Origin of the sequence: Streptomyces sp. NBC_01525 (genome assembly GCF_045040405.1) — a bacterium.
Taxonomy (GTDB): domain Bacteria; phylum Actinomycetota; class Actinomycetes; order Streptomycetales; family Streptomycetaceae; genus Streptomyces; species Streptomyces benahoarensis.
In genome coordinates this window covers 2,614,769-2,672,439 of the sequence record NZ_CP109397.1, presented here as the reverse complement: position 1 = coordinate 2,672,439, position 57,671 = coordinate 2,614,769, and the positions used below count along the sequence as shown (strand labels likewise).

At 72.9% G+C, this 57,671-nt stretch carries 45 protein-coding genes, 2 tRNA genes, 1 pseudogene and 1 riboswitch (2 of these 49 running past the window's edge); of the genes and pseudogenes, 26 read left to right on the top strand and 22 right to left on the bottom strand.

The window, feature by feature from the left end; translation table 11 throughout:
- Window positions 1-2,258 carry the 3' portion of a phosphoenolpyruvate carboxylase gene (ppc, locus tag OG422_RS11765; protein WP_405742540.1) on the top strand. The gene continues 532 nt to the left of window position 1, outside the view, so only the last 2,258 of its 2,790 coding nucleotides appear in the window; its start codon lies off the left edge, out of view; its stop codon occupies window positions 2,256-2,258.
- Window positions 2,259-2,411: 153 nt separating this feature from the next.
- On the opposite strand, the gene OG422_RS11760 is transcribed toward ppc, so the two are convergent.
- From OG422_RS11760 to OG422_RS11730, 7 genes and pseudogenes are all read right to left on the bottom strand, one after another.
- A complete protein-coding gene (locus OG422_RS11760; protein WP_405742538.1) occupies window positions 2,412-2,855 on the bottom strand; it encodes a hypothetical protein in 444 nt (147 codons plus the stop codon).
- 178 nt (window positions 2,856-3,033) lie between these two features.
- On the bottom strand, window positions 3,034-3,621 hold the full coding sequence (gene pth / locus OG422_RS11755; protein WP_405747742.1) for an aminoacyl-tRNA hydrolase: 588 nt from the start codon (window positions 3,619-3,621) through the stop codon (window positions 3,034-3,036).
- Window positions 3,622-3,772: 151 nt separating this feature from the next.
- Window positions 3,773-4,357: a 50S ribosomal protein L25/general stress protein Ctc gene (locus tag OG422_RS11750; protein WP_405742536.1), complete on the bottom strand. Its 585-nt coding sequence runs from the start codon at window positions 4,355-4,357 to the stop codon at window positions 3,773-3,775.
- 252 nt (window positions 4,358-4,609) lie between these two features.
- Window positions 4,610-5,584, bottom strand: a complete 975-nt coding sequence (locus tag OG422_RS11745; protein ID WP_143944145.1) for a ribose-phosphate diphosphokinase — start codon at window positions 5,582-5,584, stop codon at window positions 4,610-4,612.
- Between the two features lie 71 nt (window positions 5,585-5,655).
- Complete coding sequence (gene glmU, locus OG422_RS11740) at window positions 5,656-7,098, bottom strand: bifunctional UDP-N-acetylglucosamine diphosphorylase/glucosamine-1-phosphate N-acetyltransferase GlmU (RefSeq protein WP_349628728.1); 1,443 nt, start codon at window positions 7,096-7,098, stop codon at window positions 5,656-5,658.
- A gap of 175 nt (window positions 7,099-7,273) precedes the next feature.
- Window positions 7,274-7,345, bottom strand: a tRNA-Gln gene (locus OG422_RS11735).
- A 26-nt stretch (window positions 7,346-7,371) separates the two neighbouring features.
- Window positions 7,372-7,698 (bottom strand): annotated as a pseudogene (locus OG422_RS11730) (hypothetical protein); the annotation flags it as partial.
- 54 nt (window positions 7,699-7,752) lie between these two features.
- On the opposite strand from OG422_RS11730, the gene OG422_RS11725 reads away from it, so the two are divergent.
- Entirely contained in the window at window positions 7,753-9,195 is a 1,443-nt protein-coding gene (locus OG422_RS11725) for a sensor histidine kinase (protein ID WP_405742534.1), read from the top strand.
- Window positions 9,196-9,520: 325 nt separating this feature from the next.
- Here OG422_RS11725 and OG422_RS11720 read toward each other — a convergent pair whose 3' ends face one another.
- Window positions 9,521-10,060 (bottom strand): SUKH-3 domain-containing protein, encoded by a 540-nt coding sequence (locus tag OG422_RS11720; RefSeq protein WP_405742532.1) that lies wholly within the window; start codon window positions 10,058-10,060, stop codon window positions 9,521-9,523.
- Between the two features lie 8 nt (window positions 10,061-10,068).
- Window positions 10,069-10,581: a YwqJ-related putative deaminase gene (locus OG422_RS11715; RefSeq protein WP_143945709.1), complete on the bottom strand. Its 513-nt coding sequence runs from the start codon at window positions 10,579-10,581 to the stop codon at window positions 10,069-10,071.
- A gap of 293 nt (window positions 10,582-10,874) precedes the next feature.
- Here OG422_RS11715 and OG422_RS11710 point away from each other — a divergent pair, with 293 nt between their 5' ends.
- The 5 genes from OG422_RS11710 (at window position 10,875) to mfd (ending at window position 20,724) form a co-directional block, all read left to right on the top strand.
- Window positions 10,875-11,852, top strand: coding sequence for an SMI1/KNR4 family protein (locus OG422_RS11710; RefSeq protein WP_143944120.1), 978 nt, complete (start codon window positions 10,875-10,877; stop codon window positions 11,850-11,852).
- A 5-nt stretch (window positions 11,853-11,857) separates the two neighbouring features.
- Window positions 11,858-14,485, top strand: a complete 2,628-nt coding sequence (locus tag OG422_RS11705) for an SUKH-4 family immunity protein (RefSeq protein WP_405747740.1) — start codon at window positions 11,858-11,860, stop codon at window positions 14,483-14,485.
- A gap of 115 nt (window positions 14,486-14,600) precedes the next feature.
- On the top strand, window positions 14,601-15,668 hold the full coding sequence (locus OG422_RS11700) for an LCP family protein (RefSeq protein ID WP_405742529.1): 1,068 nt from the start codon (window positions 14,601-14,603) through the stop codon (window positions 15,666-15,668).
- A 162-nt stretch (window positions 15,669-15,830) separates the two neighbouring features.
- Window positions 15,831-16,895 carry a cellulose-binding protein gene (locus tag OG422_RS11695; RefSeq protein WP_405742527.1) on the top strand — a complete coding sequence of 355 codons (1,065 nt, stop codon included), beginning with the start codon at window positions 15,831-15,833 and terminating at the stop codon, window positions 16,893-16,895.
- Between the two features lie 271 nt (window positions 16,896-17,166).
- Window positions 17,167-20,724 (top strand): transcription-repair coupling factor, encoded by a 3,558-nt coding sequence (gene mfd / locus OG422_RS11690; protein WP_405742525.1) that lies wholly within the window; start codon window positions 17,167-17,169, stop codon window positions 20,722-20,724.
- 75 nt (window positions 20,725-20,799) lie between these two features.
- On the opposite strand, the gene OG422_RS11685 is transcribed toward mfd, so the two are convergent.
- Window positions 20,800-21,333, bottom strand: a complete 534-nt coding sequence (locus OG422_RS11685) for a chloramphenicol phosphotransferase CPT family protein (RefSeq protein WP_405742523.1) — start codon at window positions 21,331-21,333, stop codon at window positions 20,800-20,802.
- 53 nt (window positions 21,334-21,386) lie between these two features.
- Window positions 21,387-22,889: a DUF2079 domain-containing protein gene (locus OG422_RS11680; RefSeq protein ID WP_405742521.1), complete on the bottom strand. Its 1,503-nt coding sequence runs from the start codon at window positions 22,887-22,889 to the stop codon at window positions 21,387-21,389.
- A 198-nt stretch (window positions 22,890-23,087) separates the two neighbouring features.
- On the opposite strand from OG422_RS11680, the gene OG422_RS11675 reads away from it, so the two are divergent.
- The 10 genes from OG422_RS11675 to OG422_RS11630 all read left to right on the top strand — a co-directional run bounded on the left by OG422_RS11675 (window position 23,088) and on the right by OG422_RS11630 (window position 33,758).
- On the top strand, window positions 23,088-23,819 hold the full coding sequence (locus OG422_RS11675; RefSeq protein ID WP_405742519.1) for an HNH endonuclease family protein: 732 nt from the start codon (window positions 23,088-23,090) through the stop codon (window positions 23,817-23,819).
- A 348-nt stretch (window positions 23,820-24,167) separates the two neighbouring features.
- Complete coding sequence (locus OG422_RS11670; RefSeq protein ID WP_405742517.1) at window positions 24,168-24,812, top strand: SurA N-terminal domain-containing protein; 645 nt, start codon at window positions 24,168-24,170, stop codon at window positions 24,810-24,812.
- Window positions 24,813-24,925: 113 nt separating this feature from the next.
- Window positions 24,926-25,966 (top strand): nucleoside triphosphate pyrophosphohydrolase, encoded by a 1,041-nt coding sequence (locus tag OG422_RS11665; protein ID WP_405742515.1) that lies wholly within the window; start codon window positions 24,926-24,928, stop codon window positions 25,964-25,966.
- 141 nt (window positions 25,967-26,107) lie between these two features.
- Window positions 26,108-27,430, top strand: coding sequence for a cytochrome P450 (locus OG422_RS11660; RefSeq protein WP_405742513.1), 1,323 nt, complete (start codon window positions 26,108-26,110; stop codon window positions 27,428-27,430).
- A gap of 232 nt (window positions 27,431-27,662) precedes the next feature.
- Entirely contained in the window at window positions 27,663-28,676 is a 1,014-nt protein-coding gene (locus tag OG422_RS11655) for a transglycosylase family protein (RefSeq protein WP_405742511.1), read from the top strand.
- Window positions 28,677-28,895: 219 nt separating this feature from the next.
- A riboswitch (cyclic di-AMP (ydaO/yuaA leader) is annotated at window positions 28,896-29,106 on the top strand.
- Window positions 29,107-29,110: 4 nt separating this feature from the next.
- Complete coding sequence (locus OG422_RS11650) at window positions 29,111-29,761, top strand: transglycosylase family protein (RefSeq protein WP_143941637.1); 651 nt, start codon at window positions 29,111-29,113, stop codon at window positions 29,759-29,761.
- Between the two features lie 333 nt (window positions 29,762-30,094).
- On the top strand, window positions 30,095-31,384 hold the full coding sequence (eno, locus tag OG422_RS11645) for a phosphopyruvate hydratase (RefSeq protein WP_405742509.1): 1,290 nt from the start codon (window positions 30,095-30,097) through the stop codon (window positions 31,382-31,384).
- A 288-nt stretch (window positions 31,385-31,672) separates the two neighbouring features.
- On the top strand, window positions 31,673-32,128 hold the full coding sequence (locus OG422_RS11640) for a septum formation initiator family protein (protein ID WP_405742507.1): 456 nt from the start codon (window positions 31,673-31,675) through the stop codon (window positions 32,126-32,128).
- A 134-nt stretch (window positions 32,129-32,262) separates the two neighbouring features.
- A complete protein-coding gene (locus OG422_RS11635) occupies window positions 32,263-32,808 on the top strand; it encodes a DUF501 domain-containing protein (protein WP_405742505.1) in 546 nt (181 codons plus the stop codon).
- On the top strand, window positions 32,805-33,758 hold the full coding sequence (locus OG422_RS11630; RefSeq protein ID WP_405742503.1) for an exopolyphosphatase: 954 nt from the start codon (window positions 32,805-32,807) through the stop codon (window positions 33,756-33,758). The genes OG422_RS11635 and OG422_RS11630 overlap by 4 nt, the downstream gene beginning before the upstream one ends.
- A 139-nt stretch (window positions 33,759-33,897) precedes the next feature.
- Here OG422_RS11630 and OG422_RS11625 read toward each other — a convergent pair whose 3' ends face one another.
- Together OG422_RS11625 and OG422_RS11620 are read right to left on the bottom strand one after the other, a co-directional pair.
- Window positions 33,898-34,167, bottom strand: coding sequence for a type II toxin-antitoxin system RelE/ParE family toxin (locus OG422_RS11625; RefSeq protein WP_405742501.1), 270 nt, complete (start codon window positions 34,165-34,167; stop codon window positions 33,898-33,900).
- The gene (locus tag OG422_RS11620) at window positions 34,164-34,292 is read right to left on the bottom strand and encodes a hypothetical protein (RefSeq protein ID WP_285229392.1); all 129 of its coding nucleotides are present in this window, start codon (window positions 34,290-34,292) and stop codon (window positions 34,164-34,166) included. The genes OG422_RS11625 and OG422_RS11620 overlap by 4 nt, the downstream gene beginning before the upstream one ends.
- 386 nt (window positions 34,293-34,678) lie before the next feature.
- Between OG422_RS11620 and OG422_RS11615 the strand changes: the two genes are divergently transcribed.
- A complete protein-coding gene (locus OG422_RS11615; RefSeq protein ID WP_143941630.1) occupies window positions 34,679-36,061 on the top strand; it encodes an NAD(P)/FAD-dependent oxidoreductase in 1,383 nt (460 codons plus the stop codon).
- A gap of 199 nt (window positions 36,062-36,260) precedes the next feature.
- Window positions 36,261-37,571, top strand: coding sequence for a cyclopropane-fatty-acyl-phospholipid synthase family protein (locus OG422_RS11610; protein WP_143941629.1), 1,311 nt, complete (start codon window positions 36,261-36,263; stop codon window positions 37,569-37,571).
- Between the two features lie 68 nt (window positions 37,572-37,639).
- Here the strand turns inward: OG422_RS11610 and OG422_RS11605 are convergent, their stop codons facing one another.
- Together OG422_RS11605 and OG422_RS11600 are read right to left on the bottom strand one after the other, a co-directional pair.
- The gene (locus OG422_RS11605; RefSeq protein WP_143941628.1) at window positions 37,640-40,165 is read right to left on the bottom strand and encodes an ABC transporter permease; all 2,526 of its coding nucleotides are present in this window, start codon (window positions 40,163-40,165) and stop codon (window positions 37,640-37,642) included.
- Window positions 40,166-40,212: 47 nt separating this feature from the next.
- The gene (locus OG422_RS11600; protein WP_405742498.1) at window positions 40,213-40,995 is read right to left on the bottom strand and encodes an ABC transporter ATP-binding protein; all 783 of its coding nucleotides are present in this window, start codon (window positions 40,993-40,995) and stop codon (window positions 40,213-40,215) included.
- Window positions 40,996-41,497: 502 nt separating this feature from the next.
- Between OG422_RS11600 and OG422_RS11595 the strand changes: the two genes are divergently transcribed.
- The 4 genes from OG422_RS11595 to OG422_RS11580 all read left to right on the top strand — a co-directional run bounded on the left by OG422_RS11595 (window position 41,498) and on the right by OG422_RS11580 (window position 44,911).
- Window positions 41,498-41,579: transfer RNA gene (locus OG422_RS11595), tRNA-Leu, on the top strand.
- Window positions 41,580-42,247: 668 nt separating this feature from the next.
- Entirely contained in the window at window positions 42,248-43,339 is a 1,092-nt protein-coding gene (locus OG422_RS11590) for a Vms1/Ankzf1 family peptidyl-tRNA hydrolase (RefSeq protein ID WP_405742496.1), read from the top strand.
- 201 nt (window positions 43,340-43,540) lie between these two features.
- Window positions 43,541-44,368, top strand: a complete 828-nt coding sequence (locus OG422_RS11585) for a Bax inhibitor-1/YccA family protein (RefSeq protein ID WP_405742494.1) — start codon at window positions 43,541-43,543, stop codon at window positions 44,366-44,368.
- Between the two features lie 222 nt (window positions 44,369-44,590).
- Complete coding sequence (locus tag OG422_RS11580; RefSeq protein ID WP_405742492.1) at window positions 44,591-44,911, top strand: hypothetical protein; 321 nt, start codon at window positions 44,591-44,593, stop codon at window positions 44,909-44,911.
- Window positions 44,912-44,956: 45 nt separating this feature from the next.
- Here the strand turns inward: OG422_RS11580 and OG422_RS11575 are convergent, their stop codons facing one another.
- From OG422_RS11575 to OG422_RS11565, 3 genes are all read right to left on the bottom strand, one after another.
- Complete coding sequence (locus tag OG422_RS11575) at window positions 44,957-45,892, bottom strand: hypothetical protein (protein WP_405742490.1); 936 nt, start codon at window positions 45,890-45,892, stop codon at window positions 44,957-44,959.
- Window positions 45,893-46,456: 564 nt separating this feature from the next.
- Complete coding sequence (locus OG422_RS11570; protein ID WP_405742488.1) at window positions 46,457-47,677, bottom strand: acetyl-CoA C-acetyltransferase; 1,221 nt, start codon at window positions 47,675-47,677, stop codon at window positions 46,457-46,459.
- A gap of 237 nt (window positions 47,678-47,914) precedes the next feature.
- A complete protein-coding gene (locus tag OG422_RS11565) occupies window positions 47,915-48,928 on the bottom strand; it encodes an SGNH/GDSL hydrolase family protein (RefSeq protein ID WP_405742486.1) in 1,014 nt (337 codons plus the stop codon).
- A gap of 185 nt (window positions 48,929-49,113) precedes the next feature.
- Between OG422_RS11565 and OG422_RS11560 the strand changes: the two genes are divergently transcribed.
- Window positions 49,114-50,499 (top strand): cystathionine beta-synthase, encoded by a 1,386-nt coding sequence (locus OG422_RS11560; RefSeq protein WP_143944140.1) that lies wholly within the window; start codon window positions 49,114-49,116, stop codon window positions 50,497-50,499.
- A 389-nt stretch (window positions 50,500-50,888) separates the two neighbouring features.
- On the opposite strand, the gene OG422_RS11555 is transcribed toward OG422_RS11560, so the two are convergent.
- Window positions 50,889-52,295: a cytosine permease gene (locus OG422_RS11555; RefSeq protein ID WP_143944141.1), complete on the bottom strand. Its 1,407-nt coding sequence runs from the start codon at window positions 52,293-52,295 to the stop codon at window positions 50,889-50,891.
- A gap of 372 nt (window positions 52,296-52,667) precedes the next feature.
- Here OG422_RS11555 and OG422_RS11550 point away from each other — a divergent pair, with 372 nt between their 5' ends.
- Together OG422_RS11550 and OG422_RS11545 are read left to right on the top strand one after the other, a co-directional pair.
- Complete coding sequence (locus OG422_RS11550) at window positions 52,668-53,651, top strand: MurR/RpiR family transcriptional regulator (protein ID WP_405742484.1); 984 nt, start codon at window positions 52,668-52,670, stop codon at window positions 53,649-53,651.
- A gap of 370 nt (window positions 53,652-54,021) precedes the next feature.
- A complete protein-coding gene (locus tag OG422_RS11545) occupies window positions 54,022-54,654 on the top strand; it encodes a hypothetical protein (protein WP_405742482.1) in 633 nt (210 codons plus the stop codon).
- A 230-nt stretch (window positions 54,655-54,884) separates the two neighbouring features.
- On the opposite strand, the gene OG422_RS11540 is transcribed toward OG422_RS11545, so the two are convergent.
- The 3 genes from OG422_RS11540 to OG422_RS11530 form a co-directional block, all read right to left on the bottom strand.
- Window positions 54,885-56,246 (bottom strand): diaminopimelate decarboxylase, encoded by a 1,362-nt coding sequence (locus OG422_RS11540; protein WP_405742480.1) that lies wholly within the window; start codon window positions 56,244-56,246, stop codon window positions 54,885-54,887.
- 65 nt (window positions 56,247-56,311) lie between these two features.
- The gene (locus OG422_RS11535) at window positions 56,312-57,250 is read right to left on the bottom strand and encodes an ABC transporter permease (protein WP_405742478.1); all 939 of its coding nucleotides are present in this window, start codon (window positions 57,248-57,250) and stop codon (window positions 56,312-56,314) included.
- 175 nt (window positions 57,251-57,425) lie between these two features.
- Window positions 57,426-57,671, bottom strand: partial view of an ABC transporter ATP-binding protein gene (locus OG422_RS11530; protein ID WP_251076695.1) — the 3' portion only. 699 nt of this gene lie beyond the right edge of the window; the window shows 246 of its 945 coding nt (coding positions 700-945); its start codon lies off the right edge, out of view; its stop codon occupies window positions 57,426-57,428.

Here is a 57,671-nt window from a genome sequence, read left to right as displayed (position 1 = left end):
ACACCGACCCCACCGAGCGCCGCCGCACCGACCTCCGCCTCGCCGAGAGCATCGACCTCATCTGGCAGACCGACGAACTCCGCGTCGCCCGCCCCGAGCCGACCGATGAGGCCCGCAACGCCATCTACTACCTCGACGAACTCGGCCGCGGCGCCGTCGGCGACGTCCTTGAGGACCTCGCCGCCGAACTCGAACGCGTCGGCGCCCCCCTGCCCTCCGGCACCCGCCCCCTCACCTTCGGCACCTGGATCGGCGGCGACCGCGACGGCAACCCCAACGTCACCCCCCAGGTCACCTGGGACGTCCTGATCCTCCAGCACGAACACGGCATCACCGACGCGCTGGAGCACATCGACGAACTCCGCGGCGCCCTCTCCAACTCCATCCGCAACAGCGGCGCCACCGAGGAACTGCTCACCTCCCTCGGCCACGACCTCGAACTCCTCCCCGAGATCAGCCCCCGCTACAAGCGCCTCAACGCCGAGGAGCCCTACCGCCTCAAGGCGACCTGCATCCGCCAGAAGCTCCTCAACACCCGCGACCGCCTCGCCGCCGACACCCCCCACGTCCCCGGCCGCGACTACCTCGGCACCGCCGAACTCCTCGACGACCTCGCGCTCATCCAGACGTCGCTCCGCGCCCACCGCGGCTCCCTCGTCGCCGACGGCCGCCTGGAGCGCACCCTGCGCACCCTCGCCGCCTTCGGCCTCCAGCTCGCCACCATGGACGTCCGCGAACACGCCGACGCCCACCACCACGCCCTCGGCCAGCTCTTCGACCGCCTCGGCGAGGAATCCTGGCGCTACGTCGACATGCCGCGCGAATACCGCCGCAAGCTGCTCGCCAAGGAACTGCGCTCCCGCCGCCCCCTGGCCCCCAGCCCCGCCCCCCTCGACGAGGCCGGAGCCAAGACCCTCGGCGTCTTCCGCACCGTCCTCAAGGCCAAGAAGACCTTCGGCCCCGAGGTCATCGAGTCGTACATCATCTCCATGTGCCAGGGCTCCGACGATGTCCTCGCCGCCACCGTCCTCGCCCGCGAGGCCGGCCTCATCGACCTGCACGCCGGATGGGCCAAGATCGGCATCGTCCCGCTCCTGGAGACCACCGACGAGCTGAAGATCGCCGACCAGCTCCTCGACGAAATGCTCTCCGACCCCTCCTACCGACGCCTCGTCGCCCTCCGCGGCGACGTCCAGGAGGTCATGCTCGGCTACTCCGACTCCTCCAAGTTCGGCGGCATCACCACCAGCCAGTGGGAGATCCACCGCGCCCAGCGGCTGCTGCGCGACGTCGCCCACCGCCACGGCGTCCGCCTCCGCCTCTTCCACGGCCGGGGCGGCACCGTCGGCCGCGGCGGCGGCCCCTCCCACGACGCGATCCTCGCCCAGCCCTACGGAACCCTCGAAGGCGAGATCAAGGTCACCGAGCAGGGCGAGGTCATCTCCGACAAGTACCTCGTCCCCTCCCTCGCCCGCGAGAACCTGGAACTGACCGTCGCGGCCACCCTCCAGGCATCCGCCCTGCACACCGAACCCCGCCAGTCCGACGAAGCGCTCTCCCGCTGGGACGCGGCCATGGAGACCGTCTCCGACGCCGCCCACGGCGCCTACCGCCGCCTCGTCGACGACCCCGACCTGCCCGCGTACTTCTTCGCCGCCACCCCCGTCGACCAGCTCGCCGAACTCCACCTCGGCTCCCGCCCCTCCCGGCGGCCCGACTCCGGCGCCGGACTCGACGGCCTCCGCGCCATCCCGTGGGTCTTCGGCTGGACCCAGTCCCGCCAGATCGTCCCCGGCTGGTACGGCGTCGGCACCGGCCTCAAGGCCGCCCGCGAGGCCGGACTCGACACCGTCCTCGACGAGATGCACACCCACTGGCACTTCTTCCGCAACTTCCTGTCCAACGTCACCATGACCCTGGCCAAGACCGACCTGCGGATCGCCCAGCACTACGTCGACACCCTCGTCCCCGACGAGCTCCGGCACGTCTTCGACACCATCAAGGCCGAACACGCCCTCACCGTCCAGGAAGTCCTCCGCGTCACCGGCGAGAGCGAACTCCTCGACTCCAACCCCGTCCTGCGCCAGACCTTCCACATCCGTGACGCCTACCTCGACCCGATCAGCTACCTCCAGGTCTCTCTCCTGGCCCGCCAGCGCGAGGCCGCCGCCCGCGGCGAAGAGGCCGACCCCGTCCTCGCCCGCGCCCTGCTCCTCACCGTCAACGGCGTCGCGGCCGGCCTCCGCAACACCGGCTGAGCACCACCCCGCACACACCACGGCGGCCCGCCCCCGACTCGGGGAGCGGGCCGCCGCCTTTCTCCGCACATCTGCCTCGCCACGTCCGCGACGAGCCCGGGAACGCCGTACGCGCACCCCGCGACCTCCGTGACGAAGCCGCGCCCCGTACGCCTACAACGCCACCCAGGCCCCCACGAACAACGCCACCCCGCACAGGCCCATCCCCCACGCCGTACGCCGCCACCGCAGCCCACCGGCCACCACCAGCGCCGCCAGCAACAACGCCCCCGCGAACGGCACCCACGCATGCAAGGCCCCGGCCGCCCCCGTACGCACCGCCCGCTCACCATCCGGCCGCAACGCCACCGTGACCCGCTCACCCACACCCGGCGAAGCCGCCTTCACCAGCGACACCCGCGCCCGCCGCCGGCCCTCACCCTCCGGCACGAACGGCCCCGCACACCGCTCGTCGTCACACGACGCCACCGTCAGCGTGCCGTGCTCCCGCCCCGACACCCCCATCGCGTACTGCGCCGACCCCCACGACGTCCACCCGCCCGCCACCAGCAACACCGACGCCACCAGCACCAGCAGCCCGTTCCGGACGAGCAACATCACCCCGAAGGCACTCTCACCCGCCCGCCGCGTACGACTGCGTTTGACCGGCCTGGACCGCACACTCCCTCTGGACATGCCCGGGATCCTTGGCCATGGCCCCACACCCGGTCAACCTCCGGTGACGGCCCCACGCCCCCAGCCGAGCCGCCCCCCGGCCCCAACCCACGCCCTCACCTCACGAGTTGTACGAACTCTGCGCCCGCTCCAACCCCTCCAGCACCAACGTCTCCACCGCGTCCGCCGCACGATCCACGAAGTAGTCCAGCTCCTTACGCTCCGCCGAACCGAAATCCTTCAACACGAAATCCGCCACCGGCATCCGCCCCGGCGGCCGCCCGATCCCGAACCGCACCCGGTGATACTCCGCACCCGACGACTTCGTGATCGACTTCAGACCGTTGTGCCCGTTGTCGCCGCCCCCCAGCTTCAACCGCAGCGCACCGTAATCGATGTCCAACTCGTCATGCACCGCGACAATCCGCTCCACCGGCACCTTGTAGAAATCCCGCAGCGCCGACACCGGACCACCCGACAGATTCATGAACGACATCGGCTTGGCCACCACCACCCGACGGCTCCCCGGACCCGGCGGACCCACCCGGCCCTCCACCACCTGCGCCCGCGCCTTGTGCGCCTTGAACTTCCCCCGCATCCGCTCCGCCAGCAGATCCGCCACCATGAACCCCACATTGTGACGATTGCCCGCATACTCCGGACCCGGATTACCCAGCCCCACCACAAGCCACGGCCCGGCCTCCGCCATCTCCACCACTCCCGCATCCGCCCGGCACCACACCGAGCACCCGACCGGCCCGCCACACCACGGGCCACCAAAACAACCCAACCGCCACCCCGCACCCGAAGGCGCGCGGCGGCGGTTGGAAAACGCCCTACCGGACGGCAGGGGCGACGGATCAGCCCTCGGCCGAAGCACCCTCGGCCGACTCCGCGGCAGCCTCGGCCTGCGCCGCGACGACCTGCAGCACGACGACGTCGTCCTCGACGGCCAGCGACGAACCGGCCGACAGCACGACATCCTTCGCCAGCACCGTGTCACCCGCGGTCAGACCAGCAACCGACACCGTCACGGACTCCGGAAGGTGCGTCGCCTCGGCCTCGATCGGCAGCGTGTTCAGCAGGTGCTCCAGCAGGTTCGCACCCGGAGCCAGGTCGCCCTCGGTCACGATCGGCACCTCGACGGTGACCTTCTCGCCCTTCTTCACGGACAGGAAGTCCACGTGCACCAGGAAGCCACGGATGGCCTCACGCTGCACCGCCTTGGGGATGACCAGCTCGTCCTTGCCGTCCACGTCCAGACGCAGCAGCACGTTCGGGGTCTTCAGCGCCATCATCAGCGCGTGGTTGTGGATCGCCACGTGCTTCGGCTCCGCACCGTGCCCGTAAATCACCGCGGGAACCAGCTCCGCACGACGCGCACGACGCGCCGCACCCTTACCGAAATCGGTACGTACCTGGGCGGTGAGCTTGACCTCAGCCATGACTGCACTCCTCGTATCTCAGGAAACCGCTGACCGTTACCCGGCCCACGACAGACCTGCTACGAAGAGCGCGTCGATTACGGACCCACCGCACACACAGGTGCGGCCTCCCTCGCCGAGCAACTCCATGAGTCTACCCGGCCGGGAGGCCGCCCCAAAGTCGATCACCAGCACCGAAACCGCCACCGGAAAACCCGGCAACCGGCCACCACCGGCATCAACGCAACGATCAGCGCATCGCCGATCGGCGCCTCACTGCTCGTCGAACAGGCTCGTCACCGAACCGTCCTCGAACACCTCACGGAGCGCCCGCGCCACCGTCGGCGCCATCGACAGCACCGTGATCTTGTCCAGCTCCAGCTCCGAAGGCGTCGGCAGCGTGTTCGTGAACACGAACTCACTCACCTTCGAATTCTTCAGCCGGTCCGCCGCCGGACCCGACAGCACACCGTGCGTCGCCGTCACGATCACATCCGCCGCACCGTTCGCGAACAACGCGTCCGCCGCCGCACAGATCGTGCCACCCGTGTCGATCATGTCGTCGACCAGGACACACACCCGGTCCTTCACATCGCCGACGACCTCATGGACCGTGACCTGATTCGCCACGTCCTTGTCACGCCGCTTGTGCACGATCGCCAGCGGCGCACCCAACCGGTCACACCACCGGTCCGCCACCCGCACCCGGCCCGCGTCCGGCGACACCACCGTCAGCTTGTTCCGGTCCACCTTCGCGCCCACGTAATCCGCCAGCACCGGCAGCGCGAACAGATGGTCCACCGGACCATCGAAGAAGCCCATGATCTGATCCGTGTGCAGATCGATCGTGACGATACGGTCCGCACCCGCCGTCTTCATCAGATCCGCGATCAGCCGCGCCGAAATCGGCTCACGGCCACGGTGCTTCTTGTCCTGACGCGCATAACCGTAGAACGGCACGACCACGGTGATGCTCCGGGCCGAAGCCCGCTTCAACGCATCAATCATGATCAGCTGTTCCATGATCCACTTATTGATCGGAGCCGTGTGGCTCTGAATCAAAAAGCAGTCCGCGCCACGAGCCGACTCCTGATAGCGAACGTAGATCTCACCATTGGCGAAGTCGAACGCCTTCGTCGGGACCAGGCCGACACCCAGCTGGTGCGCGACCTCCTCGGCCAGCTCGGGGTGTGCGCGGCCGGAGAAGAGCATCAGCTTCTTCTCGCCGGTCGTCTTGATCCCGGTCACAGCAAATCTCCTCGAATTCCTGTTTGCGTGCGCTCAACACGGTACGCCCCGCACGGCGCACCCCAGCACGGTCAGCGCTCGCCCTCGGACTCCTGGCGAGCGGAAGAAGCGGCCTGCGCGGCGGCGCTCCCGGGCCGCTTACGCGCGACCCAACCCTCGATATTCCGCTGCTGGCCACGCGCGACCGCCAACGAACCCGGGGGCACATCCTTGGTGATGACCGAACCCGCCGCGGTGTACGCGCCGTCCCCGATCGTGACGGGAGCCACAAACATGTTGTCCGACCCCGTCTTGCAATGCGAACCGACCGTGGTGTGATGCTTCGCCTCACCGTCGTAATTCACGAAAACACTCGCCGCGCCGATATTGGTGTACTCACCGATCGTCGCATCCCCCACATACGACAGATGAGGCACCTTCGTCCCCTCACCGATCGACGCGTTCTTCATCTCGACATACGTACCGGCCTTGGCGTTCGCCCCCAGCACCGTCCCCGGACGCAGATACGCATACGGACCCACCGACGCCCCCGCACCGATCTGAGCACCCTCGGCCACCGTGAACGACGCCACCGCGCCCTCACCCACCACCGTGTCCGCGAGCCGCGAATGCGGACCCACCTCGGCGCCCGAAGCCACCCGCGTCGCACCCAGCAACTGCGTCCCCGGATGCACCACCGCGTCCGGCCCGAAGCCGACGGTCACATCCACCCACGTCGACGCCGGATCCACCACCGTCACACCGGCCAGCATCGCCCGCTCCAACAACCGCTCGTTCAGCAGTCGCCGCGCCTGCGCCAACTGCACCCGGTTGTTGATCCCCAGAATCTCCCGGTGATCCCCGGCCACCGCCGCACCCACCCGGTGCCCGGCCTCCCGCAGAATCCCCAGCACATCCGTGAGGTACTCCTCACCCTGGCTGTTGTCCGTCCGCACCTTGCCCAGCGCCTCGGCCAGCAACCGCGCATCGAACGCGAACACCCCGGAATTGATCTCCCGGATCGCCCGCTGTGCCGGACTCGCGTCCTTGTGCTCGACGATCTCCGTCACCGCGCCGTTCGCGCCGTCCCGCACGATCCGGCCGTACCCCGTCGCGTCCGGCACCTCGGCCGACAGCACCGTCACGGCGTTCCCGTCCGCGGCGTGCGTCTCGCTGAGGCGGCGCAGCGTCTCGCCCGTCAGCAGCGGCGTGTCTCCGCACACCACCACGACGGTGCCGTCCAGCGCCGCACCGCCGGCGGTCAGCTCCTCCAGGCCCATCCGCACGGCGTGCCCGGTGCCGTTCTGCTCGTGCTGCACGGCGGTACGGACCGACGGGTCGATCTCGGTCAGGTGTGCCCGGACCTGGTCGCGTGCGTGGCCCACGACGACGACGAGGTGCTCGGGGTCCAGCTCGCGGGAGGCGGCGACGACGTGTCCGACGAGAGACCGCCCGCAGATCGCGTGGAGGACCTTGGGGGTCGCCGATTTCATGCGGGTTCCCTCACCCGCGGCGAGAACGACGACGGCCGCCAGTGGGGTCTCCCCCGTCCGAGCGGAGCCGAGAACGGGAGGAAGGTTGGCGCTCACGGAGGTGCCCTTCGGCTTCTTGGCTACTTCGGGTGGTGGACATCCGAAGGATACCGGGGCGTATTCCTGGAGAAACGCATGCGGGTCCCGACCTGTCGGTCGGGACCCGAACTTTGCTCTGCTCCCCTGCCAGGACTCGAACCCGGACAGATGGCACCAAAAGCCACAGTGCTGCCAATTACACCACAGGGGAACGAAACGGCTAAAACGGACGCTTCGTCAGCTCGGCTGCTTCGCTCCCAACACTATGCCGTACCACCAGCCTTCGATGCGACGGTATAGGTCAGCGCCTCCCAGGACTCGGATCACCAGGCAGCCGTGATAGCCCTCTCCGGTGTTCTTGCGCACGGTCTTGGGGTGGTGCTTCTTGAGCGCTGTCCTGCCGAGGGCGGATACGTCGATTCCGGCCAGGTCGGCCCAGTGGCGCTCGGCGGCCGGGACATCGGCCGACTCGTGAATCATCACGTGGCAGCGCAGGCCCTGGGGCTCGATGCCCAGCAGCTTCAGCCACGCCAGGTGGACCGTGATCACGTCGGGGTCGCTGGAACGTGCACGTGCGCTCTTCGGGGGGCCGGGGTGGGCGCCCGTAGGCTGGTCGGCATGAGCGCTACGGGGGCAGACGGAGAGGCCGGAGCGCGGGTGCGTGCCGCGCCCGCACGGGGGTCGTGGTGGTGGGCCCGGCGGCGCAGTGCCGTGCTGGACGTGGTGCTGGCGTTGCTGTCGACGCTGGAGTGCGTGGTGGAGGGCGCGTCGTTCTCGGACGACGTGGGGCTGCCGGGGCCGGTCGGGATGCTGCTGGGGCTGGTGGCCGGGCCGGTGCTGTTGGTGCGTCGGCGGTGGCCGGTGGTCGTGGTGCTGGTGTCGATCGCGGTGACGCCGGCGGACATGGGTGTGCTGTTGGGGGTAGTGGGCCTCTACACGCTGGCGGCGTCCGATACGCCGCGGCGGACGACGGCGTTGCTGGCGGGGATGACGGTGGCGGGGACGTTGGTGTCGACGTTCCTGAACCTGCGGCAGGAGGTGGCGGCGGATCCGGATTTCCAGCCGCCGCTGTGGTTCGTGCCGGTGATGTCGGTGGCGATGGGGCTGGTGGTGACGGCGCCGCCGGTGCTGTGGGGGCTGTATGTGGGGGCCCGGCGGCGGTTGGTGGAGAGCCTGCGGGAGCGGGCTGACGGTTTGGAGCGTGAGCTGTCGCTGTTGGCGGACCGTGCGGAGGAGCGGGCGGAGTGGGCCCGTAACGAGGAGCGGACGCGGATCGCGCGGGAGATGCACGACGTGGTGGCGCACCGGGTGTCGTTGATGGTGGTGCATGCGGCGGCGTTGCAGGCGGTGGCGTTGAAGGATCCGGAGAAGGCGTCGCGGAACGCGGGTTTGGTGGGGGACATGGGGCGCCAGGCGTTGACGGAGTTGCGGGAGATGTTGGGGGTGCTGCGGACGGCGGAGGGGGCCGGTGGGCGTCCGGTGTCGGGGGTGTCGGGCGAGCCGGAGCGGTTGGCGGCGGTGGCGTCGAAGGCGGCGGCGCAGGCGGGGGTGAAGGCGCCGGTGCCGGGTGCGGCGGCCGTGGGGGCTGAGGCCGAGGGGCCGTCGTTGGCGGAGCTGGCGGAGTTGGTGGGTCAGTCGCGGGCGGCGGGGATGGCGGTGGTGTTGTCGGTCGACGGTGTGGAGGGCGCGGGTGTGCCGGGGCGGTATGCGACAGGGGTGGAGCAGACCGTGTACCGGGTGGTGCAGGAGGCGCTGACGAATGTGCACAAGCATGCGCCGGGGGCGCGGGCCCGGGTGCGGTTGGCGCATCGGGTGGCGGAGGTCGCGGTGCAGGTGGAGAACGGTCCGTCGGACGGTGCGGCGGCTCCGGCGGGGTTGCCGAGCGGGGGGAACGGTCTGGTGGGGATGCGGGAGCGGGTGACGGCGCTGGGGGGTGCGTTCGTGGCCGGTCCGACGGATGCGGGGGGTTTCCGGGTGTCGGCGGTGGTGCCGGTGGCCGGGGCGGCTTCGGGTGCGGGTGCCGGGGCGGCTTCCGGTGGTGGGGTGGCCGCCGGGGGGTGAGGTCGGGGGCTCGAAGTGTTGCCCGCCCGCCGCTCGCCTGCCCGTGCTCGCCGCTCGCCCGCCGCCCGCCGCTCGCCTGCCGCGTGCTCGCCGCCTGCCTGCCGTGTGCTCGCCGCTCGCCGCCCGCCGGTCGGGGGCGGCCCGCCCGACGCCGTCGTTGGCGTCCCGGTCGTCAGTGCGTGGCCGCCGCTTGAGCGCGCCCCGGCGAGGGATCTGTACGCCTATGAGGCCCCGCCCCTCCTCATGGCCGTACGCCCTCCATCGCCGTAGGAGTCGTATCCGTAGCGGCTCGGGCTGGGTGGCGGCCGGGGTGTGAAGCCCCAGGTCAGGACCCTTCTGGTCGTACCAGGCGGCTCGGCCGTGTGCCCAGGATCAGGGTGTTGAGGGCGTGGTCGATGGTGGGGCCGAGGTACCAGTCGCCGGTGTGGTCGAGGCTGTAGACGCGGCCTTCGGTGTCGATGGCGAGGAGGGCCTGGGGGTGTCCGGCGGTGTGGGTGCCGCTGAGTTCCTCGCGGCCGAGGGGGGAGACGTCGGTGTCGAGGGCGCGGCCGAGGTCGCCGAGGGTGCGGGCGAGGTGGAGACCGTGGAGGGGGTCGATGGTGAAGGGGGTGGGGGCGATGTGGCGGCCGGGGCCGGGGCCGGTGAGGTGGAGGCCGCCGAATTCGGCCCATGCCTCGACGGCGGCGGGGAAGACGGTGTGGCGGTGGCCGGCGGGGGAGGTGTGGTCGCGGAGGGTGTCGGCCCAGTGTTCGGCGTGCTTGATGTCCCAGCGGCCGGGGGTCCAGCCGGCTTTTTGGAGGGCGACGTCGACGGCCGGGGGGAAGCGGGTGGAGCCGGCGCGGTCGCGGGGGTCGGTGGCGGGCACGGTGGTGGTCAGCTCCCTGCGGGCGTGTTGCCGATGGGCATGACGCCGAAGTGGGCGAGGAGCGCGTCGCAGGAGCGGCAGGGGGGTGCGTAGCTGCCGTGCAGGGGGTCGCCGTCCTCGCGGATGTGACGGGCGGTGATCTTGGAGTGTTTCAGGGAGCGGCGGGCTTCGCCGTTGGTGAGGGGTTTGCGGGAGGCACGTTTGCCGCGGTTGCTCTCGACGGCGGTGAGGTGGCGGGAGAGCAGGACGGCTTCGGGACAGCGGCCGGTGAACCGTTCGCGCTGGGCGGTGGAGAGGGCGTCGAGGAAGTCCTGGACGAGGGGGTGGAGCGGGGGCGGTTGTTCGGCCTTGCTCGCGGTGGAGGTGAGGGTGGCGCCGCGGACGGAGAGGGCGGCGCCGACGGTGGGGAGGATGCCGTCGCGGCGGTGGCGGAGCGTGGGGGTGTGCCCGTCATCGGCGGTGCCGCTCCAGCCGATGCGGGGGTCGCCGGTGGCGGCGGTGTGGTGTGCCGTGGTGCTCATACGGTGCTTCCCTCCCTGCAAACCCCCCGGTTGCGGGGGTCAGCCTGCCAAATGTCCCGGGTGTTCCGGTAGTCGGGCATGCCGTGGAGGGCGTCACGGCCGGGTGACAGTGTGTTGCGGGTGGGGTAAGAGGGCTGGTTGGGGTAGGTGTGACGGGTGGGGCGTGGTGGCGGGGGCGGTGGCGTTTGTAGGGGTTCGGCGGGGCGGTGCGGAGGGCGTCCGGTACCTGCGGTCGCCCTTGCGGTACGGCATAGGCTGTGCGCAGTAGCCAGATTCAGCCAGGGGGCACCGCGATGACGACAGGTCGGCTCGGGCAGCATGCCGCGCCACCGAACACCGCTTATGCCGGGCAGCTCGTGCGTTTCCCGGATCCGGTCCGTGCCGCCCGGCACCCCGCGGGGGTGCGGATGGACGGGCGGGGTTTTCCGTCGTTCACGCCGTATGCGCGGGCGGCCGTGGAGATCGCCGAGCCGCCGGAGGGTTTCGGTGTCGACGAGCTGCGGTTGACGGACTACGTGTCGGCGAACGCGGCGATGCATGCGCGGCGGCACGAGCTGTGGGCGGATGGTCCGGCGGTGGCGACGCCGCACGGCTGGACGTGGCATCACGTCGCGGGGACGCGGCGGTTGGAGCTGGTTCCCGTCGAGGTGAAGGCGTTGCTGCGGCACCACGGCGGGCTGGCGACGGCGGCGGTGGCGCACGACAAGCGGGGCACCCGGCCGTTGCAGGAGACGCGTCCGGTGCACTTCGGGCTGGCGCACCGGGGGATCTCGGTGGGCGAGGAGCAGGTGGCGCAGGCGGAGGAGGCGCTGGGGTGCCGGCTGCCGGGTGCGTACCGGTCGTTCCTGAAGGCGGCGGGGGGCTGTGCGCCGGTGGGGGTGGGCCTGGATGCGGAGTTGGGGCTGCTGGTGGACCAGCCGTTCTTCACGGTGCGCGATGACGCGGCGGTGAACGATCTGGTCTATGTCAACAAGTGTCTGCGTGATCACCTGACCAAGGACTATCTGGGGGTGGCGTTCGCGCAGGGCGGGTTGCTCGCGGTGAAGGTGCGGGGCGCGGACGTGGGCTCGGTGTGGTTCTGCCCGTACGACGATGCGCGGGACCGGGACGGGTGGACGGTGCAGGAGCGGGCGGAGCGGCTGTTGCTGCCGTGCGGTGCGGATTTCGACGCGTTCCTGGAGCGGCTCGCGGGGAATCCGCCGGAGCTGGAGACGGTGGCGAATCTGATGGTGGACGGTGGCTTCGCGCAGGTCGTCCCGGTGGAGGGGTGAGCGCGGTGGTGACGTTCGCGCAGGCGCAGGAGCGTGCGGAGCTGTGGGTCAACGGCGACGTACCGGCGCAGCTCCAGCGTGAGGTGCGGGTGCGGGAGTTCGACCTCGGGTTCGTCGCGTGGGCGGAGGACCGGGAGGACGGTCCGGGGTCCGACGGGGGCCGCAGCCGGTTGGTGATCGCGCGGGACAGCGGGGAGACGACGCTGTGGCCGGGGTTGCCGGTGGGTGAGGTGATCCGGCGGTACGAGGAGGAGTACGGCGCGGCGGCGGCGCGTCCGGCGGCGGTGGTGGCGCCGCGGATCGATCTGGAGGCGACATCGTTCCTGCTGACGCCGCCGGAGTGGTTGCAGGAGGCGGCGGATGCGCGCGCCGGGACGTCCGGAGGGGCGGCTGTGGTGGATGTGCCCGCTGCGGCCCCCGCGTCCGCTCCCGCGGCCGGTGGCCCGGTCGGTGGGGACAGCGCGGCCGATGCCTGGGCCGGGGTGAATGTGACGCCGGGGGCCGGTGGCGGTCCCGGGGCGGATGAGGACGACGACCGGTCCGTGGCGCCGCCGCAGACGGTGTTCGCGCCGCCGCTGGCCGGTCTCGACGAGGTCGGCGAGGAGGACGGGGCGGACGCCGTCGCGCCGCGGAACAGCCCCGAGGCGCAGACCCAGCTGCTGCGGGGCGGCAGTCAGTTGCCGCGTACGCAGGTCGCCCCGGCGGCCGAGCGGCAGGCGTCCGAGGGCGCGTCCGGTACGCCGGGGGCTGACGGGGCGTCCGGTGCGGGTGCGGCGGGTGACTCCGGTGCGTCCGGTGGCGTGGGTGCGGCGGCCGGTGGGCCGGTGCCGCCGATGCCGTCGGCGCCGCCCGCGGGGCGGGGGCTGGCGGATCTGCCGCCGCCGTCCGGCCCGCCGGTCGCCGAGGTGCCGCCGCCGCAGGGCGCCACGCCCGCCGCGTCCGGTCCGCCCGCGCCGCCCGCCGCCGGTGGTGGTGTGCACGCGGCGGCGACGGTGCTGGCCGCGGGTGCCGCGGTGCCCGCCGACGCGGCCGGTCCGCCGCCGCCTCCCGGGGTGCCCGGTGCGGAGAAGGCCGCTTCCGGCGGTACGGGCGGGCCCGCCGGAGGCTACGTACCGACGCAGTTGGTCTCGCAGTTGGACGGCGGGGGTCTGGACCTGGGCGCGGTGGACGGGGCCGACGGTGCGCCGGGCGGGGCCGGTTCCGGCGCGGCCGGGGGCGGGGTGCATGCCGCGGCGACGATGCTGGCGTCCGGTGCCGCGCTGCCCGATCCGGCGGCCGGTGGCCCCGGCGCGGGCGGCCCCGGCGTGCCGCCGCCGCCCGGCCCGCCCGGTGCGCCGAAGCCGCCCGGTGCCCCCAAGTCCGGTGGTACGGGCGGGAGTTCGGGCGCGGGTCCGGACGGTCCGCCGCCGCCTCCGCCGGTGCCCTCGGCCGGTGGCGCCGGTGGTGGTGTGCACGCGGCGGCGACGATGCTGGCGTCCGGCGCGGCGGTGCCCGGTCCGGTGGGTCCCGGCCCGGCCGGTGGTCCCGGTGCACCGCAGGGCCCGGGCCCGGCCGCCCCGCCGCCCGCTCCGCCGCAGGGCGCAGGTCCCGCCGCCCCGCCGCAGGGCGCCCCCGGCGCGTACGGCTATCCGCAGGCGCCCAGCGGGGTGCCGACGGTCGGGCCCGGCTACATGGCGGTGCTCAGCTACCGCGCGCCGGACGGGTCCGAGCAGAAGATCGTGCGCCGGTCCGCGCCCGGTACGCCGCACCCGGAGTGGCAACTCCTGCACGAGCTGCGGGGGATGAACATCCCGCCGCAGCAGGTCCTGGAGCTCCACACCGAGCTGGAGTGCTGTGAGGTGCCGGGCGGCTACTGCGCCCGGCTGGTCCGGGACACCTGGCCGCAGGTGCGGATCAGCCACACCGCCGCGTACGGCCGTGACCACGCCTCGCGGCAGCAGGGCGTACGTCATCTCGTCGAGCACCAGGGCGAGTTGCACCAGGTGGCGGACGGTCCGGCGCGGCCCGCCCCGGTGCGGGCGCCGTTGCCGCACCCCTCGCAGGTGCAGCCGGTGCCCCCAGCGCCGCCGCAGGTCATCGGGCAGGAGCTGGAGCAGGCGTTCGGGCCGCAGGCGCTGTTCCGCTTCGATCAGCGGGCGGTCTCCCGGCAGGGCGTGCCGGAGGTCGTCGCGCAGATGCTGGTCTGGGCGGGGCTGCCGGTCGACTTCGGGCCGTTCTTCTGGGCGCAGGCGCAGCCGGGCCGTCCGGTGCCGACGCTGGCGGAGCTGGCGGCGGAGCGCGGGGTGCAGCCGTCGGCTGACGCGGGCTCGTACCTGGTGATGGGCAACGACTTCGGGCGGCAGCTGTGTGTGCAGTACGGCACGGCGCACATCGTGGCGGTGCCGCTGGAGGGGGCGCCGGGCGGGCAGCCCGCGGCGGCGCAGTTCGTCAACAGTGGGCTGCCGGAGTTCACGCGCTGCCTGGCGATGCTGCGCCGGATGTGGCGGCTGCGGTACGGGCTGACCCCGGAGCAGGCGGGCCGCTGGACGGTCGATTTCCAGGCGCAACTGGTGGCGCTCGACCCGCAGGCGCTCGGCTCGCCGGAGACGTGGTGGTCGGTGCTGCTGGAGCAGATGTGGGACGGGCTGCTGTAAGCAGCGTCATGGAAGGGCCGCTGACCACCGGTTTCGGGGGTGAGCGGCCCTTCGCCGTGCGGTGCGCGGTACCGCTCGGGCTGCGGGAGTCGCCCGGCGCGCGGACCATACCGGTATGGAGCAGCTCGGGCAGGAGCCGCCACCGCCGTCCGCGACGACCTACCGCGCCGGGCGGCGCGGCAGGCGCGGCGCCGACAGGGCCGCCGGGACCGGTCGGCGGCCCCGGCGGTGGCTGCGCCGGATTCTGCCGGCGCTGCTGGTCGTGGTGGTGCTGCTGGTCGCCGGGGCCGCGGCGCTGTACCTCTGGGCCGGCGGGCAGGTGCGGCACGTCCCGGCGATCGGCACGTACCCGGGCCGCCCGGCCGCGGGCGCGGGCACGAACTGGCTGCTGGTCGGCTCCGACAGCCGCGCCGGGCTCACCGCGCAGCAGCGCAAGGAGTTGCACGTCGGCAACGACGGCGGGCGGAACACCGACACGGTGATGGTGCTGCACACCGGCGTCCACGGCCCGTATCTGGTGAGCCTGCCGCGCGACAGCTACGTACCGGTGCCGGGCCACGGCCGCCGCAAGATCAACGAGGCGTACGCGGACGGCGGGCCGCAGCTGTTGACCCGCACCGTGGAGCAGGCCACGGGGCTGCGCATCGAGCGGTACGCCGAGGTGAACTTCCTCGGCCTGGTGCAGGTCGTCGACGCGCTCGGCGGGGTACGGATCTGCCCGGAGAAACCGCTGAAGGACGCCCGGTCGGGCGCGGACTTCCGGGCCGGGTGCCAGCACGTCGACGGGCGGCAGGGGCTGGCGTACGCGCGGGCCCGCTACAGCGATCCGCAGGGCGATCTCGGACGGGTGAAGCGGCAGCGGCAGCTGATGGCGGCGGTGGCGGACCGGATGCTGGGCACCGGGATGCTGCTCCATCCGTCCCGCCCGGTCCCGGTGGCGCGCACCACGCTCGCCGCGATCCGGGTGGACGACGGGGCCGGGATGCGGCAGCTGTGGGACCTGGGCTGGTCGATGCGGAAGATCACCGGCGGTGCGGGCCGGGCGGTGACGGTGCCGGTGGCGCGGCCCGGGGTGAGTGTCAGCGGTGCGGGCGATGTGCTGTTGTGGGACACGCCGAGGGCCCGGCTGCTGTTCCAGGCGCTCCGCAGGGATGATCCAATTCCGACTTCTGTCACCAATTGACGCATCCTGTTGGGGTGGGAGCGGCCCACCTGCCGCCTTATGGGCGGTTCGGGCCGCTCCGGAGAGACGAGTGCGGGACGGCGCGTCGGCCGGACACAGCGGTCTGGACGGCGCACCGTCGCGGAGGGCGTGACGGTGCGCGCGCCGGAGAGGGGCTTGAGGATGAGTGCGTCGGTTTCGCCGCAGGGTTTCGTGACCGTACGCGGACGCGGCTACCGCCCGGACGAGGTGGACCGCCGCGTCGCGGGCCTCACCGTGGACCGCGACTCGTGCTGGGAGCGGGTCGCACAGCTCACCGAGGCGGCCGAGGAGCTGGCGGCGGAGCTGGTGGAGCTGCGCGCGTACGTCGCCACGATGCCGCCGCAGACGTACGAGTCCCTGGGCGAGCAGGCCCGGCTGATCCTCACCACCGCCGAGTCCGAGGCGGCGCGGCTGCGCGCCGACGCGGAGCGGGCCGCCGAGGAGCTGCGCGAGGCGACGGTGGCGTACGCGTGCGACACCGGGGAGGCGGCCGACGAGGTGGCGCACGCCCGGCGCAAGGACGCCGAGGGGCGCGGGCAGCGGGCGGTCGACGCGGCGCACGCGGACGCGGCGGCGCGGGTGGGGGCGGCGGAGAAGGACGCCGCCCAGTGGCGCGAGGAGGCCACCGAGGCGCTCCAGGAGATGCGGCGCCGCACCGCCGCGACGCTGGCCGACGCCGAGCAGCGGCAGGCCGACGAGTGGGAGGAGTGCGGCCGGGAGATCGCCGCGCGGGAGGCGGAGACGGCCCGCCGGATCGCGGAGCTGGAGGAGCACGGCCGGGAGGTCGTGGCCCTGACGGAGCGGCGGCACGCGGAGACGGAGGAGGCCGCGCGCCACCGGCAGGAGGACGCCGAGGCCCGCGCCGCCGAGCTGCTGGCCCAGGCGGACGTCGAGGTCGAACGCGTCGAGCGGGTCACCGCCCGCATCCTGCGCGAGCACCAGGAGGAGCGCGATGAGCTGCGCTCCCACATGACCCATGTCCGCAACAGCCTCGCGGCCCTGACGGGCAAGGATCCGGGGGATCTGGCGGGGGCGGACGGGGACGGTACGGCCGCACCGGGCGACGCCGGCGTCCCGGAGGCGGCCGCCCCGGGCCCGGACGGCCCCGCGGGCCCCACGACCGGCCCCGCAGCCGGTGATCTGCGCACCACCGTCAACCCGGACGACGAGGACACCATCGAGACGGAGCTGCCGCGGACGACGTGAGCTGCTCCGGCTCGTACGACGTGAGCCGGTCCGGCTCCACGGCGGGCCGGGCCGACCCGTACGGCGGGGTGACGCCGCCCCGCACGGCGGGGTGCGGAGGCGGCGGGCGGGACAGCCCGCCCGGTGGTCGGAGCCCGTCCGCTCGTGCGGCGGCCTGTCACCGGTCGGGCGTAAGGTGGGCAACCCCGGCCCGTTCGACATGGGGACCGCCCCGGCCCGATCGACGCGCCGGGCTGTTCGCGTTGTTCGCCTCGCTGGGACGGAACCTCTCATGAGCCTTGCTGGTCTGCTCGACGCCGTCGTCAAGGATCCGGCGCTCGCCGAAGCGGTGCGGGCCGGGGCCGACGGCCACCGCCCGCATGTGGACCTCGTCGGCCCGCCCGCGGCCCGCCCCTTCGCGGTGGCGGCGCTCGCCCGGGACGCCGGGCGGCCGGTGCTCGCGGTCACCGCCACCGGCCGGGAGGCCGAGGACCTCGCCGCCGCGCTGCGCACCCTCGTCCCGGCCGGCCAGGAGAACACCATCGCGGAGTTCCCCTCCTGGGAGACGTTGCCGCACGAGAGGCTCTCGCCCCGCTCGGACACCGTCGGCCGCCGCCTCGCGGTGCTGCGCCGCCTCGCCCACCCCAGCCCCGACGACCCGGCCACCGGCCCCGTCTCCGTCGTCGTCGCGCCCATCCGCTCCGTGCTCCAGCCGCAGGTCAAGGGGCTCGGCGACCTGGTCCCCGTCAGCCTGCGCACGGGGCAGAGCGCCGATCTCGGCGAGGTCGTCGACGGGCTCGCGGCCGCCGCGTACGCCCGCGTCGAACTGGTCGAGAAGCGCGGCGAGTTCGCCGTCCGCGGCGGCATCCTGGACGTCTTCCCGCCCACCGAGGAGCACCCGCTCCGCATCGAGTTCTGGGGCGACGATGTCGAGGAGATCCGCTACTTCAAGGTTGCCGACCAGCGGTCCCTGGAGGTCGCCGAGCACGGCCTGTGGGCGCCGCCGTGCCGGGAGCTGCTGCTCACCGACGCCGTGCGGGAGCGGGCCGCCGCCCTCGCCGAGGCCCACCCCGAGCTGGGCGAACTCCTCGGCAAGATCGCCGAGGGCATCGCCGTCGAGGGCATGGAATCCCTCGCGCCGGTCCTCGTCGACGACATGGAGCTGCTGCTGGACGTGCTGCCCGCCGGGAGCATGGCCGTGGTCTGCGACCCGGAGCGGGTCCGCACCCGCGCCGCCGACCTCGTCGCCACCAGCCAGGAATTCCTCCAGGCATCCTGGGCGGCGAGCGCCGGCGGGGGAGAGGCGCCCATCGACCTCGGCGCGGCGTCCCTGTGGGGCATCGCCGACGTCCGCGCCCACGCCCGTGAGCTGGGCATGATGTGGTGGTCGGTCAGCCAGTTCGCCGCCGATGAGGCCACCGCACCCGACGCGGGCGACACCCTCACCCTCGGGATGCACGCCCCCGACGCCTACCGCGGCGACACCGCCCGCGCCCTCGCCGACACCAAGGGCTGGCTCGCCGACGGCTGGCGCACCGTCTACGTCACCGAGGGCCACGGCCCCGCCGCCCGCACCGTCGAGGTGCTCGGCGGGGAGGGTATCGCCGCCCGCCTCGACGCGGAGCTGACGGAGCTGGCGCCGTCCGTCGTCCATGTCGCCTGCGGCTCCCTCGACACCGGCTTCCTCGACCCGGAGCTGCGGCTCGCCGTCCTCACCGAGACCGACCTGTCCGGGCAGAAGGCCGCCGCCAAGGAGCTGGGCCGGATGCCGGCCCGCCGCCGTAAGACCATCGACCCGCTGACCCTCAAGGCCGGCGACTTCATCGTCCACGAACAGCACGGCGTGGGCCGCTACATCGAGATGGTGCAGCGCACCGTCCAGGGCGCCACCCGCGAGTACCTCCTCGTCGAGTACGCGCCCGCCAAGCGCGGCCAGCCCGGCGACCGGCTGTACATCCCCACCGACCAGCTGGAGCAGGTCACCAAGTACGTCGGCGGCGAGGCCCCGACGCTGCACCGCCTGGGCGGCGCCGACTGGACGAAGACCAAGGCGCGGGCGAAGAAGGCGGTCAAGGAGATCGCCGCCGACCTCATCAAGCTGTACTCCGCGCGGATGGCCGCGCCCGGCCACACCTTCGGCCCGGACACCCCCTGGCAGCGCGAGCTGGAGGACGCCTTCCCGTACGCGGAGACACCGGACCAGCTCACCACCATCGCCGAGGTCAAGGAGGACATGGAGAAGTCCGTCCCGATGGACCGGCTGATCTGCGGCGATGTCGGTTACGGGAAGACCGAGATCGCCGTCCGCGCCGCCTTCAAGGCCGTGCAGGACGGCAAGCAGGTCGCCGTCCTCGTCCCGACGACCCTCCTCGTCCAGCAGCACTACGGCACCTTCACCGAGCGGTACGGACAGTTCCCCGTCGCCGTCCGGGCGCTGTCCCGCTTCCAGAGCGACACCGAGTCGAAGGCGACCCTCGAAGGGCTCAAGGACGGTGCCGTCGACATGGTCATCGGCACCCACCGCCTCTTCTCCTCCGAGACGAAGTTCAAGGACCTCGGCCTCGTCATCGTCGACGAGGAGCAGCGGTTCGGCGTCGAGCACAAGGAGCAGCTGAAGAAGCTCCGCGCCAACGTCGATGTGCTGACGATGTCCGCGACGCCCATCCCCCGTACCCTCGAAATGGCCGTCACCGGCATCCGCGAGATGTCGACGATCACCACCCCGCCCGAGGAGCGCCACCCGGTGCTCACCTTCGTCGGGCCGTACGAGCAGAAGCAGATCGGCGCGGCCATCCGCCGTGAACTGCTCCGCGAGGGCCAGGTCTTCTACATCCACAACCGTGTCGAGTCCATCGACCGGGCGGCGGCGCGGCTGCGCGAGATCGTGCCGGAGGCGCGCATCGCGACGGCCCACGGCCAGATGTCCGAACAGGCCCTGGAGCAGGTCGTCGTGGACTTCTGGGAGAAGAAGTTCGATGTGCTGGTCTCCACCACGATCGTCGAGTCCGGCATCGACATCTCCAACGCCAACACCCTCATCGTCGAACGCGGCGACAACTTCGGCCTCTCCCAGCTGCACCAGCTGCGCGGCCGGGTGGGCCGCGGCCGCGGCCGCGGCTACGCCTACTTCCTCTACCCGCCGGAGAAGCCGCTGACGGAGACCGCCCACGAGCGGCTGGCGACGATCGCGCAGCACACCGAGATGGGCGCCGGTATGTACGTCGCGATGAAGGACCTGGAGATCCGCGGCGCGGGCAACCTCCTCGGCGGCGAGCAGTCCGGCCACATCGCGGGCGTCGGCTTCGACCTCTACATCCGGATGGTCGGCGAGGCGGTCGCCGACTACCGTGCGTCGATCGAAGGTGCCGACGGTAAAGCAGCGGAGGAGCCGCCGCTGGAGGTCAAGATCGAGCTGCCGGTCGACGCGCACGTCCCGCACGACTACGCGCCCGGCGAGCGGCTGCGCCTCCAGGCGTACCGGGCCATCGCGGCGGCGTCGAGCGAGGAGGACATCGCGGCGGTCCGCGAGGAGCTGACCGACCGCTACGGCAAGCTGCCCGAGCCGGTGGAGAATCTGCTGCTGGTCGCCGGATTGCGGATGCTGGCGCGGGCCTGCGGCGTCAGCGACATCACCCTCCAGGGCGTAAGCGTCCGCTTCGGGCCGGTGGAGTTGCGCGAGTCCCAGGAGCTGCGCCTCAAGCGCCTCCACCCGCGCTCCATCCTCAAACCGGCCACCCGCCAGGTGCTGGTGCCCCGTCCCACCACCGGCAGGATCGGCGGCAAGCCGCTGGTCGGCCGGGAACTCCTGGCGTGGGTGGGGGAGTTCCTGACGACGATCCTGGGGGCGTGAGCGGGGCGGACGTTCGCGTACGGGCCGGAGGCGGCGGTGCGCCGCCGGGCCCGGCCGCGGTCTCCGGCCCGCCCGTCACCCCGCCCGCTCCGCCACCTCCCGCGCGCACTCCTGCGCCGTGCGGCGGCCGGTGTCGACTTCGATGTCGTACGTCATCCCGCGGTGGACGAGGGACGCCTGGGCGGCGGCCATGCCGGGGACGCGGTCGGGGCGGGCGCGTTCGCGGGCGGTGGCGACGGCGGCGTCGCAGCGGACGCCGACCCACAGGACGGGCAGATCGCCCAGCGCGCGCTCCCAGGCGCGGCGGCCCTCGCCGCCGCCGAGGAACACCTCGTCGAGGATGACGGGCGCCCCGGCGCGGGCGACCGCGGCGACGCCGTGCCGCCAGCTGTCCTGGAGCGCGTGGAAGGCGGCACCGGGCGTGACCGAGCCGTCCGGGCCGAGGACGAGGCCGTCGGGGTCGTCCATCAGTCCCGGCGGCAGCGCCTCGACCAGACTGTCGACGCCGAACGTCAGCCACGGGCGTGGCAGGACGTCCTGGAGGGCGCGGGCCAGCGACGACGTGCCGGAGCTGGAACCGCCGTTGAGAATGATCATCTGGGGGGCCATCGGGCCACCGTAACGACCGCCGCCCGCCGCCGCCCCCGGTATTCCGCCCGGCGTCAGGGCCCGGACGTCCGCCGCAGCACCACGAAGTCCGCGGCCGTACCGGACACCGCGTACCCGGTGTGCGGATGCCGCTGCTCGGCCTCGGTGCGGACCTGCTCCAGGGTGCGGCCGTCGGCGAGCTGCACGGCGATGTAGTCGGGGGCGATGCCGCGGGTGTCGCCGATCCAGAACACCCGGGTGCGGCTGACGAGCCGGGACAGCGGACGGATGTCGGCCTCGACGCTCGCGCCGTCCGGGACGGTCGCCAGCAACCGGTCGGCGGCGGCGGCCTCCGGCGGGATCCGGTAGGTCTCCGACTCGGTGAGCCGGGACAGCGGCAGCGTGGTGGTCAGCGCGAGCGCCGCGGCCAGACAGGCGGCCGGGAGCTGCCCCGCCAGCCCGCGCAGCCAGGGCCGCGGCGAACGCCCCGAACGGTCCAGCGCGTCGACGAGGGCGAGGAGGACCACCGGCATCAGCACCGCGTTGTAGTGCCAGTCGATGCCCCAGTAATGCGGCTCGTGGGAGACGAACCGCCAGCCGAGGGTGGGCACCGCGGCCAGCAGCAGCGGGGAACGCAGCGCCAGCAGACCGGTGGTGGGCAGCAGCACCCACAGCAGGGTGTGCAGCGCGGTGCCCACCCCGATCCCCGGGCCCGCCGCGCCGTCGCCGCCGAGCTTGGTCCAGTAGTCGTACGAGCCGGTGCCGTTGAACCCGGGGATGATCACACCGAGGGTGACGGCGGTGGCGGTCAGCCCGAAGCCGACCAGCGCGACGGCGAGCGGCACCGCCCGCCGCGCGCGCACCAGCACCACCATGCCGATGGCGGCGGCGGTGACGCCCAGGTCCTCCTTGACCAGCACCAGCGGCGCCGCCCAGCACACCGCCGCCGTCCACCGCCCGCGCACCACCGCCTCCAGCGCGAACGCCAGCAGCGGCATCGCGAACGCGATCTCGTGGAAGTCGAAGTCGACGGCCTTCTGCACACCCCACGACAGTCCGTACGCGACACCGATCGCCAGCCCGCGGGCGCGCCCCAGATACCGGGCGGCGGTGCGGGTGACCGGCACCGACGAGAGCGCGAACAGGGCCGCCTGCGCCGTCAGCAGCGTCATCGGCGAGGGCAGCAGCCGGTAGAGCGGCGCGAGCAGGATCAGCACCGGGCTGAAGTGGTCGCCCAGGATGTTGGTGCCCGGCCCCTTGAGATCCACGATCGGCGCCCCGAGGTGGGCGTAACCACGGACCGCCTGCTCGAAGATGCCGAGGTCCCAGGAGGCGGTGCCCATCGTGAGGTGACGCAGCAGCGAAAGCGTGGCGTACGCGGCGAAGAGCAGCACCGCCGTCCACCACGGGTCGAGGCGCGGCGCACCCCACGCGGCGAGGCGGCGGGGGCCGCGCGCGGCGGGTTGCCCGTCGCGGGGTGCGTCGGGCGGTGCGGTCGGCTGCCCGGGCGGGATCCCGGTCGCCGTGCCGGGCGCACCGGGACCGGCGCCCGCTGCCGTCGCTGCGGCCGTATCCATGCGCGTCCTCCGTCTTGGCTTCCGAAAAGATACTCGAAGCCGTCGAACCGGACGGCGACGACCTGACGCGCACGAGCCCCGCGAGGGCTCCTGCCCGCCGGGCCGTCAGGGCGTACGTGCCTCCGTGGCGCGTACGCTCCTTCGCCGGACCGGCCACCGGGCGCTCCGGCGGCCCAGCTACCCGAGGGGACACCCGACTTGAACCGGATACGGACCGCGCTGCCCGCCGCAGCGGTCGCCGCACTGCTCGCCCTGACCGGCTGCACGCCCGCCGACGGGCCGGGCGGCAAGGACGCCAAGGACGGCGCGACGGCGTCCGGTGCGCCCGGTGGCGCGTTGGCGGCGCTGACCGGGCTGCCCGTCAAGAAGCGTGCGTCGCAGGACGGTTACGCCCGCGACCGCTTCGGCAGCGCCTGGGCCGACACCGACGGCAACGGCTGCGGCACCCGCGACGACATCCTCCAGCGCGATCTGCGCGACACCTCGCACCGCGGCGGCAGCTGCGCCGTCGTCTCCGGAACGCTCACCCACGACCCGTACACCGGCGGCACCATCCGCTACCGGCGCGGCAGCAGCAAGGTGGACATCGACCATGTCGTCGCGCTCTCCGACGCCTGGCAGAAGGGCGCCGCCCGCTGGGCGCCCCGCAAGCGGATCGCGCTCGCCAACGACCCGCTGAACCTCATCGCCGTGGAGGCGTCCGCCAACCGCAGCAAGAGCGACGGCGACGCGGCCGCCTGGCTGCCCGAGAACCAGGGGTACCGCTGCACCTATGTCGCCCGGCAGGTGGCGGTGAAGAAGAAGTACGGGATGTGGGCCACCCGCGACGAGAAGGCCGCGATGACGAAGGTGCTGAACGGCTGCCCGAGCGAGAAGCTGCCGACGGGCGGCAACCCGACGGAGGCGCCGGAGCGGTTCAAGGCGAAGTAGGAGAGGGCGGGGGCCGAGGCGGGCGGCCCCGGGCGGGGCGGTGCGGTGCGCGGCCGGGTACGCGGGGCCGGGGCGTCCGGCGGCCCGGCACCCGGCGCCCCGGCGTCTGGCGGCCCGGCGTGCGGCGCCCCGGCGGCCCGGCACCCGGCCCCGCGGCCCCCCGCGTACCCAAAAACCTGGGGAATCGTTGGCCAACCGGTGGCCCGGGGCATCCGGACTCCTTACCATCGATCAACGCCAGATCGATGAGATGCCCGCTCCCGGCACCCGCCGGGGGTGCCCCGCCCACCGCCGCCGCGCGGCGTTCGCGCCGCGCCGTCTCGTTCACGATCTCTGCCGGGAGGCCCCGTGCTCCGCCGTAGGACAGTGCTCTCCGTATCCGTCTCCGCCGCCCTGCTGGCCGCGGCCCCGCTGCTCACCGCCTGCGGCAGCGACGCGCACCCCGGTGCCGCCGCCATCGTCGACGGCAAGCGGATCACCGTCGCCCAGCTCCAGGCGAAGGTGAAGGACGTACGCCGGGCCCAGAGCGAGTCCCCGCAGGGCGGTCAACTCATCTCCAGCACCGGCCAGTTGAGCCTGGCCACCCTCAACGGCATGATCTTCGAACGGGTCCTGGAACGCAGCGCCGACCGCGCCGGGGTCACCGTCACCCGCTCCGATGTGCAGCAGTGGCGGACCACCGCCGAGAAGGAACTGGGCGGCCCGGACCGGCTGAAGGCCGTCTGGCTCCAGCAGCAGTCCGTCGCCCCCGACGAGGTCGATGCGACCGTCCGCAACCAACTGCTGCTGGACGGCCTCGCCAAGAAGATCGGCGCCGACCGCACCAGCGCCGAGGGCCAGCGCCGCCTCGTCGACAACCTCGCCCGCACCTCCCGCGCCATGGGCGTCGACGTCAACCCGCGCTTCGGCACCTGGAACGACCGGCGGGTGATCCTCGGCGCGACGAAGGACCCGTGGATCTCCCACGCCACGGGCGCCCGGCAGCAGGCGTAGGGCCCGTACCGGGGCGGCCCCGGTGCCCGGTCGGCCGGTGCGGCCACCGGGCGCCGGGGCCGCCGCCCGTTCGCGGCGCGGGCGCTGTCAGTGGGGTGCGTTACGTTCGAGGGGTGAACGCTGACGTCCCCACCGCCGACGCCGGAGCCGACGCCCGCCCCGAGGGCGGCACCGGGCGCCTGGTCCTGCTCACCACCAGCCACCGCGTCGCCCCCGGCCTGCTGTCCTGGAACGCCTGGCGGACGCTGCGCGCCGCCGACCGGGTGCTCTGCGCCGACGCCGCCCACCCGCAGCTGCCCTATCTGCGCGAGGCCGGGGTCACGGTGGAGTCCGCCGTCCCCGGCGCCCGCGAGCTGGTCGACGACTGCGTCGCCCGGGACCGCACGGTCGTCGTCCTCACCTCCGCCGACGGCGAGAGCGCGCTGACCGACGGCCTGGCCCGCCTCGCCGGTTCCGGCCGCGAGACCATGCCCGACCTGGAGCTGCTGCCTGGCGCGTACGACCTGCCGGGCGCCCGGCTGCTCGACCTCGTCCAGGTCATGGACCGCATCCGCACCGCCTGCCCGTGGACGGGCATCCGCACCCACGAAGACCTCGCCAAGTACGCCCTGGAGGAGACGTACGAGCTGGTCGAGGCCATCGAGACGGGTGACCGCGAGGCGCTGTGCGAGGAGCTGGGTGACGTCCTGCTCCAGGTCGTCTTCCACGCCCGCATCGCCCAGGACGACCCCGACGCACCCTTCTCGGTCGACGACGTCGCCGGGGCGATCGTGGAGAAGCTGATCCACCGCCATCCGCATGTGTTCGGGGACGAGCCCGCCGAGACGCCCGAGGACGTCCGGGCGCACTGGCTGCGCACCAAGGCGGTCGAGAAGCGGCGCGCGTCGGTCACCGACGGCGTCCCGCTCACCCAGCCCGCCCTGGCCCTCGCCGCCAAGCTCGCCTCCCGCGCCCGCACGGCCGGTCTCGACGTCCGCCCCGCCGCCCCCGGCATCGGCTACGAACTCCTTGCCCTGGCCGCCCGCGCCGAGGCCGAGGGCACCGACCCCGAAACCGCCCTGCGCGCCGCCGCCCGCACCTACCGCGACGCGATCCGCGAGGCGGAGGGGCTGCCGCCATCCGGGGCGGAGGAGATACCCGAGATACCCGAGTAGGGGGCCGGGGAGCGGGGCGCCGCCGACGCCGGAGCGGTCCGCCGATGCCGGAGTGACGCCACCGATGCCTGAGTAGGGGCGGCCCCCTACGGGACAGGGCGCGCGGTCCGCGGTGGCCGGAGCAGCGGTTACCGTCGAAAGGTGCACCACACGCCCGAAGCCGCCCCCGGGTGCCCCGCGCACCCCCAGGCCGCCACCCCGCCCGCCCCCGCCCTCTTCACCTGGGAGTTCGGCGCCGACCCGTACCCGGCGTACGCCTGGCTGCGCGAGCACGCGCCGGTGCACCGGACCGCGCTGCCCAGCGGCGTCGAGGCGTGGCTGGTGACGCGGTACGCCGATGCGCGGCAGGCGCTCGCCGACTCCAGGCTTTCGAAGAACCCGGTGCACCACAGTGAGAGCGCCCACGGCAAGGGCAAGGTGGGCATCCCGGGCGAGCGCAGCGCCAACCTCATGACGCATCTGCTCAACATCGACCCGCCCGACCACACCCGGCTGCGCCGACTGGTCTCCAAGGCGTTCACCCCGCGCCGCGTCGCCGCCTTCGCCCCGCGCGTCCAGGAGCTGACCGACGCGCTCATCGACTCCTTCGCCGCCCGCGGTGAGGCCGACCTCATCCACGAGTTCGCCTTCCCGCTGCCGATCTACGCCATCTGCGACCTGCTCGGCGTCCCGCGCGAGGACCAGGACGACTTCCGGGACTGGGCCGGGATGATGCTCCGGCACACCAAACCGGGCGGCACCGGCGGCGGGCCGCGCGGCGGCGTCGCCAAGGCGGTCAAGAAGATCCGCGGCTACCTCGCCGAGCTGATCCACCGCAAGCGCGCCGCGCTGCCGCCCGAGCCCGCGCCCGACGAGGACCTGATCTCCGGGCTGATCCGCGCCTCCGACCACGGTGAACACCTCACCGAGAACGAGGTCGCCGCGATGGCGTTCATCCTCCTCTTCGCCGGTTTCGAGACCACCGTCAACCTCATCGGCAACGGCACCTACGCCCTGCTCCGCACTCCGGGCCAGCGCGAACTCCTCCAGAAGTCCCTGGCCTCCGGTGATCGCGACGTCCTGACCACCGGCATCGAGGAGCTGCTGCGCTACGACGGCCCGGTCGAGCTGGCCACCTGGCGGTTCGCGACCGAGGAGCTGACGCTCGGCGGCGAGCAGATAGCCGAGGGCGATCCGGTCCTGGTGGTGCTGGCCGCCGCCGACCGCGACCCCGCACGCTTCGACGCCCCGGACACCCTCGACCTGCGCCGCACCGACAACCCGCACCTCGGCTACGGCCACGGCATCCATTACTGCCTCGGCGCGCCGCTCGCCCGCCTCGAAGGGCAGACCGCCCTCGCCACTCTCCTGACCCGCCTGCCCGACATCCGGCTTGCGGCGGAACCGGACGATATGCGGTGGCGCGGCGGGCTCATCATGCGCGGTCTGCGCACCCTCCCCGTGACGTTCACCCCGGCCCCCTGACGACACGCCGTCCACCAGCGCGGACGGCCGCCCACGGCCCATAAGTTGACGCTCCGTCAGTCACGTGACCTACACGTGATCTCTGCTACACCGGCTTGTGACGCCCCGTGAGCCCGGCTACCTTGCCACCGAACAAGCGCTCCACCGTCCCGGTGGACGGCCGTACCGGACCCCGGCGGCCGGGCCGGGGCGCCGGGGCGGACAACTCAACCGCCGCTCGAAAGGCAATCGCATGCGCACCGGCAACGGCAGACACCGTCGCCCCCGCCAGGCACCGGCCCTCTTTGTCACGGCGGGAGTGACCGGCGCGGGCCTCGCCCTGCCCCTCCTCGGCGCGGGCGCCGCCCACGCCGCCGACGCCACCACCTGGGACCGCGTCGCCCAGTGCGAGTCCGGCGGCATCTGGTCCAGCGCCGGCGGCAACGGCTTCTACGGCGGGCTCCAGCTCACCCTCGACATGTGGCGCGACCACGGCGGGCTGGAGTACGCCGCCCGCCCCGACCTGGCCAGCCGCGCCCAGCAGATAGCCGTGGCCCAGGCGATCCTCGCCGACCGCGGCCCGGAAGCCTGGCCGCGCTGCGCGGCCGGCGCCGGACTCACCGAGGGCGGCGGAATCCCCGACGTCGACCCCGGCGGCACCGTCACCACCCCGCCCGCCGACGCGGACGGCGCGGACACCGGCACCGGCACGGACACCGGCCAGGACGGGACCTCGATCCCCGACGGCCCGGACCGGTCCACCACCGACCCGTCCGCGCCGAAGGGCGAGCCGGACCCGTCCGGCACCCCCGACCCGTCCACCTCACCCGGCACGCCCGACGCCACCGACTCCCCGGAGGTGCCCGAAGGCTCGGGGCGGCCCGGCAGGCCCGGCCCGTCGGACGACCCGTCCGGCCACACCTCCACCCCGTCCGAGCCCTCGCACCCGTCCCGTACGACGCCCCCGGCGGACGGGGGCGGCTCCCGTGACGGTGACGGCTCCGGGCGCCACCGCGGCGGCAGCGACGCCAACGGGGGCGTCGGGGGCAGCGACCGCGCCCCGGGGCGGCACGCCTCGCGGGGCGGCGAGCGGACGGACCCGGGCGAGGACGCGTACACCGTGCGCCCCGGTGACAACCTGTCAGCCATCGTCGAGGCGCGTGAGTTGCCGGGCGGCTGGCCCGCGCTGTACGAGCGCAACGAGGACGTCATCGGCGACGACCCGGACCTCATTCACCCAGGTCAACTCCTCGATCTGGGCCACTGATCGAGGGAGATGGGTAGCTTTGCCCCTTTTGGCGAAAGTGAGACATGGCTCTCGTTGACACCCGTGGCGTCCCGACCTGCCCTTCGCATCCACACCATGTCCTACCTGCGGAAATATGCGCCCTCTGCGGTCGTTGACGGTCAACTGTGCCCAGAAAGTGGGGTTTGAACGACACAGGGGGTTCTGTTTACGGTCAGCACCGCTCGCCAAAGCGGGCCCTTCGTTCACACGCCGAATCCTGCCGGTGGGCGAAGGTGGTCGACGCGTAAGCGCCGAAGGCAGGAGCGGGGGACCCAAGGTAAGTGCCGGCCCCACCCGTGAAAGCGGGTCGACCGGCTTGGGGTGAAGCCGTGTGTGAGGCACACACGGCCGGGCAATCCACACCGCCCGAACCCGACAGCTCACCTCGCAGGCGTCGGTGAGGAAAACGAAACATGCTGATGAACAAGGCCAAGCACCGTCGCCCCTCCAAGGCCGTCCGCGTCGCCACCCTCGCCGGTGTCGCCGGCGCCGCCGTGGCCGTCCCGCTGATGGGCGCCACCTCCGCCTCCGCCGCCTCGGTCGCCACCTGGGACGCCGTCGCCCAGTGCGAGTCCGGCGGCAACTGGTCGATCAACACCGGCAACGGCTACTACGGCGGCCTGCAGTTCTCCTCCTCCAGCTGGGCGGCCGCCGGCGGCACCCAGTTCGCCCCGCGCGCCGACCAGGCCACCAAGGCCCAGCAGATCCAGGCCGCCGAGAAGCTCCTCGCCATCCAGGGCCCGGGCGCCTGGTCCTGCGCCGGTGCCGGCAACCTCTCCGCCGGCGGCCCGTCCCCCGACCTGAACACGGGCTCCACCACCAGGGCCGTCCCCCGGCAGCAGGCGCCCAAGCAGCAGGCCCCGCAGCCCAAGGCCGCCCCCCAGCAGCAGGCCCCGCAGCACCACGCCATGGGCCACGGCAACTACACCGTGAAGTCCGGCGACACCCTGGCCAAGATCGCCAAGGCGCACGGCACGAACTGGAAGTCGGTCTACGCGGACAACAAGTCCGTCATCGGCTCCAACCCGAACCTCATCTTCCCGGGCCAGAAGCTCCACGTCTGATCCCCGCGCGGGGCCCGCTCTCACCGCCCCGCACCCCGGTCCCACGGGAAACCCCGCCCGGCGCGCACGTCCCCGGGGCGGCACCGGCTCACCGCCGATGCCGCCTCCGCGCGCCGAGGCGGGGTTTCGCCGTTCCGTACCCTGGTGCCGGACACAGCGTCGTGCCCCGCCCCTTATCAGCTGCTTTTCCGTTCCGCGGCCTTCGTTGTCGAATGTCCGGTACCCGGCGTCCGAGGCACCTTTCGTCCCGCAGCGCGGGCCGGGAGCGAGCGGAAGGACCGGGGGCCGTTAGGCTCGTGCCGCAGAACTCCAGACACCCATGAAGGAGACAACGTGCCGTCCATCGACGTCGTCGTAGCCCGCGAAATTCTCGACTCGCGAGGTAATCCCACGGTCGAGGTCGAGGTCGGCCTCGACGACGGCTCCACCGGCCGGGCCGCCGTCCCGTCCGGTGCCTCCACCGGCGCCTTCGAGGCCGTCGAGCTGCGCGACGGGGACCCCAACCGCTACCAGGGCAAGGGCGTCGAGAAGGCCGTCCTCGCCGTCATCGAGCAGATCGGCCCGGAGCTGGTCGGCTACGACGCCACCGAGCAGCGCCTCATCGACCAGGCCATGTTCGACCTGGACGCCACCGACAACAAGGGCTCGCTGGGCGCCAACGCCATCCTCGGCGTCTCCCTCGCCGTCGCGCACGCCGCCTCCGAGGCCAGCGACCTGCCGCTGTTCCGCTACCTCGGTGGCCCGAACGCGCACGTCCTGCCCGTCCCGATGATGAACATCCTGAACGGCGGGTCGCACGCCGACTCCAACGTCGACATCCAGGAATTCATGATCGCCCCGATCGGCGCGGAGTCCTTCTCCGAGGCGCTGCGCTGGGGCGCCGAGGTCTACCACACCCTCAAGAAGGTCCTGAAGGGCAAGGGCCTGGCCACCGGCCTCGGCGACGAGGGCGGCTTCGCCCCCAACCTCGGCTCCAACCGTGAGGCCCTCGACCTCATCCTGGAGGCCATCAAGGAGGCCGGTTACGCCCCCGGCCAGGACATCGCGCTCGCCCTGGACGTCGCCGCCTCCGAGTTCTACAAGGACGGCAAGTACCAGTTCGAGGGCAAGGACCGCTCCGCCGCCGAGATGACGGAGTACTACGAGGAGCTGGTCGCGGCCTACCCGCTGGTCTCCATCGAGGACCCGCTGTTCGAGGACGACTGGGCCGGCTGGAAGGTCATCACCGACAAGCTCGGCGCCAAGGTCCAGCTCGTCGGCGACGACCTCTTCGTCACCAACCCCGAGCGCCTGGCCCGCGGCATCGAGGAGGGCTCCGCCAACGCCCTCCTGGTGAAGGTCAACCAGATCGGTTCGCTCACCGAGACCCTGGACGCCGTCGAGCTGGCCCAGCGCAACGGCTTCAAGTGCATGATGTCGCACCGCTCCGGCGAGACCGAGGACGTCACCATCGCCGACTTGGCCGTCGCCACCAATTGCGGCCAGATCAAGACCGGTGCCCCGGCCCGCTCCGAGCGCGTCGCCAAGTACAACCAGCTGCTGCGCATCGAGGAGATCCTGGACGACGCGGCGGTCTACGCCGGTCGCTCGGCCTTCCCCCGGTTTCGCTCTGCGAACCAGTAGGCGCAGCGCTCTGCGAACCAGTAAGCGCAGCGCTCTGCGAACCAGTAAGCGCAGCGCTCTGCGAACCGGTGAGCACAGCGCTCTGCGAACCGGTGAGCACCGCAAGGGCTGACCCTCCCGGCGCGAGTGCCCGCCCCACCCGACCGTGGGCGGGCCATCCGCCGTCACGGCCTGCGTTCGTCCCCGGCGACGGTCCCGTACCGTTGCCGGGGACGGCTGCGCTTCCGAACGGCCCCGCCCGGCGGGAGCGTACGAACTCCATGACAGTCGGCCAACAGGGGAGGCGACGTGTCCGCGGACCGGTTCTCGACCGCGACCCGGCTCAAGGCGCTCGGCGAACAGGCGGCGGCCCGCGTCCAACGCGTCCGGCGCCCCCGCCGCAACCGTCTCACCGGACGGGCCGCCCTGCTGGCCCTCGTCATGTGCTCCCTCGTCGTGGCCCTGGCCTACCCGATACGGCAGTACGTCTCTCAGCGCTCCGACATCGCCGACCAGCGCCGCAAGGCCCAGGAAGCGGCCAAGGCGCTGGACCGGCTGCGCGACGAGAAGTCCCGCTGGCGCGACTCCGCCTACGTCGAGCAGCAGGCCCGGTTGCATCTGCACTTCGTCCGTCCCGGCGAGACGGGTTATATCGTCCAGGACGGATCGCGCGCCGACGACGGCGCTCCGCGCGACGGCGCGGGAGCGGCCGGAAGCCCCTGGTACGAGAACCTCTGGGCCGACGTCGACACGGCCGGCCGGTGACGCGCCGCACCCCGGTCCGGCCTCCCGGCACCGTCTGATCCGCCCCGCCCGATCCGCGGGCGGCGACGCACCGTACCGGTCGCGTCCGCCCGTCCGTGGCCGGCAGCCCACCGAAGATCCCACCGAAAGCGCACATGGACACGCCTCCGCCCCAGACCGAGCCCACCGAGCCCACCGCCGCGGACATCGCCGCCTTCAAGGAGCAGCTGGGTCGCCCGCCGCGCGGCCTGCGGGCCATCGCCCACCGCTGCCCCTGCGGCCAGCCGGATGTCGTCGAGACGGCCCCGCGCCTGGAGGACGGCACGCCGTTCCCGACGCTGTACTACCTGACGTGCCCGCGCGCGGCCTCCGCCATCGGCACGCTGGAGGCCAGCGGCGTGATGAAGGAGATGACCGAGCGGCTGGCGACCGACCCCGAGCTGGCCGCCGCCTACCGCGCCGCCCACGAGGACTACATCCGCCGCCGCGACGCCATCGAGGTGCTCCAGGGCTTTCCCAGCGCCGGTGGCATGCCGGACCGGGTCAAGTGCCTGCACGTCCTCGTCGGCCACTCCCTCGCGGCTGGTCCCGGTGTCAACCCGCTGGGCGACGAGGCGCTCGCGATGCTGCCCGAGTGGTGGCGCAAGGGCCCGTGTGTCACGCCCTGTCAGGACACCGCCGCCGAAGGAGACACCGAATGACCCGGGTCGCCGCCGTCGACTGCGGTACCAACTCCATCCGTCTGCTGGTCGCCGACGTCGACCCGGCCACCGGTGAGCTGACGGAGCTGGACCGCCGGATGCAGATCGTCCGCCTCGGCCAGGGCGTGGACCGCACCGGGCGGCTCGCCCCCGAGGCGCTGGAGCGGACCTTCGCCGCCTGCCGTGAGTACGCCGCGGTCATCGCGGAGCTGGGCGCGGAGCGCACCCGGTTCGTGGCGACGTCCGCCTCCCGCGACGCGGAGAACCGCGACGACTTCGTCCGCGGCGTGGTGGACATCCTCGGCGTCGAGCCCGAGGTCATCACCGGCGACCAGGAGGCGGAGTTCTCCTTCACCGGCGCCACCCGGGAGCTGACCGGCCGCGCCGACCTCGCCCGTCCGTACCTCGTCGTGGACATCGGCGGCGGCTCCACCGAGTTCGTCCTCGGCGACGGCACCGTCCGCGCCGCCCGCTCCGTCGACATAGGGTGCGTGCGGATGACCGAGCGGCACCTGATGCGCGACGGCGAGATCAGCGACCCGCCGTCCCCCGACCGGATTGCCGCGATCAAGGCCGACGCGGCCGCTGCCCTCGACGAGGCCGAGGCCGCCGTCCCGCTCCGCGAGGCCGCCACCCTCGTCGGCCTGGCCGGTTCGGTCACCACCGTCGCCGCCATCGCCCTCGGCCTCGACCACTACGACTCGACCGCTGTCCACCACGCCCGCGTCTCCCGCGCCCGCGTCGCGGAGATCACCGACCGCCTGGTCACCTCCACCCACGCCGAACGCGCCGCGATCCCGGTCATCCACCCCGGCCGCGTCGACGTCATCGCCGCGGGCGCCCTCGTCCTCCTCGCGATCATGGACCGCACGGGCGCCGAGGAGGTCGTGGTCAGCGAGCACGACATTCTTGACGGGATCGCCATCAAAGCGGCCGAGGATGCCGGGTAGCGCTGTGGCGGCGGCGCCCGACGGTATCGCCTGGAGTCTTGCCTGAGCCGTCCTGGACGGCACGGCCCCCGTCGCCTTCGGGGATGCTGTTGGTCAGTTCAGCCAACAGCATCCCTTCAGGGCGGCGGGGGCCGTCGCGTCACAGTGCGCGGTAGACGTCGCGCCGTTCGCCCACCTCGATGACGAGGATGACGAGTTCGCCGTCCTCGATCCGGTAGGCGATCCGGTGGTTGCCGACCCGGAGCCGGTAGAGCCCCGACGGGCCGGTGAGCTTCTTGATGTCGGCGTCCGCGCGGTAGGGGTCGTCGCCGAGTTCGGTCAGCGCGGCGAGGATGCGCATGGCGGTGGGTCGGTCCAGGGCGCGCAGTTGCCGCTGCGCCGCGGTGGTGAACCGGAATACGTACTTCACGCCGCGTCTTCGGTGCGCTCGGCGAACAGGTCGGCCAGCAACTCGGCCATGGTGACGGTCGGGCCGAGGCACCCGGCCGTGCCCCCTCCGGGCAACGCCGCCCGCCCGCAATGCGCCCCGCGCATCCCCCTTCTCGCGGCGATTCAGCTTCCCCCGTCGCCCCGGCGTGCGGGCGCCCCGGAAAAGTTCGTGAAACTCTTCACATGAAAAAGGTGCCCGATGGCCGAAGAAAGGGGCCCTGTGGGCCTCAATCGAAGGTCCTAGGGCCTCTTGAGCCGGGGAATGCGGGGCGGAGCGGGGGCGGCGTTCGCGCTCACCCGGTGTGTGGTTCGATCGCCCCTGCGTTCACAAGCCCTGATCACAAGGGGTCTCAACGGGCCGCGGCGGTGAGTGGTTCCCCGGAAGGGGTATGGCGTCCGTCACGAGGGCGGCGCAGTGTAGCAGATACCCCTCTAGTTCTTGTGAAGGGGCTCACGAGCAGCCCCCCAAGGGGAGGTGGATACTCGATTGCATGAGCACCACGGAGCGTCCCAGGATCCTCGTTGTAGGCGGTGGGTACGTAGGTTTGTATGCGGCGCGTCGCATCCTCAAGAAGATGCGGTACGGCGAGGCGACCGTCACGGTCGTCGACCCGCGCTCGTACATGACGTACCAGCCCTTCCTCCCTGAAGCTGCGGCCGGCAGCATCTCCCCGCGCCACGTCGTGGTTCCGCTGCGGCGTGTGCTGCCCAAGGCGGAGGTTCTCACCGGCCGGGTCACCACCATCGACCAGGACCGCAAGGTCGCCACCGTCGCGCCGCTGGTCGGCGAGGCGTACGAGCTGCCCTTCGACTACCTGGTCATCGCGATGGGCGCGGTCTCCCGTACCTTCCCGATCCCGGGCCTGGCCGAGAACGGCATCGGCATGAAGGGCGTCGAGGAGGCCATCGGGCTGCGCAACCACGTGCTGGAGCAGCTCGACAAGGCCGACTCCACCACCGACGAGGAGGTCCGCCGCAAGGCGCTGACCTTCGTCTTCATCGGCGGCGGCTTCGCCGGTGCGGAGACCGTCGGCGAGGTCGAGGACATGGCCCGCGACGCCGCGAAGTACTACAACAACGTCAAGCGCGAGGACATGCGCTTCCTGGTGGTCGACGTCGCCGACAAGATCCTCCCCGAGGTCGGCCCGAAGCTCGGTGCGTACGGCAAGGCGCACCTTGAGGGCCGTGGCGTCGAGGTCTACCTCAAGACCGGCATGGACTCCTGCGTCGACGGTCACGTCGTGCTCAACAACGGCCTTGAGGTCGACTCGGACACCATCGTGTGGACCGCGGGTGTCAAGCCGAACCCGGCGCTGTCCCGCTTCGGTCTGCCGCTGGGCCCGCGCGGTCACGTCGACACCGGCGCCACCCTCCAGGTGCAGGGCACCGACTACATCTGGGCCGCGGGTGACAACGCGCAGGTGCCGGACATGGTCGGCCGCAAGGCCGGCAACGAGAACGCCTGGTGCCCGCCGAACGCGCAGCACGCGCTGCGGCAGGCGAAGGTCCTCGGCGACAACGTGGTCTCCGGTATGCGGGGCTTCCCGCAGAAGGAGTACAGCCACGCCAACAAGGGTGCCGTCGCGGGCCTGGGCCTGCACAAGGGCGTCGCGATGATCGTCGTCGGCAAGGCGAAGATCAAGTTCAAGGGCCGTCTCGCCTGGTACATGCACCGTGCGTACCACGGCATGGCCATGCCGACGTTCAACCGCAAGATCCGGGTCTTCGCCGACTGGACGCTCGCGATGTTCCTCAAGCGCGAGGTCGTCTCGCTCAGCGCCATGCAGAACCCCCGCGAGGAGTTCTACGAGGCCGCTAAGCCGGCGCCGAAGCCCGCTGCCGAGGCCGACAAGCCGAAGGCCAAGGCTTCTTGATCTCCAGGCCGGTGTAGACCGGTCGGCCCGAAGGGCGTCCGCCATCCGTGGGGCGGGCGCCCTTCGGCATGTCCGCCGTCGGAGCCGTGGCGCGCTTTGCCGTCCCCTTACGTGGGAACGGGACTATCCGGGCGCCTGCACGGCGTTTACGTGGTCGGTGAAAGTGTTTCGCCGACTCGTCAAGACGGAGGTGTGCGACATGGCCGACGCCGCTGGACGGCTCACCAAGCTCGCCGAGGAGGTGCTGGGGGCGAAGCTCCCGGTACGCATCCGCGCGTGGGACCGCAGCGAGTTCGGCCCTCCGGGCGCCCCGGTCCTTGTCTTCCGTAACCGCCGCGCGCTGCGCCGCCTGCTCTTCAAACCCGGCGAACTGGGCCTGGCCCGCGCCTGGGTCGCCGGTGACCTCGACATCGACGGCGATCTCTACGAGGCGCTCGACTCGGTGGCCGGCCTGATCTGGGAGCGCGGCACCGCCGCCCCCGCGCCGCAGCGCGCGCCTCTCCTGCGGGCCCTGGCGCGGCCCGAGGTCCGCGCGGCGGCCAAGGAGCTGCTGACCCTCGCGGGCGCCCCGCTGCCGCCGTCCCCGCCCGCCGAGGAGGCCCGCACCCGCCGCGGCCCGCTCCACACCCTGCTGCGCGACAAAGAGGCCATCAGCCACCACTACGACGTCGGCAACGACTTCTACGCGCTGGTGCTCGGCCCGTCGATGGTCTACTCGTGCGCGTACTGGGAGAGCCCCGAGGCGACGCTGGAGGACGCGCAGCGCGACAAGCTCGACCTGATCTGCCGCAAGCTCGGCCTCGCGGAGGGGCAGCGGCTGCTGGACGTGGGCTGCGGCTGGGGCTCGATGGTGCTGCATGCCGCCCGCGCGTACGGCGTCCGCGCCGTCGGCATCACCCTCTCCGAGGAGCAGGCCACCTACGCCCGGAAGCGGATCGCCGAGGCGGGGCTGGCCGACCGGGTCGAGATCCGGGTGCAGGACTACCGCGAGATCCACGACGAGCCGTTCGACGCGATCTCCTCGATCGGCATGGCCGAGCACGTCGGGCGGGCCCGCTACGCCGAGTACGCGAGCGCCCTGTACGCCCTGCTCAAGCCCGGCGGACGGCTGCTCAACCACCAGATCGCCCGGCGCCCGCTGGACGACGAGGACACCTACCACGTCGACGAGTTCATCGACCGGTACGTCTTCCCCGACGGTGAGCTGGCGCCCATCGGGCGGACCGCGGGGGCGCTGGAGGACGCCGGGTTCGAGGTGCGGGACGTCGAGGTGCTGCGGGAGCACTACGCGCTGACGCTGCGGCAGTGGGTCGCCAACCTGGAGGCCCGCTGGAAGGAGGCGGTGCGGCTGACGACGCCGGGCCGGGCCCGGGTGTGGCGGCTCTACATGGCCGCGTCCGCGCTGTCCTTCGAGCGCAACCGCATAGGGGTCAACCAGGTGCTCGCCGTACGGACCCCGGAGTCCGGGGCGTCGGGGCTGCCGCTGCGGCCGCGCGCCTGGCAGGGCTGAGGCACCGTACGCAGGAGGGCCCCGGACCGTACGCGCGTACGGTCCGGGGCCCTCCGGGGGTGGGGCGGCTACTCCGCCTTGAGGGCGGTGAGCATGTTCAGCTTCGCCGCGCGGCGGGCCGGCCACAGGGCGGCGACCACGCCGACCAGCGCGGCCAGGGCGAGGAAGATGCCCATCCGGCCCCAGGGCAGGACCAGTTCGTAGGTGGCGAGCGAGGCGGAGATCAGCTCACCGGCGGCCCAGCCGAAGAAGACGCCGAGGCCGATGCCGAGCACCCCGCCGAAGAGCGAGATCACCAGGGACTCCAGGCGGACCATCCGCTTGACGCCGGTGCGGTCCAGGCCGATGGCCCGCAGCATGCCGATCTCCTGGGACCGTTCGAAGACCGACATGGCCAGGGTGTTGACGACGCCGAGGACGGCGACGATCACGGCCATGCCGAGCAGCGCGTAGAGCATGTTCAACAGCAGGTCGATCGACTGGGAGATGCCGGCGGAGACGTCCTTCTTGTCCTCGACGGTGAGGGCCGGGTTCTTGCCCAGCGCATCGATCAGCGTCTGCTTGGTGGCGTCGGTGGCGCCGTCCTTGGTCTTGAGCATCACCTGCATGTCGGTGGCGTGCTTCTGGTGGGTGCTCAGGACGCCGTTGTCCACGATGACCTGATGGATCATCTCGTTGCCGTGGTAGACGCCCGAGACGGTCAGCGTCTCCTTCTTGCCGTCCTCGAACGTCACCGGGACGCGGGAGCCGACCTTCCAGCCCTTCTCCTTCGCGGTGTCCTCGTCGGCGATCAGACCGCCGCCGGCCAGGTCGCCGAGGGAGCCGGAGGCGAAGTCGAGGCGGGTCAGCTTGCCGAAGTCCTTGCCGTTGACGCCGGTCAGGTAGGTGGTGTTGCCGCCGATCTCGGCTTCGGAGCTGCGCAGCGGGCTGATGGCGGTGACCTCGTCCAGGCCGCCGAGCTTCTGTGCCACCTCGGGGGAGAGCGGCGTCAGTCCGGCCATGGACACGACGTAGTCGGCCTTGAGCGAGTCGACGGCCATCTTGTCGATGCCCTTCTGGACGCTGGTCCCGATCACCGTCAGGCCGGTGATCAGGGTCAGGCCGACCATCAGGGCGGAGGCGGTGGCGGCCGTGCGGCGCGGGTTGCGGACCGCGTTCTCCCGGGCGAGCTTGCCGGAGATGCCGAACGTGCGGAGCAGCGGGGCGGCCAGGGCGATCAGCGGGCGGGACAGCAGCGGCGTCAGGACGAACACGCCGACCAGCAGCAGCACCGCGCCCAGGCCCATCACGAACTTGCCGTCACTCATGCCGGTGGCGGCCAGTACGGCGGCGATTCCGGCGCCCGCGAAGAGCGCGCCGATGGTGTTGCGGACCACGAGGGACTTGGTGGTGGCCGTGGCGTGGACGCTGTTCATCGCGGCGACCGGCGGGATCTTCGCGGCGCGGCGGCCCGGCAGCCAGGCGGCGAGGACGGTCACGCCGATGCCGACCACCAGCGAGGTGACGACGGTGGACACGTCGACGACGAGGGGGCCGTCGGGGACGGTGGCGCCGGTGCCGTTCATCAGGGCGCGCATCGCGGCGCCGATGCCGATACCGGCGGCCAGACCCGTGACGGCGGCGACCGCGCCGACGACGACGGCCTCGATCAGCACGGAGCGGGTGACCTGGCGGCGGCTGGCGCCGACCGCGCGCAGCAGCGCCAGCTCCTTGGTGCGCTGGGCGACCAGCATGGTGAAGGTGTTGGCGATGAGGAAGATGCCGACGAACAGCGCGATACCGGCGAAGCCCAGCAGGGCGGTCTGCATGCTCTCCATGCTCTTGGCGATCTGCTCGGCCTCGTCGTCGGCGAGCTGACGGCCGGTGGTGGCCTCGGCGCCCTTGGCGGGCAGCACCTTGTGGATCTCCGTCTCCAGGGCGTCCTGCGAGGTGCCCGGGGCGGCCTTGACGTGGATCTCGTTGTACTTGCCGGGGGCGAGCAGCAGCTTCTGGGCGGTCGCGTTGTCGAACAGCGCGAGGCTGCCACCGGCCGAGACGGCGCCGTCGGTGGTGGTGAAGATGCCGGTCAGCCGGGTCTCGTGGACCGGCCCGTCGAAGGAGAGGCGGACCGTGTCGCCGACCTTGAACCCGGCCTCGTCGGCGGTACGGGAGTCCAGGGCGATCTGGTCGGCGCCGTGCGGGGCGGCGCCGTCGCGCATCGGGTAGCGGGCGTCCTTGCCGTCGGCGCCGGGGTAGTAGTTGCCGCCGCGGGTGGAGAAGCCGGTGCCGATCAGCTTGCCGTGGCGGTCGGCGATGGCGGTGAACCCGGTGACGGTGCCGGTGGCCGAGGCGGCGCCGGGCACGTGGGCGGCCTTGTCGAGCAGGCGCTGGTCGAGCGCGGGCCGGTCGCCGAGGCCGGAACCGTCGCTGTTGGGCTGGATGGCCACGTCGACGTCGGCGTAGCCCTCCCGGGCGCTGGAGCGCAGCGCGTCGGAGATGGTGGAGGTGAAGACCAGGGTGCCGGAGACGAAGGCGACGCCGAGCATGACGGCGAGGACGGTCATCAGCAGCCGGGCCTTGTGCGCGAGGACGTTGCGCAGGGCGGTACGGAGCATGGGTCAGTAGTCCTGGGGGAGTGGTCCGAAGTGCGGGCGGCGGGGCGTCAGTTGGTACGGCCCTTGGCGTCGAAGCCCTTCATGCGTTCCAGGACCAGGTCGGCGGTGGGGTCGGGCATGTCGTCGACGATGCGGCCGTCGGCGAGGAAGACGACGCGGTCGGCGTAGGAGGCGGCGGCCGGGTCGTGGGTCACCATCACCACGGTCTGGCCCAGCTCACGGACGGAGTTGCGCAGGAAGCCCAGGACCTCGGCGCCGGAGCGGGAGTCGAGGTTGCCGGTCGGCTCGTCCGCGAAGATGATCTCCGGTCGGGAGGCGAGGGCGCGGGCGACGGCGACGCGCTGTTGCTGGCCGCCGGAGAGCTGGCCGGGCCGGTGCTTGAGGCGGCCGCTCAGGCCGACGGTTTCCACGACGCGGTCCAGCCAGGCGCGGTCGGGCTTGCGGCCCGCGATGTCCATCGGGAGGGTGATGTTCTCCAGCGCCGTCAGGGTCGGCAGCAGGTTGAACGCCTGGAAGATGAAGCCGATCTTGTCGCGGCGCAGCTGGGTGAGCTTCTTGTCCTTCAGCCCGGTCAGCTCGGTGTCCCCGATCCGGGCGCTGCCGCCGGAGATCGTGTCCAGCCCCGCCATGCAGTGCATCAGCGTCGACTTGCCGGACCCGGAGGGGCCCATGATCGCGGTGAACTGGGCCTGGTGGAACGTGACGGAGACGGCGTCGAGGGCGACCACCCGGGTCTCGCCCTCTCCGTAGACCTTGGTGAGATCCGTTGCGCGGGCGGCCGCCGCGGTGGTGCGGGGGGCGGTGGGGACGCCGGAGGGGATGGTGGTCACGGAAGCGTGCTCCTGTCGAAACGGGGCGGCGGGTGGCCGCGGTCTGGGGACCCTTCCATCGTCCGCCGGGCGAGCGGCCCGGAATGTCAGCCAGGACGGCCGTCCTGGGCCAACCTTGGGGCGTACCGGGTGCGATGGCTGTCATCCCTGGGGAGGAGGGCGGTCCCTGAGACGGGCGACCGGCTCCGGGGTGCAAGAGGGGTGCGGGGCCGGGCAGGCGGAGGGTGCCCGGCGCGAGGGGATTCATGCCGGAGTGTCGGTTGAGCACATACCAGGGCGGCTTGGCGAGGCGGGACGGCGACTTTCCGTCATTCCGGGCACCGAACGTGTTTCAGGGTGTTACGCCGGAGGTGCGTCGTGGGCATGTGACAACGGCCTGATCCGGTGACTGACGCACCCTCAGTTGCCAATAAAATAAGACAACCTCGGGATGAGCGGCCTGGGGCTCGGTGGCCTGCGGGCTACGCTCGTGCTGCCTCTGTGGGGGCATGGGGGAGTCCACGCCCGGATGGTGGAATGCAGACACGGCGAGCTTAAACCTCGCTGGCCTTCGGGCCGTGCCGGTTCAAGTCCGGCTCCGGGCACTTCCGGCAATCGGCCGCCCGTTCCGAAGGGTTTTCCCGGGCCTTGCGCCGCACTGCGCCCACCCTGACGTATCCCGCTCGCACCTCCGCTCCGACGGGGTGCGTCCGCCGCCCTCTTCCGCAGCGTTCTGCCTGTCCGGGCGGCCGATGCGCGGCGCGGGGCGGTTCGCCTGCCGGGCGCGTCACCCTCGCTCGGCCGGACGGACCGGACGGGATCCCCGGGGAAATGCGGCGGGCGATTGCGGGGTGCCCCTTCCTTCCCGTCGGCCTTTTCGTCACCGTACGAATCCGTAGGGTCACGCGGCGCCGTGAAGGGTTTGTCTCCGTGCCGCGATCCGGCCCCGGAATACGGGCCGGAGGGTGTCGGTGGGTGATTTCCCGGGCGCGTTCCGTGGTATTTCGCATTCGCTCGTTCCGGGGAATTCGCCGCCCCGCCGACCGGATTTCGTACCCCTGGTGAAGACCTGCCGCGCGCCCCTTCCGGGCGTGCCCGCCGGCCGTCGTCGCGCCCCGCGGAGGCGGCGGCGCCCGCCCGGTGATTCCGGGTGGGCGGCCCATCCGGGGTGTGGCCCGTGGTGCCGGGGCGTCGGGGTTCCGGGAGTCGTGCCAGCCATGCGTATTGTTGCTATTTGTCGGATTTGAGCGTACTGAGGATGGTGGCTTACGGCATGGAACTCTCCTTCCTGCGTCCCCTCTACACGGAGGGGGCTCCGGTCGCCTCCGTGTACCTCGACACCACGCGCGCGGTGCCGGACGCGGACGAGCGGATCGCCACCCGCTGGCGGACCGCGCGCCGCACGCTGGCCGAGCAGGGTGCGGACGACGCGACGCTCGAAGCGCTGGACGCCACGGTCGGCGGCGTGCCCGACCTGCCCGGTCCTCAGGGCGAGGCGCTGTTCGCCGCCGAGGGGCGGCTCCTCGGCGCCTACACCCTGACCGAGCCGCCCGCGTCGGACCTGGCACTCTCCTCACCGCTGCCGGACCCGCTGCTCCTCGCCTTCGACCGCGACCACCAGGTGCCCCATGTGGTCGTCGCGGTCGACCGGGAGGGCGCCGACGTCGAGGGGTACCCGGCCGCCGCGCACGAACCGTCCTTCCGGCGCACCTTCAACGGCAGCACCCTGCACCTCACCCGTGTCCGCGCCGGGGCCGAGGCGCAGGCGTCGTTCCACCGACGCACCGTCAACGTCTGGTCCGAGAACACCGAGCAGGCGGCGCAGGACGTGCGCGCCGCCGTCGACGCGGTGGGCGCCGAGGTCGTGCTGGTCGCCGGGGACCCGAAGGCGTTCGGTCTGCTGCGGGACCATCTGGAGCCGCTGTCGGCGCGGTTGGTGAAGGTGGGCGGCGGTCGCACCGACGCCCAGGCCCGCGCGGCGCTGCGCGAGGCGACCGACGCCGCGCTCCACGAGATTTCGGCCGAGTCCCACCGTGACGCCTTGCGGCAACTGGAGGAGGCGCTCGCCGGCGGGCGGGCCCTCCAGGGCATCCCGGCGGTGAAGGAAGCCCTCGCCGAGGGCCGGGTGGACACCCTCTACATGGCGCCGCCCACGGGCACCCAGGACGTCCGGCTGTTCGCCTCGGAGCGCAACCCCCGCGCCCTGGCCACCGATCGGGCGGCCCTCGGCGACGACCCGACGGTGTTCGAAGCGCCCGCGCCGCTCCTGCTGCTGCGCGCCGCCGTCCTCGGCGACGCGTCCTTCAGCGAGATCCTGCCGCCGACCCGCTGCACCGACGACGTCGCCGCCCTGCTGCGCTACTGAGACGGCATCCGGCCCGGCGGCGGTCCCGGGCGTTCCCGCCGCCGGGGCCGGGCACGATCGCGGGGGGCCGTTCGTACTCCTCGTGGTGTAGGTGCGCCCCCGACGGACGGGGGGAAATCGTGCTCAGGAAGTAGCCCCGCGTCTTTGCCAAGCTATTACTCTTGTGGCGAGGTCGCGCAGGGCGGCCATGGAGGAGTGAGGATGAGGAGCAGCAACCCGGTCTTCTCGCGACGGGGGTTCAGCCGCGACACCGGCCACGCGGGCTTCCACGCGCCGCCGCAGGCCGGGGGCGTCGGAGCCGACCCGTACGCCGGGGCCAACCCGTACGCGCAGACCACCACCCAGGCGCCGCAGCACACGCCGCAGACCCGCCCGATGACGATGGACGACGTCGTCATGCGTACGGCGTTCACCCTCGGCACGCTCGTCGTCGGCGCCGTCGTCGGCTGGCTGTATCTGACGGAGCAGCTCGGCTTTGCGATCGGCGCCGGTATCGCCGCGATGGTGCTGGGCTTCGTCCAGTCCTTCAAGCGCAAGCCGTCGCCGCCGCTGATCCTGGCGTACGCGGCACTGGAGGGTGTCTTCCTCGGCGCGCTCAGCGGCAACCTCAACAGCCTGCCGAACATGAACGGCGCGCCGATGCAGGCGGTGCTGGGCACGATGGCGGTCTTCGTCACGATGCTCATCGCCTACAAGACGCGCATCGTGCGGGTCACCGCCCGCTTCACCCGCTTCCTGATGATCGCGACCATGGGCTTCGTGCTGCTGTCGCTGGTCAACGTCCTGTTCATGGTGTTCGGCGGCGGTGACGGCCTCGGCTTCCGCAGCGGCGGCCTCGGCATCGTCTTCGGCCTGGTCGGCGTCGTCCTCGGCGCGCTGTTCCTGGCGCTGGACTTCAAGCAGGTCGAGGACGGCATCGCCTACGGCGCGCCGCGCGAGGAGTCCTGGCTGGCGGCGTTCGGCCTGACCGTGACCCTGGTGTGGATCTACATGGAGATGCTGCGGCTGATCTCGATCCTGCGCGACTGACGCGCCGTCATCCCGTCGCCCGGTCCGTACGCCGGACCGCGCCATCCCGAAGCCCCGTGGGTATCCGCGGGGCTTCGGCGTTCCCCGGGGGCGGCGGGACCCGGGCGGCCCGGCGGCCACCGGGCGCGGCGCGCCACCCGCCGACCGCCCCCGCCGACCGTCCCGCCGGACCGCCCCCGACGGGCGTGCGCGCCGCCGTGCGCCGTCGCATAGGCTCGCGCCGTGCCTGACGTAACGCCTTTGGTCCACGCCGTGGACGCCTTCGCCGACCGCCTCCGCTCGCTGCCGCAGAGCACCCTGCGCCGGGGCGCGGCGGCCGACGCGCTCGCCCTGGCGAGGGAGTTGACCGCCCGCGCCCAGCGCCTGGAGCGCCCGGACCGCGAGCCGTACGTGCTGCCCGACGCGGGGCTGTTCGCGGTCGGCGACCAGTTCGCCGTCGCCGGGCACGACCTCGCCGAGGCCCTGCGGAACGCGGAAACGGCCTCCGCCGGGGATGTGGCGGAGGCCGTGGCGCGGGTCGGGGAGACGGCGCGGCGCTGGTAGCGCGGGCCGTGGCGGCGGAGCCTGGGGTGCGCCGCCGACGGCCGGTCAGAGCGAGGCGATGACGCGGTCGGCCAGGATGTAGACGCTCTCCTGCCGGGCCTCGCCCCAGGCGAACGTCAGGGCGTACGCACCGGCGATGGCGGAACCGCCCAGCAGCACGGGCGCGTGACCGTCCCGCAGCGCCTCGGCGACGCTCTCGGACGTCTCTCGGTGGCCCGGCGTCAGGCAGAGGGTGGTGCCGTCGGTGAAGACATAGACGTCGAGGGTGCCCAGCGGACCCGGGCGGACGTCGGCCAGCGGCACGCTCCGCTCGGCCAGCTCCTCCAGCCGCGCCACCGTGCGCTCGTGGTCGGTGACCGCCGCGACCGGCGTGAAGTCCGGGTGCGAGGGATGCCGGCGACGGGCCGCGGCCAGCTCCGCCGACTCGCCCTCCTCCGCCGGTTCCCACTCGGCGGCCCGCAGCGCGTCCGACGACTCCAGAGCGGGTTCCGGCGCGGCGAACGGCTCCAGCGTCTCCGGGCCGAGCAGCGGCTCCAGACCGGCCAGGTCCGCCTGGCGCGGCAGGAACGGCCGGGCGTCGAACCGGTCGGCGTCCGGCAGATCACGTGGGTCCAGCGGGCTCTCGTCGCCGATGCCAGGCACCCCGCCGAGCAGCGACGGCGCGTCCGCGGCGTCCCTGGCCTCCTGTGCGGCCCAGAACGCCCGCGCCTCGGCCAGCTCCCGCTCCCGCTCCTCGGCGAGGGCGTCGGCGACCGCCGCGCGTATGTCTGCCAGCGGCGTCGCCTCGGCAGACGTCTGCCGGGCGGCCGGGATCGCGCAGACCGCGTCGGCGCGGGCGGAGAGGGTTTCGCGGGTGGTCACCAGCTCCGTGCGCACCTCGGCGAGCTGACGGCGCAGCCCCCGGACGGCGTGCAGCGCCGCGGCGCCCACCGCCACGGCGCTCGCCGCGGCCAGGAGCAGGACGAGGTTCATGACGTTCATGCGCCCTCCCCACGTCGCTCCGCGGCCCCGGACCCGCCGGGCACCCGCCTGTCGACGGCCCGGCCCCGGCCGACGGCCGCGGAGGCGGCCTTGCCTGGTTCGCTGCGCTCGCTCACTGGTGTACTCCCCATAGCAGAAGGTCTTTCGACTTCTACCTCAGCCTGCCGGTCGACGGCGACCGGTCCCAGTGCGCTTTGTCCCGAAATGGTGGGGGCTTGGGGCCTCGTACGCACGAGTGGCCCCTGGCTGACCTGCAAAAACCCCTCTCCGGCGGGGCGTTGGTCACAATCCTGGCGGCGATTGGGTCGCGATCTTGTCACCGGGTGACCCACCTCACGCCCGCTTGCCGAGCGTGCCCGTACGACGACGAAGGGTGCGCGGGAACGGGGAGTTGACCTCCCGTTTTCCCGCGCACCCTGTCGCTGTCGCTGTCGCTGTCGCTGTCGCTGTCGCTGTGGCTCAGCTCAGCTCAGCCGCGCGCGTTCATGGTCACGTTCCGCTTCGCTTCCGCTGCGGGCAGGTGCCGCCCTCCTTCGTCGGGCGACCCCTACCCTCCGCTACAACTCAGCTCAACCTCTCGATGACCATTGCCATGCCCTGGCCGCCGCCCACGCACATCGTCTCCAGGCCGAACTGCTTGTCGTGCCACTGGAGGGAGTTGATCAGGGTGGTGGTGATGCGGGCGCCGGTCATGCCGAAGGGGTGGCCGACGGCGATGGCGCCGCCGTTGACGTTCAGCTTGTCCAGCGGGATGTCCAGGTCCCGGTAGCTCGGGATGACCTGCGCGGCGAACGCCTCGTTGATCTCGACCAGGTCGATGTCGGACATCGACAGACCGGCCCGCCGCAGCGCCTGCTTGCTGGCCTCGACCGGGCCGTAGCCCATGATCTCGGGGGAGAGGCCGGAAACGCCGGTGGAGACGATCCGGGCCAGCGGGGTCAGGCCCAACTCGCGCGCCTTGGTGTCGGACATGATCACCAGCGCCGCGGCGCCGTCGTTCAGCGGGCAGCAGTTGCCCGCGGTGACCAGCCCGTCGGGGCGGAACACCGGCTTGAGGCCCTGCACGCCCTCCAGCGTGACGCCTGCCCGCGGGCCGTCGTCCTGCGAGACGACCGTGCCGTCCGGCAGCGTGACCGGCGTGATCTCCCGCTCCCAGAAACCGGCCGCGATGGCCTTCTCGGCGAGGTTCTGCGACCGTACGCCGAACTCGTCCATGTCCTGGCGGGTGACGCCCTTCAGTCGGGCGAGGTTCTCCGCCGTCTGCCCCATCGCGATGTACGCGTCCGGGACCAGGCCGTCCTCGCGCGGGTCGTGCCAGCCCGCGCCCTCTTGCTCCGCGCGGGCCGCGGTGCGCGCCTCGGCGTCGGCGAACAGCGGGTTGTGGGTGCCGGGCATGCCGTCCGAGCTGCCGTTCACCGACCGCGAGACGGTCTCGACGCCCGCCGAGATGAAGACGTCGCCCTCACCCGCCTTGATCGCGTGCAGCGCCATCCGGGAGGTCTGGAGCGACGAGGAGCAGTAGCGGGTGATCGTGCAGCCCGGCAGGTGGTCCATGCCCATCTGCACCGCGACGATGCGGCCGAGGTTGTGGCCCTGCTCGCCGCCGGGCAGCCCGCAGCCGAGCATCAGGTCGTCGATGTCCTTGGGGTCCAGCTCGGGCACCTTGGCCAGCGCGGCCTCGATGATCTTCGCGGTCAGGTCGTCCGGGCGCAGCTCCTTGAGCGAGCCCTTGAAGGCGCGGCCGATCGGGGAGCGGGTGGCTGAGACGATGACGGCTTCGGGCATCACGGCTCCATGGGGTCGTAACGTGCGGCGGCGCGAGACCCGGGGGGCCTCGTCGGGCGCGGGAGGGCGGGGACTGTCAGGGAAGTTACCGGTACGTACCGCGGAGGTCACGGGGTGCGCGCTGTGATGCGGGACTCTTTTCTAAGCGGCTGCTTATGCGGATGCTTATGCGGGTGCGGGTGCGGGTGCGGGTGCGGGTGCGGGTGCGGGTGCGGGTGCGGCGCCCGCGGCGCCCCGTCACTGCGCCACCGGTGGCCGGTCCGTCTCCTCCGGGGCCGGGATGCGGCGGCGCCTGCGGTGCTTGAGGAGGGCCCAGGGGGCGCGGGCCGAGGTGACCTCCGTACCGGCCTCGGACGCCGCCTCCACCGCCGCCTGCTCGACCGGCAGCACGCCCTCGTGCCGGGCGGGCTCGGGGCGCTCGCCCTCCGGCCACAGGCCCAGCGACGCGCAGAGCGTCGGCAGCACCGCCATCGCGGCCGTGGCGTAGCCCTCCGCCGACGGGTGGTAGTTGTCCGGGCCGAACAGCTCCCGTGGCCGGGCCTCGAACTCCGGGCCCAGCAGATCGCCGAGCGAGACCGTCCGGCCGCCGTTCTCCACCACGCCGATGGTCTGCGCCGCCGCCAGCTGCCGCGACAGTCGCCGGGCCACCCAGCGCAGCGGCTGGTAGACCGGCTCGATGGTGCCCATGTCCGGGCAGGTCCCGACGACGACCTCGCTCCCGGCCGCCCGCAGCCTGCGGACCGTGTCCGACAGCAGGCGTACGGAGCGGGCCGGCGGCATCCGGTGGGTGACGTCGTTCGCGCCGATTATGATCACGCAGGCGTCCGGGACCGGCGCGTCGTTCGCCAGCAGCAGGCCGACCTGGCGCTCCAGATCGTCGGACTGCGCCCCGGGCAGCGCGACGTTGCGGAGGTCGACCGGCAGCTCCGACAGCGCGGCGAGGCCGGAGGCGAGGAGCGCGCCCGGCGTCTCGCGGGCCCGGCGCACGCCCTGGCCCGCCGCGGTGGAGTCGCCGAGGAAGCCGAGCCGCAGCGGCGTCCGGTCGGTGCCGTGGCCGAACGCGGCGCCGTAGCGGCCGTCGGCGCACGGCGGGGTGTCGCCGGAGCCGCCGACCGTGCGGCGTGCCAGCCGCATCTCGGTCAGCAGCACCCCGGCGGCGGCCACACCGAGCAGGCCGACCCCACCGCCGCCGTATGCCGCGGCGGTGGCGATCCGCCGGGCCACCCTCGCCCTGGACAACGTCATCGGCATAGGCCGGGCACCTCCCCGTGCAGTGCGTCGGCGCGCTCCGTACCGGATCGGCGCGCGCCGGGAACTCGTACAACAGGTTGTTGCCCCGTAGCGCACCGAACGCAACGCGGCGGCCCCGCAGGCGGGCGGGCAATAGGCTGATGTGATGGGCGCAGGACAGCGTGCCCCCGACCGCGGAGACCACCGTGCAGTTTTACGAATCGATGATTGAGCTCGTCGGCAACACCCCGCTCGTGCGGCTCAACAACGTCACCCAAGGGATCCAGGCGACCGTCCTGGCCAAGGTCGAGTACTTCAACCCCGGAGGCTCGGTCAAGGACCGGATCGCGGTGCGGATGATCGAGGCCGCCGAGGAGTCGGGCGCGTTGCAGCCGGGCGGCACCATCGTCGAGCCGACGTCCGGCAACACCGGCGTGGGGCTGGCGATCGTGGCCCAGCAGAAGGGCTACAAGTGCATCTTCGTCTGCCCCGACAAGGTCTCGACGGACAAGATCAACGTGCTGCGGGCGTACGGCGCCGAGGTCGTGGTCTGCCCGACCGCCGTCGACCCCGAGCACCCCGACTCGTACTACAACGTCTCCGACCGGCTGGTGCGGGAGACGCCCGGCGCCTGGAAGCCGGACCAGTACAGCAACCCGAACAACCCGCGCTCGCACTACGAGACGACCGGCCCGGAGCTGTGGGAGCAGACCGACGGGAAGATCACCCACTTCGTGGCGGGCGTCGGCACCGGCGGCACGATCAGCGGCACCGGCCGCTATCTGAAGGACGCCAGCGACGGCCGGGTGAAGGTCGTCGGCGCCGACCCGGAGGGCTCCGTCTACAGCGGCGGCTCCGGGCGGCCGTATCTGATCGAGGGCGTCGGTGAGGACTTCTGGCCGACCGCGTACGACCGGACCGTCGCCGACGAGATCGTCGCGGTGTCGGACAAGGACGCCTTCCAGATGACCCGGCGGCTGGCCAAGGAGGAGGGGCTGCTGGTCGGCGGCTCCTGCGGGATGGCCGTGGTGGCCGCCCTGGAGGTCGCCTCCCGGCTCGGGCCCGACGACGTGGTGGTCGTCCTGCTGCCGGACAGCGGCCGCGGCTACCTCTCGAAGATCTTCAACGACGAATGGATGGCCGACTACGGCTTCCTGGAGGAGGGCGGCGGCGCCGCCGTCAGTGAGGTGCTGGCCCACAAGGAGGGCGCGCTGCCGTCGCTGGTGCACATGCACCCGGAGGAGACCGTCGGCCAGGCGATCGAGGTGCTGCGCGAGTACGGCGTCTCCCAGATGCCGATCGTCAAGCCGGGCGCCGGGCACCCGGACGTGATGGCCGCCGAGGTCGTCGGCTCCGTCGTCGAGCGGGAACTGCTCGACGCCCTCTTCGCCCAGCGCGCCTCGCTGTCGGACCCGCTGGAGAAGCACATGTCGGCGCCGCTGCCGCAGGTCGGCTCCGGCGAGCCGGTCGCCGACCTGATGGCCGTCCTGGAGGGCGCGGACGCCGCCATCGTCCTGGTCGAGGGCAAGCCGAAGGGCGTTGTCAGCCGCCAGGACCTGCTGGCGTTCCTGGCGCGCGAGGCCGGGAAGTGACGGTTTCCCGGGGGTGAGGACGCGGAGGCCGGTGCCTGAGCCGGCGGCCCGGGACCGGTCGGGGGTGCGCGCTCAGGGCCGGTCGGCTGCCAGGCCGGTACGTGGCCGCGCGGTCGCCCGGCCGGTGCCCGGCCCTCCGGCGTACGGCACGCCGTCGCCCCGCCGTCGCCCCGCCGCGCAAGATGTACGTATGCGTCACGTGGACGCAGCACGGGCTTCACACGGGTCCGGCAGATTACTGATCACGGCGATCGGAACTCCGGAGCGGCTCCCGGACCTCCGGCTTCGCCGGGACGCCACCTCCGGCCCTGGCCCGGAACGCGTCCCCCGTGGGGACCGCCGTCGTCCCGACCCCGGCCACGGCCGGGGTGCGGCGGCCCCCACGCCCCTCACTCCGCCGTGGCCGGAGCCGGTTCCTCCGCGGGGGCCGGGGCCAGGATCCGACCTGTATCGCGCCGGGCGAGGACCCCGTACAGCACGGCGGGCACCAGCAGGCCGATGATCCAGGACAGATCGGCGCCGCCGAGCGGGGCGACCAGCGGGCCGGTGTAGAACGCGGTGGCCAGGAACGGCAGTTGGGCCAGGACGCCGACCGCGTAGACCGTGAGCGCCGTGCCGTTCCACGCGCCGTATCGGCCGCGCGGGTCGGTGAGCGCGGGGATGTCGTACCGCTCCTTGGAGATCAGGTAGTAGTCGACGAGGTTGATCGCCGACCACGGCGTGAAGAACGTCAGCAGGAACAGCAGGAAGTCCTTGAACGCGGCGAGGAAGGAATCCTTGCCCAGCAGCGCGACGACGGTGCCCGCCACCATGATCCCGGAGATGTACGCGGCGCGGGCGCGCGGCGACAGGGTGCGCTGGGTGCGGAAGCCGCTGACGCCGGTCACCAGCGACATGAAGCCGCCGTAAGTATTGAGGATGTTGATGGTGAGCTTGCCGAGCGCGATGACGAAGTAGAGCAGCGACGCAATCAGCCCGGTGCCGCCGAGGCCCACGATGTACGTCACCTCGTGCCCGACGAACGCGGCGGGCGCGGCGGCGGCGGCCAGCGCGCCGAACGTCATCGACCACTGCGCGCCGAGCACCGAACCGGACAGCGTCCACCAGAACGTCGCACGGGTCGAGGTATGCCGCGGCAGATAGCGCGAGTAGTCGGCGACGTACGGGCCGAACGCCAGCTGCCAGGAGGCCGAGAGGGAGACGGCCAGCAGGAAGACGGGCAGCCCGAAGCCGTGCGGGTGCAGCAGCGCACCGAGGTCGGCGTGCTGGAGGAGGCGGGCGCCGAGGTAGACGAAGGCGACCGCGCACACCAGCCCGGCGATCCTGCCGAGGGTGTGGATCAGGCGGTAGCCGACGGTCGTGGCGACGCCCGTGACCAGCGCGAACAGGATGATCCCGGTGGTGTCGCCGAGATGCGTCAGCTCCCCGACCGCCTGCCCGGCCAGCACCGTGCCGCTGGCGAAGAAGCCGATGTACATCACGATGACCAGCGCCAGCGGGATGACCGCGCCGCGCACCCCGAACTGCGCCCGCGAGGTGATCATCTGAGGCAGCCCGAGCCGCGGGCCCTGCGCGGAGTGCAGCGCCATCACGGCCCCGCCGAGCAGATTGCCGACCAGCAGCCCGGCCAGCGCCCAGAAGGGGGATGCGCCGAAGACGACGGCCAGGGCCCCGGTGATCACCGCGGTGATCTGCAGATTGGCGCCCAGCCAGAGCGTGAACTGGCTGAACGCGCTGCCGTGCCGTTCCTCGTCCGGCACGACGTCGATCGAGCGTCTCTCCACCACACCGGCCATGGACGCCACCTCCCTGTATGAATTCATTCAGGATTAGGGTGGAGTGAATGGAAGGTCAATAGGTGAGAGTGAGACGTCTGTGAAGGAGGGGGCTGGCGGGGCGCCGATTCGGTCCGGTCCGGTGCGGTTCGGTCCGGTGTGCGGCCTGGTGCGTGGTGCCGTGCGGTGCGGTCCGGTGCCGTGCGGTTCGACTCGGGGTGCGGCCCGGTGGTGTGTCCAGGTGGGTGCGGCCGGGGGCGTACGGCCGTGAGCGTGCGCGTACGGGGGCGAGGCGGGCGTGCGGCGGGGCGTACGGGGCGTCGCGGGGCCCGAGTATCCGTAGAGTCGACCGGTAGACGACATGGCCCCCGACCGGGCCGGGAGGAAGAGGCGATGAGCGGGGACGGGGACAACGGCGGCGGTGCGGCCGGTGCGACGGATGCGGTCGAGGTGGCCGGTGTGGCCGGTGTGGCCGGTGTGGTCAAGGCGGCCGAGGTTCCGGGCGGTGATGCGGCGGCCGAGGCTCCGGTGGGCGGCGCGGCGGGCGGTGATGCGGCGGCCGCGCGGTTGCAGCGGCTCTTCGAGGGGCGGCGGCTGACGCCCACTCAGCGGCGCATCGCGCACTGCATGGTGCGCCGCGCCGCCGACGCGCCGTTCCTCTCCAGCGTCGAACTCGCCGAACTCGCCGGGGTCAGCCAGCCCTCCGTGACCCGCTTCGCGGTCGCCCTCGGTTTCGACGGCTACCCGGCGCTCCGCCGCCATCTGCGCGACACCGCCCCGACCGGGCCGGACGCCATCGCCGCGGCCAACGAGTACCAGCAGGCGGTCCAGGCGGAGATCGACAACCTCCGCCACCTCGCGGCCGTCCTCGCCGACCCGGAACCGGTCGTACGGGCGGGCCAACTGTTCGCCGCGTCCCGGCCGCTGCCCGTCCTCGGGCTCCGCGCGGCCACCGCCCAGGCCGCCGGATTCGTCTACTTCGCCCGCAAGGTGCACCCGGACGTCCGCCTCCTCGACGAGGGCGGCTCCCTCCTCGCCGACCGCATCGACGCCGCGGTGCGCGCCGGGGCGAGCGCCCTCCTCTGCTTCGCGCTGCCGCGCCATCCGCGCGAGGTCGTCGAGGCGCTGGAGTACGCCCGCGCCGTCGGGCTGACCGTCGTCACCGTCGCCGACAGCGCCTTCGCCCCCGTCGCCCACCACACCGACCTGCTGCTGCCCGCCCCCGTCGGCACCGGCCTGGCCTTCGACACGGTGTGCGCCCCGATGCTCCTGGGCCGCGTCCTGCTGGAGGCGATGTGCGACGCCCTGCCCGACGCCCAGGCCCGCCTGGAGGAGTTCGACGCCAAGGCGGCGGCCCGGGGGTTGTTCGTGGAGTGAGGGGCGGGGGCTGCGCGGGGCATGTGCCCGGGGCCGGTGCGGGCCGGGCCTGGGCAGCGGGTCCGGGCGGGGCGTGCGGCTGGGGGCGTTCCGGGCGCCTGTGGCCTTGGGTTCTTCGGGGCGCGATCTGGAGCTTTCGGGTGTGCGGCCGGGGCCGTTGGGCGCTCCGCCCGGGCCGGGTCCGTTTCCCCGGGGACGGGCGTGCCGCGGCCTCCCGCCGTCTCCCATCTCAGGGAATCCTCATCCGGACTTACTACGATCCGCGGCCGGTACGGGGGTGTCGGTACAGGTGTGACGGTACGGGCGTGCCGGTGCGCGGCGGAGACCGCGCCGGGCCGTCCGTGCGGTGGTCGAGGTGAGGAGGTCCGGCGTGGGACGTGGGGCTTACGGGCTGGCGCGGGTGGCGGTGATCGTCCGGGCACCGGCCGGGTGGCTGTGGTGGTCCGGGCTGCTCGCGGCCGGGATCGGGGCGTTGCCGCCGGGGCTGACGGGGCGGCGGATCGGGGTGCTCACCGGGATCGCATGCGGCGTGATCGCGGCGTTCGCGGTGTACGCTGCGCGCCGCCGCCGTTGGAACGCCCTGCTCGGTGGCGCGGAACGGGCCGGCCGGGCCGTCGTTCTCCAGGACCGGGCGGTCACCCTCCGCACCTGGCGCCGGGCCCACCGCTGGTGGCTGCTGCTCGCCTTCCTGGCCGCCGTCGGATCGTCGTTCGCCCTGCCCGCGGCCGGTGGCCTGCTGATGTCCGGCGCCGCGCTCGGACTGTGGGCCAAGGCGCTGTGGCTCGGCCGCTGGGAACGGGACCACGACGCCCTGCTCTGGGTCCGCACCGAAGCAGCGGTACGCGGTGGCGCCGCGGGCCGCACCGTCCCCGGCCATCGGACCACCGGCCTGGCGGCGGGCGACGCGGCGCCGGGCGGGGCCCGGACCCGCACCCGGATCCGCACGCGCGCCCCGGGCCGCCGGGCGGGACCGGGATCGGGTTCGGGATCGGCTCGGCGTTAGTGCGACGGGGCGCGGCGGGGCGGCGCGGCGCGGGGCGCTCGCGTACCCGGTGGTGCTGCGGGTGCGCGCCCGGTGCGGCCCGGTGCGGCCCGGTCCGGTGCGGCCCGCACAGCCCCGGCCCGGCCCGACATGGCCTGGCTTGCCCCGCGCAGCCACAGCCCGGCGGCTCGGTCCGGCCGGCCTGGCTCGCCCGACTCGGCCCGCGCAGCCCCGGCCCGGCCGAGGCCCCTTCACCGCAACGTGCGCAACTCCTCCCCGTGTGCGCCGCCGCTTTCCGCCGTCAGCTCCTCCAGCGTCTGTGGCGTACGGACGGTCGCGAAGCGGACCTCGCCCGACGGGTCCGCCGTGTAGCCGTAAACCCCGGGCCGGGGCAGTGAGTTGTAGGCGAAGTGGGTGGAGAAGTAGTACGCGCCGGTGTCCAGCAGGGCGGCGTGGTCGCCGGACTCCAGGAGGGGCAACGGGCGGTTCTCGGCGACCAGATCGCCCGCGAAACAGCACGGCCCGGCGACGTCCTGGGCAACCGGCGGCCCCTCCTTGGGGAGCCCTCGTGCGTCGTACGCGGCGACCCGGAGCGGCCAGGCGTCCGGGACGAACACCGTCCGGGTGGCGACCTGCGCCCCCGCGTGGGTGACCGCGATCGGCCGCCCGCCCGCCGACTTCGCGTACTCCACCCGCGCCACGACCGTGCCGTGCTTGGCCAGCAGCGACCTGCCGAACTCGGTCACCAGCCCGTACCGCCCCCGGAACAGCCCCGGCACCCGCTCCCGCAGCACCTCCACATACTCCCGGTATGTGGGCGTGACCCGGTCCGATGCGAAGTTCACCGGCAGGCCGCCGCCGATGTCGAGGGTGTCGACCTGCGCCCGCCCCGCCTGCGCGTTGATCTCCTCGGCGAGGTCGAACAGGGCCCGCACCCCGTCGGCCATCAGCGGCAACGCCATGCCCTGCGAACCGACGTGACCGTGCAGCCGGGTCAGCCACGGGCGGTCCAGATAGGCCCGCACCACCCATGCGCGGGCTCCTTCATCCCGCAGCGCCACCCCGAACTTGGAGGTGTCGGTGGCGGTGCTCATCGCGCCGATGCTGCCGCCGCCGAGTTGCGGATTGACCCGCAGCCCCAGCGGGGCGCCGGTCGGTGCCGACGCCACCAGGGCATCGACGCGGGCCAGCTCCTCCGGGTTGTCGATGTTGACCGCGATCCCCAGCGCCAGGGCCTCCCGCAGCTCGGCGGGGGTCTTGGCGGGCGAGTCCAGCACCGTGCGCCGCACCGGGACGTGCGCCGCGCGGGCCAGCGCCAGCTCCCCGGGGCTGGCCACCTCGCAGCCCAGCCCCTCGTCGGCGAGCAGCCGCAGCACGGGCACCAGCGACGCCGCCTTCACCGCGAACGCGTGCAGAACGGGAACCCCGGCTTCGGTGAACTCGGCGAACGCGGAACGGAGTTCGGCCGCCGAACGCCGCACCCCCGCGACATCCAGCAGCCCGGCGACGGGCGTGGCGGGGCTCACGAGCCCCCGCTCGACGGCTGCCCGTACGGCACGGTCCCGGTCCGTGGGGCCCGGAACGGTCGGAGAACCAGTGGTGAGGCCAGTCATATCGCCACTCCATCATCGTCACGCGGTACGACGCCACAGGTGTCCGGGGACCGGTCACCGAGCTGTTACACCACCCCGGCGCCGCTCAGCTCCGCCTTCCGCCGCCGCGCGGACAGCCGCGACCCGGACTCCCGCCGGGTGGCCCGCCGCAGCAGCGGTACGGCCAGCAGGAACCCGAGGACCGCCCACGCCGCCAGCACCAGCGCGACCCATGGCAGGTCCCAGGACCCGGCGGGCTCCGCGGCCCGAGCCGCGTCCGGCAGCAGCGCCGACCGTATGCCCTGCGCCATCCACCGCAGCGGGAAGCAGGACGCCACCCGCTGGACCACCTCGGGCAGTGCGGTCAGCGGGAACATCGCCCCCGACGTCACCAGCAGCGCCATCACCGGCAGCATCAGCAGCGCCAGCGCCTCCCGCGGGTTGGGGAGTACGGCCCCGATGGCGGCGCCCAGCGGTATGACGGCGAGCAGGCCCAGCGTGGTCACCCACAGCAGCGTCAGCCAGCCGCCCGGCCCGTGCGGCAGCGGCCCGTCCACCAGCAGTGCGCCCGCCGCCAGCAGCACCACCAGCGTGCCCACGGCCATCGCGACCATCAGCAGCGACTTGGCCAGCAGATAGGCCGGTATGCCGCCCGGCGTGGCCCGCAGCCGCAGCAGCGTGCCCTCCTCGCGCTCGGTCACCATCATCTGCGGGAGGTTCATCAGCCCCACCTGAAAGAGCAGATACGCGGCGAACCCGGCGAGGGTGAGATGGCCCATCGGGATCCTGGTGCCGGGAACGGTGCCGCTCAGCGTCCCCGCGATCACCAATGCGACCACGATGTTGAGCAACTGCCCGCTCATCTCCTTCCGGCTGCGCAGCAGATGCCGTATCTCGATGACACCCCGCGCCCACCCGGCCCGCCAGGTCCGCCCTCGCGCCCCGGTATCCGCCGTGCCGGCGCCCCCGCCCCGCACCGGAGTGTGGTCGGGCGCCCCCTTCGAGCCCATGTCCGTCTGTGTCATGGCGTCATTCCCCCTTGGTGTTCCTCGTCCTCGTTCACGCGTATGCGGTCCGGTCCGGTGCGGTGCCGCCCGCCGGGCGACGTGCCGTCTCCCGCCGGGCCGGGCCGGGGTTGGGCGTGTCCGGGCGTGCCGGACTCCCGTGCCGCCCCGCCCCACGCTCTCCGCGGCCGTACGGTCAGGCCGCTCGCGCCGCGTCGCCCGCGGTGCCGGGCGCCCGGCCCTCCGCCGGACCGGCCGCGTCGTCCTTCCCGTGCAGCATGTGGAGGTAGGTGTCCTCCAGCGTCGGGCGGCGTACCTCCAGGTCGGGGAGGGGGCCGCCGGTCGACCGGTGCAGTTCCCAGACCAGCTGGGAGGGGTCGGCGGTCCGCTCCCGGCGCGGCGTACCGTCCGGGGCCGTCCAGCGGACCTCTGCCTGCGCGGC

Excerpts from the sequence above, each read along its gene's own strand:
- OG422_RS11760 (WP_405742538.1), bottom strand. The coding sequence starts at position 2,855 with ATGTTGCTCGTCCGGAACGGGCTGCTGGTGCTGGTGGCGTCGGTGTTG.
- pth (WP_405747742.1), bottom strand. The coding sequence starts at position 3,621 with ATGGCGGAGGCCGGGCCGTGGCTTGTGGTGGGGCTGGGTAATCCGGGT.
- OG422_RS11750 (WP_405742536.1), bottom strand. The coding sequence starts at position 4,357 with ATGGCTGAGGTCAAGCTCACCGCCCAGGTACGTACCGATTTCGGTAAG.
- OG422_RS11725 (WP_405742534.1), top strand. The coding sequence starts at position 7,753 with ATGAGCGCTACGGGGGCAGACGGAGAGGCCGGAGCGCGGGTGCGTGCC.
- OG422_RS11715 (WP_143945709.1), bottom strand. The coding sequence starts at position 10,581 with ATGAGCACCACGGCACACCACACCGCCGCCACCGGCGACCCCCGCATC.
- OG422_RS11710 (WP_143944120.1), top strand. The coding sequence starts at position 10,875 with ATGACGACAGGTCGGCTCGGGCAGCATGCCGCGCCACCGAACACCGCT.
- OG422_RS11700 (WP_405742529.1), top strand. The coding sequence starts at position 14,601 with ATGGAGCAGCTCGGGCAGGAGCCGCCACCGCCGTCCGCGACGACCTAC.
- OG422_RS11695 (WP_405742527.1), top strand. The coding sequence starts at position 15,831 with ATGAGTGCGTCGGTTTCGCCGCAGGGTTTCGTGACCGTACGCGGACGC.
- mfd (WP_405742525.1), top strand. The coding sequence starts at position 17,167 with ATGAGCCTTGCTGGTCTGCTCGACGCCGTCGTCAAGGATCCGGCGCTC.
- OG422_RS11685 (WP_405742523.1), bottom strand. The coding sequence starts at position 21,333 with ATGGCCCCCCAGATGATCATTCTCAACGGCGGTTCCAGCTCCGGCACG.
- OG422_RS11680 (WP_405742521.1), bottom strand. The coding sequence starts at position 22,889 with ATGGATACGGCCGCAGCGACGGCAGCGGGCGCCGGTCCCGGTGCGCCC.
- OG422_RS11655 (WP_405742511.1), top strand. The coding sequence starts at position 27,663 with ATGCGCACCGGCAACGGCAGACACCGTCGCCCCCGCCAGGCACCGGCC.
- OG422_RS11650 (WP_143941637.1), top strand. The coding sequence starts at position 29,111 with ATGCTGATGAACAAGGCCAAGCACCGTCGCCCCTCCAAGGCCGTCCGC.
- OG422_RS11635 (WP_405742505.1), top strand. The coding sequence starts at position 32,263 with ATGGACACGCCTCCGCCCCAGACCGAGCCCACCGAGCCCACCGCCGCG.
- OG422_RS11630 (WP_405742503.1), top strand. The coding sequence starts at position 32,805 with ATGACCCGGGTCGCCGCCGTCGACTGCGGTACCAACTCCATCCGTCTG.
- OG422_RS11620 (WP_285229392.1), bottom strand. The coding sequence starts at position 34,292 with ATGCGCGGGGCGCATTGCGGGCGGGCGGCGTTGCCCGGAGGGGGCACG.
- OG422_RS11615 (WP_143941630.1), top strand. The coding sequence starts at position 34,679 with ATGAGCACCACGGAGCGTCCCAGGATCCTCGTTGTAGGCGGTGGGTAC.
- OG422_RS11610 (WP_143941629.1), top strand. The coding sequence starts at position 36,261 with ATGGCCGACGCCGCTGGACGGCTCACCAAGCTCGCCGAGGAGGTGCTG.
- OG422_RS11605 (WP_143941628.1), bottom strand. The coding sequence starts at position 40,165 with ATGCTCCGTACCGCCCTGCGCAACGTCCTCGCGCACAAGGCCCGGCTG.
- OG422_RS11590 (WP_405742496.1), top strand. The coding sequence starts at position 42,248 with ATGGAACTCTCCTTCCTGCGTCCCCTCTACACGGAGGGGGCTCCGGTC.
- OG422_RS11585 (WP_405742494.1), top strand. The coding sequence starts at position 43,541 with ATGAGGAGCAGCAACCCGGTCTTCTCGCGACGGGGGTTCAGCCGCGAC.
- OG422_RS11575 (WP_405742490.1), bottom strand. The coding sequence starts at position 45,892 with ATGAACGTCATGAACCTCGTCCTGCTCCTGGCCGCGGCGAGCGCCGTG.
- OG422_RS11570 (WP_405742488.1), bottom strand. The coding sequence starts at position 47,677 with ATGCCCGAAGCCGTCATCGTCTCAGCCACCCGCTCCCCGATCGGCCGC.
- OG422_RS11565 (WP_405742486.1), bottom strand. The coding sequence starts at position 48,928 with ATGCCGATGACGTTGTCCAGGGCGAGGGTGGCCCGGCGGATCGCCACC.
- OG422_RS11555 (WP_143944141.1), bottom strand. The coding sequence starts at position 52,295 with ATGGCCGGTGTGGTGGAGAGACGCTCGATCGACGTCGTGCCGGACGAG.
- OG422_RS11550 (WP_405742484.1), top strand. The coding sequence starts at position 52,668 with ATGAGCGGGGACGGGGACAACGGCGGCGGTGCGGCCGGTGCGACGGAT.
- OG422_RS11540 (WP_405742480.1), bottom strand. The coding sequence starts at position 56,246 with ATGACTGGCCTCACCACTGGTTCTCCGACCGTTCCGGGCCCCACGGAC.
- OG422_RS11535 (WP_405742478.1), bottom strand. The coding sequence starts at position 57,250 with ATGACACAGACGGACATGGGCTCGAAGGGGGCGCCCGACCACACTCCG.